The following is a 57,671-nucleotide window of genomic DNA, read 5'->3' on the forward strand; positions in this document are numbered from 1 at the left end:
TTTAAGACCTTGTAGTGATAATAAAGAAATTAAAAAACCTAAAAATAAAGCTCCGGTATCTCCAAGGTATAACGTTGCCGGATAAAAATTGAAAGGGAAAAATCCTAGCGTGCTCATTAGCAAAATAAAAATGCTAAGTGGGACAACAATGTGTACAGCTCCAGTTGATGCTCCAATATAACCAATAATTCCAATGGTAGTTAAAGCGATGATGGAAACCCCTGATGCTAAACCATCTAACCCATCAATTAAATTAATTGCATTGGTTAATCCTGCAATCCACAAAATGGTAATTGGGTAACTCAGCCAACCAAAATGTATGGTTCCAATATATGGCAAGGTGATAGAGTGCATAATAATGTCAAAGACAAAACAAACATATAATGCCGCTAAAAGAATCCCAATCATTTTTTGTTTAGGTGATATCTCGAAAATATCATCAATTAAGCCAGTGACCACAATAATTCCAGAAGGAATAATTAGATGTAGAGCATAGCTTGTTGGAATAATATCATTAAACAAAAATAAAATGGATAAAGAAAAAGAGATAAAAATAGCTAACCCACCTGCAGTTGGCATAGGTTCTGTATTGATTCGTCTTTTATTAGGTTGGTCAACAGCACCAATAATAAAGGCTAAATTTCGAATTAAAGGCGTTATAAGGAAAGCAAAGAGCATCGTTAAAAATAAACGAAATGATATCTCTAATATGAAGTTCATTCTCTTACCTACTTTCAGAATTCAAACTATATTATAACACGTTCTTTATTTAATAAACAATTTAATTCTAACTATGAAGATTTGTTTAAAAAAGTCTAAATATCCTGATTAGTTTTCCTAAAAAATAAAGATTATGCTATACTGTTTAAGATTGAAATTATTTTTTATTCAAATATGATTAGGAGAAGGATAGAGTGAAAAAAAAGAAAGAAAAAAAAACTCCAAAAAATAAAGAAATACGAGAAGAAAATTATATTTCATTAAATCAACGACGAAATAGAAAAAGAGACACAAAACTTAAACGTAATATGCTAAAAATCAGTAAAGTTTTAGGTATTATTTTATTACTTTGTTTACTAGGAGTTGTTGTTTACGGAGCAAAAATGTTTATAGATGGCAATAAGTTCCTAAATGATGCTTATAAGCCTAGAGACACCATGCAAGTTGCTAATGATAAAATTGACGTTCAAAAGGACCCTATTTCGATACTATTACTTGGTTTAGATGATGATGCTGAGGATACGAGGGGAACTGGTGGAGCTAGAACAGATTCAATGATTTTACTCACCATCAATCCTTCTAAAGAATTAGTCAGTATGGTGAGTATACCGAGAGATACTTACACGCACATTCAGACGAAAAATTTTGACGGGAATGATAAAATAAATGCTGCTTATGCACATGGTGGGATTGAAGGATCGATAGATGCAGTAGAAAATTTATTGAACATTCCAATTAATTATTATGCAACAGCTGATTTTAAAGCATTCGAAGATGTCGTGAATGCAGTCGGCGGGGTAGAAATAAATGTTCCGTTTACTTTAACAGAACAAAATGCACAAGGTAAAAAAGTCGTTGAGTTAAAAGAAGGAAAGCATAACTTAAATGGCGAAGAAGCCTTAGCTTTTGCTAGAACACGTTATGTGGATAATGACGTTGAGCGTGGGAAAAGGCAACAAGAAGTTTTAGAGGCTATTGCACAAAAAGCGATGGCAGTAGGATCGATTGCAAAATATAAAAGTATTTTAAATGCATTGGATGGACATATTACAACAGATATGCCACCTAATCGTATTTTGTCAGTGGCGCAATCTGGTTTAACAAAAGATTACAAATTCGATTCATATGTTTTTTCTTGGATGAGTTACATGTATGGTGATCAAAGTATGGTCGGTTTACATAAAGATAGCGTTGATTATATCTCGCATAAATTACGTCTATCACTTAATTTAGAATCGACAGATAATCGAGATGAAGAAGGCTATAAATTTACAACAGACAGCGTTGTTGACCCAAGAACTTATCCACAAGATGGGTATGCAATAGATGATGATTAGGAGTTTAGGGGGCGTTTCCCTTAGACTCTTTTTTAAATTAATGAAGAATGGGTTAAGTTTAGAATGAAATTTTGATAAAATACTAATAATAGTGTAAAATGGTGTAGTTTTAACGAACAGAAAAAGAATAGGATGGGTCAACGTGAATCAAAAAGAAAATCCAAAAGTAGAATTAACGATGATTACCAAAGAATATGATTTGTATAAAAAAAAATCAGATAAAATCAAAGCATTATTTAAATTTTCAGAGAAACGTGTGCCGCATTTCTGGGGACTAAGGGGAATAGATTTGAAAGTCTATCCAGGTGAAGCAGTGGGATTAATCGGAATTAATGGATCTGGAAAATCTACGTTATCAAATATATTAGCAGGAATCATCCCTCAAACAACTGGGCAAATGACAATCAAAGGCGAAACATCCATTATTGCCATTGGTGCTGGGTTGAAACCACAATTAACAGGTCTTGAAAATATTCGTTTAAAGTGTTTGATGCAAGGGTTAACGAATGAAGAAGTTGATGCCATTTTACCAGATATTACAGAATTTGCTGACATAGGGGATTTTGTGAATCAACCGGTAAAAAATTATTCTAGTGGGATGCGCTCAAGATTAGGTTTTGCGATTGCTGTTCATAATAACCCAGATGTATTAATTATTGATGAAGCCTTATCAGTTGGAGATGATACATTTTATCAAAAATGTGTGGATCGTATTTTACAATTTAAAGCAGAAGGAAAAACAATCTTCTTTGTGTCACACTCTTTAAACCAAGTAAAGAAACTGTGTGATAAAGTCGCTTGGATTCATTATGGTGAATTACGTGAATATGGGGATACAGCAGAAGTTGTTGCCAATTATAATAAATTTATAAAGTGGTTTAGAACATTATCAGAACAAGAAAAAAAAGAGTATCAAGACGATTATAAAGAAAAGCAAAAAAACTTTAGTGTGGATGATCTAAAAAAAATAGCATCTGAACGAGGGCATGGTAAATCCGCTTTAAGAGGTCCTGCTATTGGAACAATGTCACTGTTAACAAAAGTCGTTTTGTTATTTATGATTGTAGGAATTGTAGTATTTGGTACAATTAATATTAGAGGACGCTCTTTTAAATCATATTTTGCAGAAAAACAAACACCTCAAGTCGAGAAACAATTAGCACGAGATATCTCAGCGGAACAACTTTATGAAACGTTTATTGATTAGTTCGATTAAAGAAATATACAGTTGGTTGATACGCCTGTTGTCTAATAGTAATCGACAAAATGAGGTAGTGGAACAAGTGTGCTATTTAATGAGCTTCCCTAATAATGATCAAGGCTTAATTGAAGCAATCCAACGACATTACCCAATCGTTGTGTTGTATAGTAAAAGTTGTAAAGATGAAGCGAAACTATTAGAGAAAAAGGGTGTATCCATTTATTGTTTAGACACGATTAATGGGTTAATTAATGGTATGAAGCAATTATCCATAAGTAAGATCATTGTAGCAGATAATTATTTTGCTTGTTTAGGGGACATCACGTTTAAAGAAACGCAAACCGTGTACCAATTATGGCATGCTACTGGGGCAATCAAACAATTTGGGTTAGAAGATAAAGCAGCGATGAAACGCTCAAAAAAAGATAAAGAGCGATTTAAACGTGTTTATAATGCGTTTGATTATGTTTTTGTAGCATCCAAAAAAATGGGTGAGGTTTTTAAACGAAGTTACGGTTTTTCTGATGAACAAATTCTTTTGACTGGCTTTTCTCGGACAGATCATTTAGTGAATGGGACAAAGACAAATAACCAGAAAGATAAGCGCCATATTTTATATTTACCAACTTATCGTGACAGGATTCCATTGGAAAAGTGGTTGCTAGATATAGAAGGTGTGTCCAAGCAATTAAATGAACATGATCTCTTGCAAGTTAAATTACATCCACATGTTAAATTAACACAAGAGATGACAATGGAGAATGTTGAGTGGATTTCATCAAGTCAATCTGCAGATGACTATATTAAACAATCAGATGTCCTGATAACAGATTATTCTTCGGTGGCATTTGACTTTACTGTGGCTAATCCAGATAAACAATTAATTATGTATTGGCCTGATGAAGTGATTTATGAAGAAATAACAGGCATACAAAAAGGGATAAAGCAAGACTTTCCACAAAAAGTTGTTTATACACCAACAGAATTATTAGAGCAGTTAAATAGTAATCAACCAATAGATAACCAAAGATTTAATCAATTATGGAATACTTATAATGATGGTAAGGCAACCAGTCGGGTAGTAGGAGAGATCAAAAAGGTAATGGATGGAGAAAAATGACAAAAAAGGTAGAGTATATTTTAGATACACCAGTTGACCAGTTAAAAATGTCAGATATTGAACGTGATATGTCTTGGTATTTTGACCATCATCAAAAAATGGTGTTAGCCAGTATTAACCCTCAAATTATTTTAATGTCTGAAAAAAATAGATGCGTGAAATCATTTATTGAGCATGCGACCCATCGCTTTGCTGATGGTATTGGTGTAGTTAAGATGTCGAAATGGACAAAAGGAAGCATTAAAGAGCGGGTTGCTGGGATTGATGTGATGGCAAGTGTGTTAGAATTTTGTGCAGCAAATAAAAAATCAATCTTTTTATATGGTGCTAAACCATCTGTTGTGGTACAAGCTGCTAGAAATATTCAACTAGACTATCCTGGAGTTATCGTGGCTGGGTGGTTGGATGGTTATCAGAAAAAAAGTAGTGGTGAAGTAATTGATATGATAAATAAAACACATTCAGATGTGTTATTTGTTGCCCTTGGCTCACCTAAACAAGAAGAGTGGTTACAACGCTATATGCCACAATTAAATGCGACTGTTTTCCAGACTGTTGGAGGAAGTTTTGATGTTTATAGTGGAACGGTAAAGCGAGCGCCTGAAGTATTTATTAAAACAAATTTAGAGTGGTTGTATCGCTCAGTAAGTAACCCGAAGCGCTTAAATCGTATTTTTCAAGTACCTTTGTTTGTCACGAAAGGATTAGTGTGGCATTTAAAACAAAGTAAACAGTAAGGAGAGCAAAAACGTGAATGACGTAAAGACCGTAATTACAGAACAATTTAAAAATTTTGGGATTATTCGTCGTATTTCTAAATATGAAGAAAAAGCCACTTATCAAAGTCACTATCTTGGATTATTGTGGCAAGTATTAAATCCAGCCATTCAAATAGGGATTTATTATCTAGTTTTTGGGCTTGGAATGAAGCGAAAGGATATTGATGGCATACCATATATTATTTGGATGCTTGTAGGGATTATCGCTTGGTTCTTTATCAATAGCTCAATATTAGGGGAATCCAATAGCATCTATAAGCAAATAGGAATGGTCTCAAAGATGAAATTTCCAGTCAGTATTTTACCAACTGTTAATATGGCCAGTAATTTTAAAAGCTATCGTTGGATGATGTTAATTTTATTTACTTCGATGTTTGCTGCTGGGATTTATCCTAATATTTATTGGATTCAGTATTTTTATTATCTATTTTGTATGTTGGCGTTTTTATTTGCGTTTGGTATTTTGAATTCGACCATTTCAGTCTTGATAAGAGATTATCATATTATGCTTCAATCTATTCTGCGTTTGTTGTTCTATTTATCTGGCCCAATTTGGGAATTTCAGCGTATTTTTGCCGGAACAAAACATGCATGGGTGACGAGGTTGTTAGAATTAAATCCTATTTATTATATTATTGATGGATTTAGAGACTCGCTATTATATGGTCGTTGGTTCTGGGAAAAAGGTGTCCAAACAATCTTTTTCTGGTTGGTTGTTGGGGTATTACTTATTTTAGGATCACATATTCATATGAAATTTAGAGCACGATTTATGGACTTTATGTAAAAGGAGATTACCATGAAAAAAATAATAGAAACAGTGATTTCAATATGGTTTAAACTATTGGGCAAATTGCCGAAAAAAAATCTGGTCTACTTTGAAAGTTTTCATGGTAAGCAGTTTAGTGATAATCCTAAAGCCGTTTATGATTATTTAAAAAAAGAAGACGCAACACTTGAACTAGTGTGGGGAGTAACGCGTGGATATGAGGAAACCTTTATCAAACAAAAGGTTCCTTACATCTCACGTTTTTCTTTGCACTGGTTTTTTGTTATGCCACGAGCAAAATTTTGGGTAATCAATACAAGAACACCATTATGGTTAAGTAAAGATAACCAAACAATCTATATCCAAACATGGCATGGCACACCCTTGAAACGTATTGGAGTAGACATAGAGGAAGTTAATATCCCTGGTTACACAAAAGAGAGTTATGATCAAGAATTTTTACAAGAGAGCAAACGCTGGAACTATCTAACCTCTTCAAGTGATTATACAACAGCACACTTTAAACAGGCTTTTGGCTTTACAGGTGAGATGATTACAAAAGGATTTCCAAGAAATGATCAGTTGGTTAACAGAAAGTCTCACGAATCAAAAATAATGGAAATGAAACGTCAATTAGGTATTGATAACGATAAAAAAATCATTTTATATGCACCCACTTGGCGTGAAACTGATCATAAGACAGCCAATGGGTACGAGTTTAGCATCGAGTTTCCGTATGACAACTTTATAGAGACATGTGGTGAAGATATGATATTGCTTGTTAGAATGCATTATTTAGTTGCTCAAACGCTAGATACCTCGAAATGGCCAAAAGATAAATTGATAGATGTTTCTGTAGGGTATGATATGAGTGATTTATTGTTGGTGAGTGATGTATTGATTACAGATTATTCATCTTGTATGTTTGATTTTAGTCTAACAAATCGTCCCATGCTATTTTTCATGCCTGATTCAACACAATACGAACAAGATATCCGAGGATTTTATCAACCGATTCAGTCTTTGCTACCAGGTCCAATCATAAAGGAACCAGATAAATTAATCGAACAGTTAAAAAATTTAGGTACAATAGATTATAATAAGCAGTATGAAACCTTTAAGCAAATGTTCTGTAACAAAGAAACTGGAACATCAGCTCAATCTATTATGAAGATAATAAAAAAAGAAATGAGTGAATAACTATGGCTGTACTATCTAAAATGAAAAGGATTGCTCAACCGTTAGTCAAAAGAAAACTATCTCCTATCGGAAAACGAGTGGAAACATACACCCATTATTTTATTAATGAATCAGTCGACAAAAAGACGATTTTTTATGAAAGTCGTGATGGAAAATCTCTAACAGATTCTCCACTTGCTATATGTCTGTATATATTAAAAAAAGATGTGGAAAAACAATATACCCATATATGGAGTATTCAGTCATCTGAAGAGATGTCTTATTTTATGAATCGTTTTAAAGAATATGATAATGTGTTGTTTGTTGAAAGAAATTCTGATGAGTATTTAAAGTGGCTGACGAAAGCAGAGGTATTAATCAATAATGCCACCTTTCAGTCATTTGTGACGATTAAAGAAGAACAGACTTATATCAACACATGGCATGGAACACCATTAAAAACAATGGGGTTTGATATACCGGGAAACCCCAGTGGTGCTAGAAATGTGGTTCGCAATTTTTTTATGGCCGATGTTTTGCTTAGCCCAAATGCTCATACAACTAATATGTTTTTAGATAGTTTTAGATTAAGAAATAACTATCAAGGTGTGATTTTAGAAGGTGGGTATCCAAGGATGGATGCAACCTTTAGTCATGACCATGATCATTTAATTCGGTTATTGCACGAAAGAGGTGTGAACCTGGATTTAAGTAAAAAACTATTACTCTATACACCAACATGTAAAAGTGGGGAAGTGTCTTACACCGAACAAGAAATTCGTCAGATGATTAGTGAGACAACTATTTTGCGAGATCAATTTGGTGAAACCTATAACATTTTAATTAAAGTTCACCCATTTATTTATGATAAAGCCAAAAAGGAAAAAGCGTTAAGTGCTTATTTAATCCCTGATGGAATTGACACAAATGAATTACTATCACTAGTAGATGTGTTAGTAACAGATTATTCAAGTATCTTTTTTGATTTCTTAGTAACCGATAAGCCAATTATTTTTTATTGTTGGGATGACGACTTATACAGTCATGAACGCGGTAAATACTTTGATTATGATGAATTACCTGGTCCTGTTGCCTTTAACTTGGATGGGTTAATCAATATTATGAATCATTTAGAAAAAAGAATCGAAGACACTCGTTGGAACTATGAGCGATTTAAACGATTATATGTATCTTATGATGATGGAAATGCAACACAACGTTATGTTGATTATTTATTATTTAACCAACCACTATCAGAAAAAATCAAAGAAATTCGCCAGAATCCAGATAAGCAAAAATTGCTTATTTATCCTGGAGGCCTACGAAAAAATGGGATTACGACAAGTTTTTTAAACCTTTTATCAACCATTGATTATGAAAAATATGCTGTGACGTGTTTATTGGGTAATCCAACCATACAAGATCAAATAGAGTCTATTCAACGTATTCCAAAAGAGGTATCGTTACTATTTAATTTTGGTGAACCTAGTTATACGATGGGGGAAAGCTACCAAGATTTGTATTATCGCATGCGTGGTGTCAATCCAAAGAAAAAAGAAAAATTCCCATTACATATTTATCAACGGAATATCAAGAGATTACTAGGAAAAAATAAATTTGATGTAAGTATTGACTTTAGTGGCTATAGCTTGCATTGGACAAAAAATATCCTAGCAGTCGACTCAGCGATGAAAGTCTGTTACTTACATAGTGATATGTTGGCTGATATGAATCGCGAGGTAAATGGTAAAAAAATTCACTATATCAATGTTAAAGGGATTATTAGTGTGTATGATTTTTATGACAAGTTAGTATCCGTGTCTAGTGTCATTCGTGATGTTAATAAGCAAAACTTGTCTAGCTATGCTGATGAATCAAAATTTGTGTATGCAGAAAATCTATTAAATATTCCACATATTTTAGCAACTGAGCCAGAACAAGTGTCAACTCACTCAAAACCGACACAACGATTATTTAGAGAGGCATATTTAAACAATCCATCAGAACCATTGGTGATTTTTGATACCAGACCTGATAGTCAATATGCTAATAATACAACAAGGGTATTATCAAAAGCTGAATTAACAGTATTAGGTAGATTTGTGTATCAAGAAGAAAGTTATGTGAAAATTAGTCAAGGTGATCGTTACATAGGTTGGATTAAAGAAAGTCATGTGACGTTGTTAGCTGATAGTATCCAATCAGAACACATCCTTTATAAACTCTCTAAGTTACAAGGTGGGGAGCATCATAAGTTATATACGCATCCTTTAGGATTAAGTGACAGTAAGATAATTTGTTCATTGAATCATTTTGATCGTTTATATGTATTGGTAACAAAAAAAGTGATCACTCATACCGGGACCAGTTATGAATTATCCAACGGGAAAGAACCACTTGGATGGGTGAGTCCATCCGCCATTAGAGAGATGAGTTCAGTGGCGATGTTTCAACGTCAACTAACTAAAAAATGGTTAAATACCTTGTTTTCAACGGTTAATAGAAAGCGACTTGATGATTTGACTTCGTTATCAAGACAGTACCCGATTAACGAATTAGCTCAGTTAACCAACGTGACAAAAGCATATGAGCAGCCCGATAGTGCCGCTAAAACTACTCAATTAGACATTGGCACATCAGTGATTTTACAATCAAAAAATAGTCAAACTGGCTGGGTGAAAGTTAAATTAGAAAATGGTCTGTCTTATTTTATAAAAGAAGCCGAGTTATCTGTTAGAGTGTCTCACGATCCGTTTATTTTGTTAAAAGAGCCACAATGTTTTCCAGCAATCGTTCAGACATCAGAAGTGGTTATTTATGCCTCACTTGATGACGTATTGACACATAAAGGCTTGCTCTCACGTGTGCCAAAAGAAGTACGTGTGATTCAACGAGCACAAACCAATCAATTCAACACGTTTTACCAAATCCAACTTAAAAATAAACAAGTTTGGATAAGGAAAGATCATGTAACTTACGATCTATCAAAAGGCGTGATGAATAATGAAGGGACTTTTTTTGAATACCCTAATACCGTCAACGAGCCAACCTTTGTGACGGTCGGACGACTATCACAAGAAAAAAATCAAGCTCTCCTCATTGAGTCATTTAAATTATATTATGAAACATATAAAAAAGGGCATCTTTATCTAATTGGAGATGGTCCTGAACGAGAAAATTTAATGAATCAAATTAAACAATATCATTTAGAAAAAGTTATAACCATGATGGGACAATTAAATCAACCTTATCTTTTTATGACCCATTGTGATGTATTCGTTTTAACGTCTTCTTATGAAGGGCAATCCATTGTATTACTTGAGGCACTGACATTAAAAATGAACGTGGTGTCAACTGACATACCGGCTTGTAGACAAGTATTAGGGAATGGTAAATATGGTATGTTAGCAAAACAGAATGATGCTGAAGGTGTATTTAACGCGATGGAAGCCACTCTTATGAAGAAGAAACGGTTTAAATCATTTAATCCGAGTCACTATAATAAAAAAGCAATGTTGGCTTTTTATGATATTATTAACAAAGAATCTGAATAAAATAACATGTTTTGGTATAAATATGATAGTTAAGTCGAAATTGTTACAATTAAAATCCATTCCTTGTGATATAATGTGGTTATGAAAATAATTAGAAAAAATGAAAAGCAAATAAATTGGAGGAAACAATGGAAGAAACAGTTAGTTTAGATGAGATTTTTCAACTTTTAAAGAAAAAATTGGCATTGATTATTAGTATGTTAATCTTAGGAACAATTATATCGACAGTCGTGACATTATTTGTTATTACCCCTAAGTATAGTGCTACCACCCAATTAGTGGTGCAAACTAAAGGATCCGACTCAAATATAAATACGGATAAGATTAATTCCAATTTACTACTTATCAACACCTATAAGGATTTGGTGAAAAGTAAAGTTGTTACAGAAAAAACGAAGGATCAGCTAGTTAAAGATGGGATGACTGGTATTTCAGAAGATTTCTTATCACATGCTATTTCTGTTGAGCAAAATCAAAATTCACAGCTCTTTTCAATTAAAGCTGTGACGACTGATCCTATTAAATCTGCCACGATCGCAAATACTGTTTCAGAAATCTTTCAACAAGAAGCTGTTGTGATGACTGATACAGATAAAGTATCCATTGCATCAAAAGCCACCCCGAATAACCAGCCTATTTCACCAAATAAAAAAGTGAATATAGCAATTGGCGCTGTTCTAGGTTTAATCGTAGGGGTGATGTTAGCTTTATTATCAGAATTATTTAATCGTACGGTAAAAACAGAGGACTATTTATCAGATAAACTAGGATTACCAGTCTTGGGGATTATCCCGTTGATGAGTGATCGTGAGATGAATGAAATCCGTAAATTACAAAGTAATGCCTTTGTAAATGAAGAAATGTTTTTTGAAGTAAATGATTTGTATAAAGAATCATTAAATACAGAAGTTGATGGATTAGATGCTGATCTATATAGGGCACGCTTTGAATCAAACGATGAAATATCTGATTAATGAGTGAAAAGGAGAACATAATGAGTCAAAAGAAAAGAACAAATCGAAAAAAATCAGGAAAAATGGAATCACCTCAGCCTTCAACCTTGTTTACATTAATTGAGCCAAACTCCTCTATTTCTGAGCAATTTAGAACCATTCGAACTAATATCCAATACTCACAATTAGGAAAACAAACAAAAAGTGTGGCTATTACATCTGCTGGACCTAGTGAAGGAAAGTCAACAACAGCAGCCAATTTAGCTGTTATGTTTGCTAAACTTGGATTAAAGACATTATTAGTTGATGCAGATATGAGACGCCCAACATCTCATTTAACGTTTGAACTGGACAATGGTACGGGGCTTAGCAATTTATTAAGTTTAACACAATTATCTGTTAGTGAAGTGGTACAAGAGACAAATATTCCTTATCTTGACGTGATGACAAGTGGGATTAGAGTACCTAACCCATCTGAATTATTAGCTAGTCCTCGAATGAAAAAACTCATCAGTGTATTAGATGAGTTATATGATTTTGTTATTTTTGATATGCCACCTGCCTCAACTGTGACAGACGTTCAATTAGTGTCTCCACACTTAGATGGTGTCGTGGTTGTAGTAAGAAAAGAAGTAACCGATAAAAAAGCACTAAATCGATCCATTTATCTACTGGATAAAGTCGATACAACCATTTTAGGGTGTGTTTATCTGGACAAAGTAGAAGTCAACTATGCAAACTACTATTATAGTTAAAAAGGAAGGAAAAGGATTATGGTTGTTGATTTACATTGTCACATATTACCAGGCATAGATGATGGGGCACAATCGATGGAAGATTCTTTATTCATGGCACGAGCTGCTGTGTCTGAAGGTATCTCTCATATCCTTTGTACACCACACTACAATAATGGTCATTATCTTAATAAAAAGGCTGATATCATCGAGCAGGTTGCCGCGTGTCAGAAAATACTTGATGAGCAAGGGATACCATTAACATTATTTGAAGGTCAGGAAGTGCGTATTTCACCTGATTTATCCCGTCGAATAGTGAAAGATGATATCTTATTTGCTGACTTAAATGATCAGTATTTGTTGATAGAGTTCCCGTTTTCAACTGTCCCAGATTATAGTGAATCAGTTTTATCTGATTTATGCCAGCAAGGTTATCGACCAATTATTGTGCACCCAGAGAGAAATAATATCTTTTTAGAACAACCTAAAAGATTACAACCCTTTATTGATATGGGGTGCTTGTCACAAGTGACAAATGGTAGTTATATTGGTCAGTTTGGGAAAAAAATTCAACGCGTGACAAAACAAATGATTAAACAAAATTATGCTCATATGTTGTCATCAGATGCGCATAATGTATCAACACGTGGTTTTTATACAAAAGCGGCTTATGATTTACTAGAGAAAGAATTTGGTAAAGAAAAAAGAAACGCATTTGTACAAATAACAAAAGATATTGTTAATGGAGAACAGGTAGAGGTAGCACCCATTGTATCAGCAAAAAAACATTGGGGATTTTCTTAAAAAGGTTAAGGTGGTCGTTGTTGTGAGTCGAAAAGTCAAAATGTCTATACTGATTGGTGTGGACGCAAGTATCATTATTTTAGCTAATATAGTTGTTAGTTTTTATACCAATTTTTTATATCAAACAAATGATCCTGTCCCACTAAGGGTTATAGGATTACAACTTGTCTTGTACTTATTATTAGGGTCGGTGTTTAAGGTGTTTAATCGACTAACCAGATACACAAGCATTAACGCTATTCTATCCATCTTTTTCGCTGTTAGTGCTTCAAGTATGTCGGAGTACATCATTTTAAGTTTTGTTCCATCGTCTTCTATCGAGCATTTACAAATATTATTAGCTTATTTTATTGTTCTACTAGCTATCACCAGTTCAAGGGTCGCTTGGCGATTAATCGTGGATTATTTAAACATGTATCATTATAAAGGTGTAAAAAAATGTGACAATGCCTTTATTATTGGTGCGGGAGATGGTGGAGAGCTATTATACAATACTGTACGCTATAAATCCTCTCAGTTAGGATTAAACTTCAAAGGATTCATTGATGATGACGTCAATAAAAAAAATACTTACTTATCTGGATTAAAAGTGGTGGGTTCCATTGATGAGTTACCTATGCTTATAAAAGAATATGAAGTAAAAGTTTTAACCGTCGCGATTCCTTCTATGACTGCGCCACAATATGAGCATTTACTAGATGTGACACGAGATTTAGAGGTGACCATCAACGCCATTCCTTCTATTGAAGAGTTGGCCATGGGAGAAGTCTCTGTGACTAAATTACGTGACATTGATGTGGTTGATTTATTAGGAAGAGATGAAGTCACATTAGACATGGATTCTATCAAGAATCAATTAGCCAATAAAACTGTCTTAGTAACAGGTGCTGGCGGATCGATTGGTTCAGAAATTTGTCGACAAGTCATGGCTTTTTCGCCAAAAAAAATCGTGTTATTAGGTCATGGTGAAAACTCTATTTATTTGATTGAAAAAGAATTAAGACAACATTATGCCGATAAAAACACAGAAATCGTTCCAGTGATTGCTGATGTGAGAGATGCTAAACGGATTTTTGAAGTCATGAGCACGCATAAACCTTTTATTGTGTATCATGCTGCTGCACATAAGCATGTGCCTTTAATGGAGTATAATCCAGTAGAAGCGTTAAAAAATAATATTTATGGAACAAAATACGTAGCAGAAGCTGCTTTAGCCAATGATGTCACCAGTTTTGTTATGGTCTCAACAGATAAAGCAGTGAAACCACCTAATGTTATGGGGGCCACCAAACGTATCGCGGAGATGATCGTGACGGGATTAAATGGCAAAGGGACAACCAAATTTTCAGCCGTGCGATTTGGTAATGTGCTTGGAAGCAGAGGAAGCGTTGTGCCACTCTTTAAAGAACAAGTCGCAAAAGGCGGACCAGTAACTGTCACCGATTTTCGTATGACACGCTACTTCATGACCATACCAGAAGCTAGTCGCTTGGTTATCCAATCAGGAACACTGGCAAAAGGTGGCGAAATCTTTATCTTAGACATGGGCGAGCCAGTGAAGATAGTTGATTTAGCTAAAAAAGTCATCAAACTAAGTGGCTATACAGAAAACGAGATACAAATTATCGAAAGTGGGATTAGACCTGGAGAAAAACTCTACGAAGAGTTACTAGTCGATAAAGAACGCTCGAAAGAACAAGTCCACGAAAAAATATTTGTAGGAAATGTCAATGGCTTTACCTATGATGAAGTCATGAAAAAATTGAAAGAGTTACCAGAAGATTATACAGAGCTAGCAAAAGAGTTGGTACTATTTGCTAATCAATCAAGTGAGGAGTAATAAAATGAAAGAGTTTGAGAGAATTTATCTATCATCACCCCATATGAGTGATGAAGGCTATGAGCAAGAATATGTGAAAGAAGCTTTTGATACAAACTGGGTTGCCCCACTTGGGAAAAATGTTGATGGTTTTGAACAAGAATTAGCTGACTATGTAGGAATCGATCATGCAGCTGCCTTAAGTTCAGGAACATCTGCTATCCACCTAGCGTTAAAAGCTGTTGGCGTAACAGAGGGTGACATCGTTTTTTGCCAAAGTTTAACTTTTTCAGCAACTGCTAATCCGATTATTTATGTAGGAGCTACGCCTGTTTTTATAGATAGTGACAGAAGAACTTGGAACATGGATCCACAAGCACTAAAGAAAGCCTTTGAAAAATATACGCCTAAAGCAGTTTTAGTTGTTCATCTTTATGGTCAATCAGCTGATTTAGATGAAATAAAAGCATTATGTGATGAACACAATGTAGCGTTGATTGAAGATGCTGCAGAGAGTCTAGGTACTCTTTATAAGGGAAAACATACAGGAACTATAGGCGATTATGGTATCTTCTCTTTTAATGGGAATAAAATTATCACTACATCAGGTGGTGGTATGCTTGTTTCAAACAATGAAGAAAAAATAAAGAAAACACGTTTTTGGGCTACACAAAGTAGAGACCAAGCAAGACACTATCAACATTCAGAGATTGGTTATAACTATCGTATGAGTAATATAGTCGCAGGTATTGGTCGAGGGCAATTAAAAGTACTAGATGACAGAGTTGAAAAGAAAAGACAAATATTCTCATTATATAAAGAGCATTTAGGAGAGTTAGATGGTGTTATCTTTCCAAATGAAAATGAGTTTGAGTATTCAAATCATTGGTTATCACCAATGTTAGTTACAAAACATGTGACACCAATTGAGATTATGGAAGCTTTGGAAAAAGAAAATATTGAGAGCAGACCAATATGGAAACCAATGCACCTACAACCAGTTTTTTCTTCGTATGATTATATTGGTGGCAATGTATCAGAAGAATTATTCAATCAAGGAATATGTCTACCGAGTGATACAAAAATGAGTGTAGAACAACAAATGAGAGTAATCAACATTATAAAAGAAGTATTTGGAGAGAAAGATTTATGATAAAGGAAACATTCTATGTTAAGTATATGAAACGATTTTTAGATATAATCCTTTCAGGGTTAGCATTGATTGTTTTATCACCGATTTACTTGGTAGTCGCTATTTTGGTTAGAACAAAACTTGGTTCACCAGTTATTTTTATACAAAAAAGACCAGGTAAAGATAATAAGGTTTTTAATATGTATAAGTTTCGAACAATGACAGATAGAAGAGATGGACAGGGAAATTTATTGCCAGATGATGAAAGGCTGACATCATTTGGAAAAATACTTCGTTCCACTAGTTTAGATGAGTTACCAGAGTTATGGAATATATTTAAAGGCGATATGTCAATAGTTGGACCAAGACCACTATTAATAGAGTACCTTGATATATATACAGATGACCAAATTAAAAGACATCTAGTAAGACCTGGATTAACTGGGTTAGCTCAAGTAAATGGAAGAAATGCTATCTCATGGAGTGAAAAATTTCAATTTGATATTGATTATATTGAGTCTATTTCTTTTTCACTAGATATTAAAATCATTTTTCTAACAATAAAAAAAGTACTTATCAAAGAGGGTATTAGTTCAGATACTTCAGTTACGATAGAAAAATTCAATGGAGAAAATTAATGGAAGAATTAATAATAATAGGTTCAGGTGGGCATGGTAAAGTATGTGCTGAGATAGCTGAGTCGATGAATAAATGGAAAACTATTAGTTTTTTGGACGATAGTTTCCCGAGTGCTAGAAAATGTTTAGATTTTGATATTATAGGTAAAACTTGTGATATGGAGAATTATACTTCACATGATTTCTTTGTAGCGATTGGTGATAACAGCGTTAGAGAAAAGTTTTTTGAAGAATTAACCTTATTAAAATGTAATATTGTTTCATTAATTCATCCTACATCATATATTAGTAAATATTGTAGTATCGGAAACGGAACATCAATTCATCAAAATGTTGTGATTAATACAGATTCTACAATTGGAAAAGGTTGTATTATCAATACAGGAACTATAGTAGAACATGAAAATATTATATCTGATTTTGTCCACTTATCTCCCCATGTTAGCTTAGGAGGTAGGGTGAGTGTTGGTAAAAAAACTTGGATAGGTATAGGTAGTACTGTAATAAATGATATAAAACTTATACATAACGTAATGATAGGAGCAAGTTCTTTGGTTAGAAGAGATATTTTAAAATCTGGTATATACGTTGGTAATCCAATAAGAAGAGTATAGGAGTGCATTACTAATGAAAATATTAATAGTTACAACAGTTTCAGTTACTATGAATTTTTTTGAGCATTTAATAGATGATTTAATAGATGAAGGAATAGAAGTCCATTTAGCTACGAACTTTAATTATGGTAATATAAAAAAAATAAATAAAGATGCCGTCATGCATCAGATAGATTTTTCGAGGTCTATATATAGTAGAGATAATATAAATGCGTATAAACAATTTAAGGTACTTATAGAAAAAAATAATTTTGATATTATACATACTCATACACCGATAGCCTCTGCGATAGTGAGATTGCAAAAAAATAATATAGGAAAAACTATTTATACAGCTCATGGATTTCATTTTTATAAAGGAGCTCCAAGAAAGAATTGGTTGATATTTTATCCAATTGAAAAAATACTATCTTATAGAACAGAAAATTTGGTTACTATTAATAACGAAGATTATAATATTGCAAACAAAAAAATGCATATGAAAAAGTTACATTTAATTAATGGTCCGGGTGTTAATGTACCAGAAATACTGAAAATAAACAAATTAAGTAGAAGTGAGCTTGGGTTATCTGAAGATGACTTTATTCTTATCTTTGGAGCAGAATTAAATGAAAATAAAAATCAGAAGCTACTTATAGATTCTATGGAATTATTGGTAAAAAAACATAAAAATATTAAGTTACTCTTAGTAGGAACAGATAATTTTGAAGGAAAATACCAAAATTATACAACAGAAAAAGGTCTTTCAGATAATATTATTTTTTTAGGTATGAGAAATGATTTGATACCTATTATAAAAGTATGTGATGTAGCGGTAAGTTCAAGCTATAGAGAAGGACTAGGATTATTTTTAATAGAAGCTGGATGCTGTGGACTACCTATTATAGCAACTAAAAATAGAGGAAGCTCTGAAATTGTTGTTCAAGGTGAAAATGGTTTTCTTACAGATTTTACAGCTTATAATTTTGCAAGTGAAATAGAAAAAATATATAGTGACAGAAAATTATATGATCAATTATCTTCTTATTCTATATTAAATTATGAAAAATTTTCAGTATCCACAGTTAATAGTAAAATTAAAGAAATATATAAAAGTATTGAGTGACAGGAGTGTATAAATTTTGGTTGATGGAACCGTAGTAAGTATAGTTATACCAATGTATAATTGTGAAAAAACCATTGAGAATACAATACAAAGTATTTTATATCAGTCAGAAAGTAACTGCGAAATTATACTTGTTAATGATGGATCTACTGATTCGACATTTGAAAAAGCACTAGAATTAAAAAATAAAAATGAAAATACTATAAAATTAGTGTCGAAAAAAAATGGAGGGGTATCTTCAGCCAGAAATTTGGGGATTTCTTTAAGTAAAGGTAAGTATATTTGCTTTTTAGACTCCGATGATATTTATAAAAAAAATTTTTTAAAAGAGATGCTGTTGAAAGCAGAAAAAGATGATTCTGATTGTGTTATTTGTTGTATAGAGTATACTGATATAAATTTTAATATGGAATATGGAGAAGATGAGATATTTGTTGGGGATAATATAATTGCTAAAAATGTTCCTAAATTGATAGAAAAAAAAATATTCAACAGTATGGTAAATAAATTATATAAAAAATCAATTATAGACGAAAATAATATATTAGTTGATGAAGAATTACAGATAGGAGAAGATTTTGATTTTAATTTAAAGTATGTAGAGAAATGTCAGAAAGTATCAGTAATAAATAAATTCTTATATGTATATCAGGTTGAGCATAGTAAACTTACAAATAATTATAGAGAAAATGAGTATCAGGTTAGAAAAAAAAATATTGTTAGTTTAGAGAAGTATTATAAAAAATATGATGTAAAAAAAGATTTAAATTTTCAATATATAAAAATTTTTTATTCAGAATTATATAATGATTTGAGTATTGGAGCAAGTAGAAAAATAATAAAGTATAAAGCCCAACAGTTATTAAGAGATGATAAATTAAAGAATATTAAAGTAAATTCAAGTTCTAAAGTAGAGTTTATTTTATCTAAACCAGTAGAATTAAAGAATCTAAATTTAATATATTTGGTTTCTAAAATATCATTTAAATTCAAAAATAATACGATGCTAAGAAAAAAACAAATAAGCATATAGAGGATGGTGGAAATTGAATTCGATTAGTTATATAATTCCCCATTATAATTCAGTAGAAAGTTTAAAGCGGTTATTGGATTCAATAACATTGATTGATCAAGATGAAATAATAGTTATTGATGATTGTAGTTCAAACACAAGTTTAATTGAGCTTCAAAAATTACAGAAAAATAAAAGATTTAGGCTGTTGTCTACGGGAAAAAATGGAGGGGCTGGAAAAGCAAGAAACATAGGGATGGACAAGGCATCTAATAAATGGCTAATTTTTGCAGATTCAGATGATTATTTTGTACCTGATTATAGAGACTTATTAAAAAAATATACAAATAAAGAAGAAATCGATATAGTGTACTTTACTCCAACAAGTATAAGTGAGTCTAAAAATAGTAGTGTTCGAACAACTCGCCATGAGTATTATGAATACTTAGTATCTGAATACCTGAAAGGAAGTAAAGATGGACTAAATTCATTAAAATATAAATTTGTTGTACCGTGGTCTAAACTAATTAATAGAGATTATGTTAGTACTCATGGCTTCAAATTTGACGAGGTTTATGTTTCTAATGATGTAATGTTCTCAGCTAAAACAGCTAGTGAAACACATAGAATATTAGCTACAAAAGATGTAATATATTGTTGTGTGGAATCAGATAATTCATTAACTTCTGATATTAGTGTTAAACAGACATTAGATAGACTCGATATTTTTATAGAATATTATAAATATATAGAACTACAGATGGAAAAAAACGAGTTTTATAATTTAAATATAGTAGGTTTGAGTTATTTAGTGTTGGCTATCAGAAACTCTTTTTCTATTAGTGATTTGATGATAATCTATAAAAAGTTGAAAAGAAATAATATAAGAATTTTGACTGTGAAATATTTAAAGGAAACAATTTCTAGATTTTAGATATTGATAAAATGAGGATTTTAATATGATAATATATACTTCACTTATAATTATTAATTTAATAAGTATTTTAATTTTTAAGTCTCTTGAAGCTAGAAAGGGTAAAGACTTCTCTTCGTATTACCTACTAGTTTTTTTTGTGACTACGTTTGTGATTAGTGGACTTAGAGCTCAAAGCGTTGGAACCGATACATATAACTATCAATCTATATTTCAAACAATAGGACTAATGGGAACCGAATATTATGATTTTTCAAAATTTCCTGGATACACACTCTATAACCTATTTATCTATAGAGTAAATAATAATCCACAAATAATAACGATATTTAATTCGCTCGTTATATCTTTAGGTATGTCAATATGTTTTAAAAGATTGTCAACAAATCCATATATGTCTAGCTTATTATATATAACTTTATATCATTATTTTGTGACAATGAATGCAACAAGACAATATATATCTGTAATATTTTTATTTATTTCAATATATTATTTTATTAATAAGAAAAAGAGATTTTTACTATACTTTACATTGGCTCTAAGTTTTCATCAAGTTTCAATCATAGGGGTATTATATTTTATTCTCTACAAAATAAAATGGAATACGAAAAGATATATTTGGTTAGGTATATCAACTATACTTTCAGGAGTTTTCTTTTCAAGATTTACTATTATTTTTTCAAAAATATTTCCAGACTACAATATGTATTTTAATCAAAATAGTGCGGTAAATTTAGCATCAACAGGTAATGGAAATAAGGTGATACTTTCTTTATTCTTAATGATATTTATTCTTATGGGAGTATACGTAGTGAAAAAAAATGTTGATAAAAATGATTCGTATTATAGATTTCTACTAGCGTGTGTACTAATTTCTTTAATTCTAGATATAATGTTTAATAAAAATATTATGATGATTAGGGTAGTTCTATATTTTAATATAATGTACTTGTTTTTTATACCTCTAACGATTTCCTATTTTTCTTGTTTTATAAAGGAAAAATATATGTTTAATATTATTACATCAGTCGGAACGCTGTTAATAACTTTAATTCCTTTTTATTATCAACTATCCAATAATATGGTTAATGTTTTACCTTATTTATTTTTTTGGAACTTTTAAGGAGTATATATGAAAAAAAAACTAATACATAATATTATTTATCAAGGATTATATCAATTAACACTAATAATATTACCTATTATTACAATACCTATAGTTTCACACGCATTAGGAGCTGAAGGATTGGGTATATATAATTATGTGAGTTCTATAGTATCATATTTTATTCTATTTGCTGGGTTAGGTCTGGCTAATTATGGAATTAGAGAAATAGCAATTGTAAAAGATAATAAATATAAACTTTCAATGAAATTTTGGGAATTAGAGATATTTAACATTGAAATAATATCAATAATACTTTTATTATATTTTATCTTCTTATTATTTGTGGGGAACAAGTTATTCTTTTTAATATCTTCATTTAGTTTACTTGCTACACTATTTGATATATCTTGGTTTTATTATGGTATTGAGGATTTTAAGTCTATATCTATAATAAATTTTATTATAAAAATTTTATCTTTTATATGTATTCTTTTGTTTGTAAAAGATATTAATGATTTGTGGCTGTATTTTGGAATTCAGAGTATGAGTGTTTTTTTATCTAACCTTTCTCTATGGATATTTATGAGAAATAAAATCTTATGGATCAAACCAGATTTAAAAAGAATTAATAGGCATTTTAAACCAGCAAGTAGGTATTTTATAGGGAAAATTTCTTTAACTCTATATACTAATATGAACAAAACACTTTTAGGATTAATGGTATCTAGTGTAGCTGTGGGTCTGTACTCTAATTCATTACAGTTAATTACAATATTTGTAACATTAATTGGTACATTAGATACAGTTCTTATGCCACATATGACAAAATTATTCTCTGACAACAATCACAGTAAAATGATTGATACTATGGAGAAATCTCTGGACTTACAGTTTTTTCTTAGTATCCCATTAATGTTTGGGATAGTTCTAGTTAATAATAAAATGATTCCTTGGTTTTTTGGGAGTGACTTTGAATTATTGAATGTAACAGTACCAATTCTTGCTCCGTTAGTTGTAATAATGCCATTAGGTATATCTATAGTAAGACAGTATTTGATTCCAAAAAATAAGATAAAAGAATTCAATATTTCAGTTATTGTAGCAGCAATAATATCAATACTTTTAAACGTTATATTACTTCCTATTATTGGAATGTATGGAGCTATCATAGCAACATTTGTATCCGAATGTTTAGTAACGATTATAAGGTTATATGATTTAAAAAAGAATACTACTTTTAGATTCAGCTTTAAAAAGATATTAATCTATATTACATCCTCTATAGTAATGTATATTGTAGTTTATGTAATTACTAAAGATATGAATGCTAATATTATAACCACAATAATTCAAGGTGTTTTTGGTATGATAATTTATTTTATAGTAACTATGTTGTTTAAAGAAAATGTGTTTATGAAATTTATGAGAACTGAAAGAAAGTAAATTTTAGATTTTAAAAAAAATATATATATTAGTAGTGATTACACAATGGATAAGGAAAATCTAATGATATAAAATATATGTTTAAATTCTAGTAGAGGTGAAAAAATGAAAGTCTCAGTTGTAGGTTTGGGTTATGTTGGTTTAGCTAACGCATTATTATTATCACAAAATAATGATGTAATGGCATATGATATAGTAGATGAAAAGATAGAATTATTGAGCAAAGGGGTCTCACCATTAGTTGATAATGAAATTGAGGAATTCTTAACGGATAAATCTTTATCGATAGAATTCACAACAGATTTTGATAAGACAATCAATCATGGTGAATATTGTATCATTGCAACACCAACAGATTATGATGAAAAGAAAAACTATTTTAATACATCAACGGTTGAAAGTGTGATAGAAAAAGGATTAACAATCAATTCAGATACTATCTTTATTATAAAATCGACCGTTCCTGTAGGATATACAAAAGAGCTGAAAGAAAAGTACAACACGGAAAACATTATTTTCTCACCAGAGTTTTTACGTGAAGGAAAAGCCTTATATGATAACTTACATCCATCAAGAATTATAGTAGGTGAGAGAAGTGACAGAGCGGAAGTATTTGCTAAAGCATTATTGGATAATTCTTATGAAAAGGATGTACCTGTTTTATTAACTGATTCTACAGAAGCTGAAGCAATTAAATTATTTTCAAATACATACCTTGCTTTAAGAGTGTCATATTTTAATGAGCTAGATACCTACGCAGAAGTGAGAGGGCTAGACACTAAACAGATTATCGAAGGTGTTGGTTTAGATCCTCGTATAGGAAGTCATTACAACAATCCTTCATTTGGTTATGGTGGTTATTGTTTACCAAAAGACACCAAACAATTATTGGCTAATTATGACCAAGTACCCAATAATATTATTGGGGCAATTGTTGATGCAAATAGAACTCGAAAAGATTTTATCGCTGACCAGATTATTGCTAAGCAACCCAAAATTGTAGGTATCTACCGTTTAACGATGAAAGCTAACTCGGATAATTTTAGATACTCGTCTATTCAAGGGATTATGAAACGATTAAAAGCTAAGGGAATAGAAGTGATTGTTTACGAGCCAACACTAAAAGAAGACACATTTTTTAATTCAAAAGTCTACACAGATTTAGATGAATTTAAAAAAGTATCAGAAGTTATCGTAACCAATCGTATCGAAAAAGAATTAGCAGACTCATTGGATAAGATTTATACAAGAGATATATTTAATCAAGATTAAAAGTTAATTTAAGCTATAAAATTTCTAGGGTAATAACTTATAGTAAAAAGGAACCAAGAGTAAAGATTGGATGAGTATGATGAAAAAAATTATTAATGAAACAATAAAAAAATATAATATAAAATTATTTACAAAGATTAGATTTAAAAGAGTAATGGGTTACAAACCTAATTTAATAAATCCGAAAACTTTATCAGAGAAAATAACTTGGTTAATGTTATTTTACTATCCAACGTATAAACCTGCCTACACTTTAGGAGATAAGTATGGACTTAGGAAAGTCTTGGAAAAATCTAGTTTGAGGGAGTACCTACCACCAATTATTGGTGCATATACTAGTGTTGATGAAATAAATTTTGACTCATTACCTACAGCTTTTGTAATAAAAAAAAGTAACGCAAGTAATATGAATGCTATAGTTAATAATAAGTATAATACTGATTATGAAATTCTGAAAGATAAAATTAATAATTGGATGAAACAAGATTATGGCGATATTTCAGGAGAAAGACATTATTCAAAAATGACATCTACTATTTTAATAGAAGAATTTTTAAATATTGAAAAAGAGTATCAAATATTTTGTTTTAATGGAGTACCAAAATTTGTTAGTACAGTTGAATTTAGAATGATTGATAATAAACAAACTGATTTTAAAGAAAAAAAAGAGGTTACCAAAAAAGAAATAATAGATATTGAGGAATTAAAGAAAAATAGTACCATTACTGATATACTAGATAAAGTTTACGAACATATTAAAGAAATTCCATTAGTAAGGGTAGATATAATAGTAACTGATAGTGGAATTTATATTGGTGAATTGACCTTTACACCAGCAGGTGGATTGCTACCTAATTATGATAAAGAACTTCAAGAAAAATTAGGTAGTTATATAACACTTCCAAAAATATAAACAAACTCCCTCCACAAGAAATCGATTTGATTCCTCGTGGAGGGGTATTTTTTTATCCTAATCTATCTTTCTAACATAATCCTTGTGAAGTGTAACAAATACTTTGCGATGATTATAGAGTATACAAGCATGCGTTGTTGTTTTGGTGTGGCAAATTTGCTCAATATCAAAGACAGTACTTTTGGAAAAGTGCATACCAGATGCTTTTTTAAAGGATTCATCGGCTTGAATGACGAGTGTTCTTAATGCTTCAAATCGTGTTCCTGTTGTATGATAAGCGTCCTTTTGTTGGGTGATGGTCTTTTTGGGTGTAGCATATTGTTGCCAAGCAAGTTTATCTCCGTAAAAATAGCTTGTATCAACAGGTGTACTGGTATATTGCCACATGGCATAGCTTGGCCATTGTTTAACAACAGGTGTGTGTTGAGAGTATTTGGCAACCCATAAGCCATAATCACCAGCTACGACATCCAACCAATCATCAGAGTTTGCATCACTTTCATTCATATAGATGAGAGGTTTCACGCCTGTTTGTTTATAGACGTAATCTAAAAATTCTTTGGCTTTTTGTGCGCCTTGTTTACCATATTCTTCATAATCAAGAACAAGGATCGCTTCACCTAGATAGCCTTTGATATGTGTTAAGAAAAAGTCTGCTTGTTTGATGACATCATTTTGATCTAGAAAATGATACACACCATAAGGTTTATTTAGTTTTTTGGCTTGTTGGACAAAAGTGTCACATGTATCATCAATAAAATAAGTGCCTTCTGTTGCTTTTAAGATAAAGGCATCTGCTTTTAGTGTATCAAGTGACATCCCTCGTTGGTGATTTGATAAATCAATGACTTTTAACATCTAAAAACTCCTTTCTGGTATAAGAAAAGACGACGTTTGTGGTAAACGTCGTCTAACAGGTTAGAACAACTCTGTAATAATTGTTTCACTATAGTGTGCTGATTTTGGTGTCACGTATAATTTTTTACCGTTTGATTCAAACAAATCAAGTGTGGCGATGATAGTCATGGCTTCTTTTACTTCATCTTTTGTTAAATCTTGTTTAGCTACTTTTGGTACCAAGGTAGTTTTTTTATTGTCTTCATTTAAAAAGTTTAAGTTTAATTTTTTCATGGGTGTTTCCTCCTAGTCAGTTTGAGTGAATGATTAAATGTCATAGTGGTGTGTATCAACGATTGCTAGTTTTTCTAATGGTTCATCAGTTGGTGCAAGGTTATTGAAGACATCACTTAAATCTAAAATGCTCTCATCAGAAGCGTCTTCGATTAAATTGGCAAGGGTTTGTTTGCGTGGCTTATTGTCTCCTACTGCTTTAAATGATAAGATGGCTTTTTTACTGTCAAATAGTTTTTCCATGATAGTCACGTCCTTTTTGTTTTTTTGTAAGTCGCGCGCCTTACACTTATATAAACGTTTCCCAATTCAAAAGTGTCACACCTTTTTTTCAATTTTTTGATATTTTTTTCTTACACCATCTCGCCAACGATAAACCGTTTGTCTGGCGACGTGGTGTTTTTTAGCGATTTGACTAATGGTTAATTGCTCAAAAAAGCGATCGTTTAAAAAACGGGTTTCGTCTTTAGACAAAAGAGCCAGTAACTCATGATATAAATCAGATGTGACTAGACAGCAAGTTATCTCCTCTTCTTGAGGGATTGACTCAAGAAAGGACGCTTCGATGACATCTTTATCAAAGCGTCGCTGTTCTTTTCTGATAGCATCTAATGTTGCCCAATAAATTTTTTGGTACACAAATGGGCGAAATGGTGGGTGATTTTCCACATCCGTTTGATAGTGTCTATGTGCTATAAGTAATTCAATTCTTGCTCGTTGTAAGTAATCATCAAATTCTGGATGTGTCGGTGTGATGTGATATTTCTTTAATGCGCCTAAGATCAATGAATGATAGGTAGTAAATAGTTGTTCTTCCATTGTTATTATCCTCTCAAAAGTTAATCATTTGGCTAGCCACTGTGAGTATAGGGAAAATGCGTACATAACGGAAAAACCAATTTTTGAATTTTTTGCGTAAAATCATTTAAAAATGTATGAAAACGGTTTAAAAATAAATAGGATATGTTAAAATAATAAACGATAAAAGAACAAAATATAGGAGAGAAGCGAATGAAAACTGAAGGCAGAAAACGATTAATATATGAAGCATTAGCGCATGGAGATTCAATCACACTAAACGATTTATATAACAAATTTTTACCTTGTAGTGTCAAAATGGGGCAAACTCATTTATCAGAAGATATTTATTTTATTCATGATATTTCTGATTTGGGATTGGCATATAAGACCCTTCTTTTTTCATCGACGTCACTTCCTATTTTGACAACCTCAAGTACTCAAATGTTGATGAGTGAGTATAACGAAAGAAATCAACGTATTTTCCAAAAAGTCATACATACAGTAGCGTTATACGATGACTTTAGTCAAAAACGATACAAACAACCTATGATTGATAAATGTTGTCTGTTTGTGCCGTTAAACGGATCAGTTAGGAAGGATACTAGCTTTTTTAACATTATGTACATTGAAACGTGTCATCAAATTAATAAAGGTGTAACGATGATTAATTTTTCTAATTATTTAAGCATCGAGATAGATTATGAGTGTAAATCATTGCTCTCACGTATTCATGAGGCGATGAGACATTATATGTTATATTTTTATCCTGAGATGTCCCAAATGTTAGATGAAGTGGTTGAAGAAAGAGGTCGATTTATCGAGTATCATTTTGATAATGTGACGCGTCTGTTGACCCCCATTGATAGTAAACGATTGGATAGATGTCGTCATACGGTTGATTATTTTTTGACTGTCCAACAACGCCATCAAACGTTGACGATTCACGAGTTTATAGAAGAATATGATAGTTACTGGGATAAAATATAATAAAAATATGATATAGTAAAAAGATGCAAGGGGGCTAAAAGTAATGGAAGTCATTCAAAGCATCAAAAAAGAAAAAACAGGGTATCTTTTAACAACCAAAAGTGGATTGACGATGACGATTTCAGAAGATTCACTCGTCAGACATCGTCTCCTTAAAGGCAGTGAGGTATCAGAAGAGTTATTAAATCAAGTAAAAGAAGAAGCAAGTTTTGATATAGGGTATCAAAAAGCACTAAATTACCTAAGCTATCAATTACGGAGTGAACAAGAAATAACAGATTATTTAAAAAAACAAGAGATTAGTTTCCCACAAATAGTCAATATTATGGATAAATTAAAGGAATTATCCTTATTAAATGATCAGGTATTTGCTGAAAGTTATGTTCGCACAGCCATTAGAACCACTGATAAGGGCCCTCAAGGTGTCAAAGAGTTTTTAATGAAAAAAGGGGTAGATGGTGGAACGATTGATGACGCATTGAGCTTATTTGATCACACTCATCAGTTGGTTTTAGGAAAAAGATTAACAGAAAAAATGTTGCGAAAATATCAACAAAAAAGTCAAAAAGAGCGTGTGAATAAAATTCGTCAACAATTATTTATAAAAGGATTTCACGCTGATGTGATTTCTCAATTAATCGACGAGCTAGATTTTGATGAGGAAGAAGATGAATATGGCTTATTAGTGAAACAAGGAGATAAATTATGGCGTCGTCATGAGCGATTGGATACACGAAAAAGGCATCAGAAGATAACACAAAGTTTATATCAAAAGGGCTTTTCATTTGATGATATTAATCGTTATATAGAAGAAAAAGAGATGGAGTTAGAGTAAAAAAATGAGTAAAGAGATAACTTGGACACAAGAAAAAACAGCCAGTTTTCAAGAGGATTTATTAACGTGGTATCGTCTTGAAAAAAGAGACTTACCATGGAGAGAATCAACAGATCCTTATAGAGTATGGGTGTCTGAGATTATGTTGCAACAAACACAAGTTGTCACTGTGATTCCTTATTTTAATCGGTTTATGGAGTGGTTTCCAACAATTGAAGCGTTAGCCAATGCTAATGAGGATAAATTGTTAAAAGCGTGGGAAGGACTGGGGTATTATTCACGTGTCAGAAACATGCAACATGCTGCAAGGGAAATAGTAGCAACGTTTGATGGAAAGATGCCAAATAAAATAGAGGATATTTTATCTTTAAAGGGAATTGGACCTTATACAGGTGGAGCGATTGGGAGTATTGCATTTTCATTACCAGAGCCAGCAATTGATGGAAATGTGATGCGAGTCTATAGTCGCTTATTTTGTTTGGCTGATGATATTGCGTTACCTAAAACACGAAAAGTATTTGATCGTTATGTAAGAGACACCATGTCTCAAAGTGAGCCGGGCGATTTTAATCAAGCCCTAATGGATTTAGGTGCTACGATTTGTACACCAACTAAGCCATCGTGTGATACTTGTCCTATACAAGCATACTGTGAAGCAAAACAAACGAATACGATATCTAAATACCCAGTGAAAAAGAAAAAAGAAAAAGCGACACCTCTTTATTATGTAGCCGATATTTTACAAAATGATACGGGGGCTTTTTTATTGGAAAAACGACCATCGGATGGGTTGTTAGCTGATATGTGGACTTTTCCAATGAGGGAAGTAACGAAAAAGGATTACGATCGTTTCTCAAAAATTTATGACTCACAGGATGTATTGACAGGTGTAGTAGCTGAGCAATTAAGTTTATATGATGAAGCAGACAATGTAAAAGGTAAAAAACTTTTAGGAATTGTAACACATATCTTTAGTCATCGAAAATGGCATATATTAGTGGTTCAAGATGAGATAAAGGGGCTAAATAATACTCATCTAACTAATCAAGAGTGGAGTTATTTAGACGAATTTCCGCAGTACGTTTTTCCAAAACCGCAACAAAAGATGGTGGAACTACTAAAGAAAAGTATGAATAACTAGTGATATAATAGAGGAAGGTATGCTATAATAATTCTGATATTGGTGTTAAATAATAAATTTAACGCCCATGTGAAAAATTGGCAATCATTGTCAAAGAAAGCAGGATTAAATAGTGATGCGTGTTCCTAAAGAGGGAGAGTTTATCACGATCCAGAGTTACAAGCATGACGGAAGTTTACATCGAACTTGGCGCGACACAATGGTCCTAAAAACAAGTGAGTGTTCGATAATTGGCATGAATGACCACACACTTGTGACAGAATCAGATGGACGCCGATGGGTGACGCGTGAACCTGCTATTGTATATTTCCATACAAAATATTGGTTCAACATAATTGCTATGATACGAGAGAAAGGAGTTTCCTACTATTGTAATCTTGCCTCACCTTATGTCTTGGATGAGGAAGCTTTAAAATATATTGATTATGACTTGGATATAAAAGTGTTTCCTGATGGAGAAAAACGCTTATTAGATGTTGATGAATATGAAGATCATCGAAGACTAATGAATTACCCAAACGAAATTGATATTGTTCTTAAAGAAAATGTGAAGATTTTGGTAGACTGGATTAATGAAGGAAAAGGTCCTTTCTCTGATGAATACGTCGATATTTGGTATAAACGGTATCAACAATTATCAAGAAAATGAAGCAACTGTCTGTTTCGTAAATTCAGGGTTTGATAAGCAATGAAGAGGTTAACAAAAAACGATGAGAGAGCGTCATCGTTTTTTGTTATTTTTTTGTTTTTGAAACGAAAAAAATAACCATTTTGTTTGAATTTATTATGTTATACTTTTTACAAGATGAATAAAGGAGGGTATTTAAGTGAAGAAAAAACTATCTATCCTATTCTTAATAAGTGCCGTTCTTTGTGTTGGTCTGATGATAGTGAAGTTGTCTCATTCAGACAATTTTGCCTCTGAAAAAATTATTCGAGAAGTCATTGAGCCAGAAAAGAAAGTAATGACAATACCAAAGGAAGCATCTATTAATTATAGTAAAAAAAGACAAGTTATGTCGATTAAAGAAATGTAAGGGGTTATAAAAATAAACAAGACAAAGAGAGACTCTTTGTCTTGTTTATTTTTATATTGTTTTTTTCATATATTGGTGTTCAATATTTGCTTCCCGATATGTATCACCAAAGGATTCGTATCCTAGTGAACGATAGAAATCAAAAGCATGCAGCTGTGCACCTAAAATAAGAGTAGAGACATTGTATTGCTTTGCGACATCTTCTACATAAGTCATAAGTTTTTTGCCTACTCCTTTTCCTCTTGCTTCTTTATCGACAGCCATACGTTGTACTGCCATAGTGGTTTTATCAATGGGTAGCAATCGAACGGTGCCTAAAGGTTTTCTATTTTCATCATATAAGACACAATGAATGGCTAACTCCTCATCAGCTATTTCAATAGATTTAGGAATGTTTTGCTCTTTTACAAAAACATTTAATCGAATGTCTTTTGCATCATGATAAATAGTAGAGTGAAGATCATTTGTATGAAGCAGTTGTGACATATTTTTGTCTCCTTTATGTGGTTTGTATCATTTTATCAAATTAGCAGTTTTTTTTTAACAAATAGATTATAATAAACATACGTGAATTTAAATAAAGTGAGGGGACTATATGTTACAAAAATTAAAATCGTCTAAACTAATGTTTTGGTCACTTGAATTACTTATTATAGCAACGTTAATTTTAGTAGGAACACAAATTAACTTTTTATTCAAACCGATAGGGACCTTATTTACTACCATGTTTTCACCAATTATTATATCAGGTTTTTTATTTTATTGTGTGAACCCAATTTTATTATTTATGTTAAAAAAAGGGGTTAAAAGAACATGGGCTGTAGCCATTATTATGCTATTTTTAGTGGGCATAGTGCTATTACTTATTATGTCTGTGATTCCTAATTTGATAAAACAGATAACCATGTTGACTAAATCAGCACCAGATTTTTATGTGGCAATTGAAAAAACAATTAATGAAGTTGCTCATCATCCCGTGATGAAGAATGTGGATATTCAACAGTATTTAGAACAATGGAATATCTCGTTTGGGAATATTGTCAAAACAACTTTATCTAGTCTAGGAAATGGATTAGGTTCATTTATTTCTTCTATGGCAGGGATTGTTATGATTATTTTCACTGTTCCGTTTATCTTGTTTTACATGTTAAAAGATGGGGATAAATTTTTACCAAATGTGATTCGCTTTTTCCCGGAAACACATAGGAAAGAGATGACAGGATTACTTATAAAAATGAGTCAAACCATCTCAAAATATATCAGTGGTCAGATGATAGAGTGTTTATTTGTTGGCGTGGCAACCAGTGTAGGGTACATGTTAGTTGGTGTCAATTACGCCTTTTTATTTGGTGTCATAGCTGGACTATCTAACATGATTCCTTATATTGGACCTTATATTGGGTTAGCACCTGCACTGTTTGTTACGGTATTTACTGATCCTGTTAAAGCCATTCTAGCCTGTATTGTGGTGTTGATTGTTCAACAAATTGATGGAAATATTATTTATCCAAATGTTATAGGAAAAAGTTTGGACATTCATCCTCTTACTATTATTATTATTTTGCTAGTGGCAGGAAACATCGCAGGTCTTTTAGGAATGATTTTAGGTGTTCCTTTTTATGCAGTGTGTAAAACAATAGTCGTTTATGTCTATGATATGATTCAATTAAATAAACGTATAAAAAAAGAAAATACTCCCGTTAAATAATATGGGGGTATTTATCTTTTATATTGAATTTAACTGTTATTTATGATACGATTTTCGGAGGAATATTAAAAAGAACGAATAAATGTTAGGAGAGAAAAGCTTATGAACGCTGACCCTGAGAGTCAGTCTATTTTTATCAATATTATTATTTTGATTGTGTTAACATTACTAAACGCCTTTTTTGCTGCTGCGGAGGTTTCCGTTATTTCGGTAAATAGAAACAGATTGGAAAATAAGGCTGAAGAAGGAGACAAAGCATCCATTAAATTGCTGGGTCTAATCAATGATTCAGGAAATTTTTTATCGACTATTCAAGTAGGGATTACGTTAGTTACTATCTTGTCAGGGGCTTCTTTGGCAAATTCTTTTGCTAGAGAGTTAGCACCTGTTTTTGGTGATGTTGCTTGGGCAAAACAAGCATCACAAGTGATTGTACTAGTGTTATTAACGTATATTTCTATTGTATTTGGGGAATTATATCCAAAACGAATTGCTTTAAATAAACCTGAAGCGGTTGCTAGATTTGTAATGGGACCTATTTCATTGTTAGGTAAAGTGATGAGACCGTTTGTATGGTTATTATCAAGTTCAACAAATCTCTTAAGTCGTATTACGCCAATGAAGTTTGATGATGAAAAAGAACGTATGACTCGTGAAGAAATGGCCTATATGCTAACTAATGAAGGGGTCTTAGACTCTGATGAGTTGGAAATGGTGCAAGGTATTTTTGGATTGGACACTACAATGGCTAGAGAAGTAATGGTACCACGTACTGATGCTTTCATGATTGATATTCACGACTCAGCAGAAGATAATATTGATAAAGTATTAGGAAACAATTTCTCAAGAATTCCAGTTTATGATGACGATAAAGATAAAGTCATCGGGATTCTACATTTAAAAAACTTACTAAAAGAAGCCAGAGAAAAAGGATTTGAAAATTTAAATCTGTTGAATGTGATACATGAACCATTATATGTACCCGAAACGATTTTTATTGATGATTTATTAAGAGAATTAAAGAAAACACAAAATCATATGGCTATCTTATTAGACGAATATGGTGGTGTATCTGGTTTAGTAACGTTTGAAGATTTATTAGAGGAGATTGTTGGTGAGATTGACGACGAATCAGATGAATTAACGATTGATCATTTATTAAAACAAGTAAGTGATAATCAGTATCTCATTGAAGCACGTATGTTAATTAATGATTTTAATGAAAAATTTGGAACAACTATTTCGATGACAGATGTTGATACAATGGCTGGATTTATGATTACTGAATTGGGAGTGATTCCTGAAAAGGATGAACGCTTAACCATTCATGTCGATCATATTGATTTGACAACGTATAAAGCAGAAGGAACACGATTGTTAGAAATACTTGTGACAATCAATGACGTTGAAGAAGAGGAAGATGACAAATATTATAAATCACGTGATGATGATTAATAGACAGTGAGGGATTACCATGAGAAAAGTGATTACATATGGAACATTTGATTTGTTGCACTACGGACATATTAACTTACTACGTCGTGCAAAAGCACAAGGTGATTATCTGATTGTTGCTTTATCTACTGATGAATTCAATTGGAATGAAAAACAAAAAAAGTGTTATTTTTCATATGAAAAAAGAAAAATGTTGTTAGAAGCAATACGTTATGTGGATTTAGTTATACCAGAACAAGCGTGGGACCAAAAAATAACCGATATTGACGAATTTAAAGTGGATGTATTTGTGATGGGAGACGATTGGAAAGGTCAATTTGATTTTGTGAAAGAAACAGGAGCAGATGTTGTCTATCTTGAGAGAACTCCTGAAATTTCAACAACACAAATCAAAAAAGATATTGGTAATAAATAATATTTAAATAAAAAATTTGGAGTGATTTTGTGCTTTTCTTATTAGGAGTAGCTATTTTTCTTAGTTTATTAATGCTGATTTATATTTTATTTAGCCCAATACCTATGGCGATCAGTCGAAATAAAAAAAATAAACAAATTAAAAAAGTTAAAAAGTATGTAGATAAATTTACTGTGAAAAATAAATATAAGTATTTTTCTAAAAAGATGAGACGTGTCGTGAAAAAAAGTTCATTGGCAGATTTAATTTCTATAGTTTTTAGTTGTAAATCAATTGAACAAGATATTGATAATAGTTTACAAAGTTGTGGGATAGATAGAAAACAGTTTATACAAGATATAAAGTTAGAACCAAAAATAATGAATTATTTTTATAGTGCAGATGACTCTGTTATTTATGAAGTTCTTTACTTAGCTGATTTACTTCAATTAGATGATTGTAAAGATATTCTTGTTGATAATTTTGAAGAATACACTGGACAGGCACAATTTTTTATTCTTTATTCAATGATGAAGTCGAAAAATATGGATTTCTATAATTTAATTAAACAGGAAAAAAATCATAAGTTTAATGCTGACTTATTTAATAAATTAGAAACAGAACTTTATTTAAATTGAGAGGATAAAAAATAATGAGTAATTTAGTAATATTTATAGGAATTGCGGCCCTTGTAATCAATTATATATTTTTTACGATATATGGTTTTCAGATTATATTATCAAGAAGAGAAATGAAAAAAGTAAAGTCTGATAGGATTATCCTATCAGACAATTTATTAGATTCAAATTCAAGTATTAGTCGACATAATACTTTACCGTTAACAGTTGTTATACCTGCTTATAATGAAAAAGAAACGATTATACAATCTGTTAATAGTTTTATTCAACAAAACTATAAGGATTTAACACTGTATATTGTTAATGATGGATCAAAAGATTATACCATGGATGTTTGTATCAATGAATTGAATATGAAAAAAATTGATTTTTTAGAAAAAATCGGTAGTATTGCAACTGAAAAGGTTCTTGGTTTTTATCAAAGTGAGGAACACCCTAATATCTATTTAATTAATAAAGTCAATGGTGGAAAATCTGATGCATTAAATGTAGGAATCAACTATGCTAGAACACCTTATATATCGTTTGTCGATGCTGATTCTTTCTTAGAAAAAAATGCGTTATTGACGCTTATGACGCCTTTTTATTTTTCAGATGATATTGTTTCTATCGGTGGTCTTATTAGACCAATGACAAGAAAAGAAAACTTTGCACAAAGATCAATTAAAGTTAGAACGTGGAATTTATTAACTGGTTTCCAATATTTAGAATATTTAAGAAGTGTATTAGTATTTAGATCTAGTTTAAGTAATATTGATAGTACCGTTATTATATCAGGGGCTTTTGGTGTCTATAAATTAGATATGCTTAGAGAAATAAATGGATATGATACACACTCAATAGGGGAAGATTTTGATTTAACTTTAGGTATTAGAAAATATATTGATGATCATAATTTATCTAGTAAACAGATATTTATTTATGACTCTGTTTGTTGGACGCAACCACCTTCAACAGTTGGCGATTTAGTTAAACAACGCTCTAGATGGCAAATAGGTTTCTTACAAACGATATTTAAATATAGAAAAATGATATTTAATAAACATTATAAAAACGTTGGAATTATTGGACTACCTTTATTTATTTTTACAGAAATTATTAGTTTCTTTATGGAAACAATTGGACTAGGGTTAGGTATATATTTTGTTGCGGTAAGTGTTGTAACATGGAAAGAGGCAGTATTTGTTTTTCTTTTATCTTATTTTATTAACTTGTTCTTTACTTTTACAGTTATAGCCCAAAATACAAAAATACAAAGAATTTACTATTTAGATAGAATTTATTTATTATTTTTAGCCATAATAGAAGCATTTTCTTACCATTGGATTTCTCTATACGCTAAGTTATTAGGGACGTTAAAATTCTTATTTACAAGCAAAGGGAAAAAACATGAATGGGGAGAAATAAAAAGAAATAGCCCAGATAACTTAGTGTAAAGGTTTTTTATTGGAGGATGTCATGGAAGTTTTAATAAAAAATAATGGATTTCATATAAGTAATTGTCCCAATAATTATGTTAATGTAGAATTTAAACAAAATAGAATGAAGTATATGGAACAGGGAGGAATCATCGTCATTCCATTTACAGATATTTATGAATTAACTAGTGGAAAAGCAAGTATTTTAAAAATTATAGATGATGAAGGAAATGAATTAATCGATCTTTCTGAGTTAGTATTACAAGAAAATGAAACTTTGTATGATAGTTTTAAAGATACGGTCATTTCTTTATATCCCTCCAAACAAAAATATATGAGAATTTTAGTTGGAGAGTTACCAATAAGTCATCGTTTTATTAGATCTAATCCTCAAATTTATTCCGTTAATCAAATAGATGAAGGGATTGTTGAAGTAGCGGTTGAACTTAGAACGTTGGTATCACCTGTCATTAGTGGGGACTTATTTTTTACGTTTAGAGGAACAATCAATCGATGGTGTATCGCTTCTAATAGAGCAGAATTTATCTTAAAGGAAGATTTAGAGTATGTTTCTAGATTGTATTTTCATATTACACCTGAGATTTCGATTCATTTTAAAGAGTTTGAAGGATATTCTAATTATTTTAATAATATTATTGATTTATCTGTTATGTTTCAAACGCAAATTAATTATTTATTTGCTAGAAGGCATCGGGTCGGAAATGAAAATAGTCAGGAATTTTACTTTTTACAAGAATATAAAGAAAATTTAACTGGAATGAAATTCTATCAAACATTAAATAAGATGTCGTCTATCATTGTTGAAAGTATTCCATATGAGTCTCGCGAGGGGTTTAATTTGGAAGCGAAGACTCACAAGTCGGAGAAATTAACAGCTCTTTTTTGTGAATATCCTGAAAAAGCACAGGATACTGCATTTAATCAATTTAAATTTATGGTGGATAATCATTCAGACCAATTTGATTGTTTTTATATTATTGATAAGCATTCTCCAGATTTAGTTAATCTTACTGACTATCCTGATAATGTTGTTTATTATAAGAGCATGAAACATTTTGAAAAGTTTATGGAAGCTGACATGATTTTTCATTCTCACAGTTCTATGTATGCTGAGCCAACTAAAATGTTAACATTTCAAAATAAATTGGATAATACATTTAAAGTCTTCTTACAACATGGTATTTTAGGCGTACGTGATTTATCTTTTATGTATGCGAAAAAAGAAAAAGAATTTACTAATTTATTTATATGTAGTTCTGATAGAGAAAAGAAAATTATAAAAAATGATTATTTTTACTCTGAAGATGAGATAGCTTTAACTGGTTTATCTCGATTTGATGAATTATTTGCAAAGTATGAGGTATGGAAGTCTATTCCAAAAGATTATAAGCAATTATTGATTTTTCCATCATGGAGAAAAGGTCAAAATAGATTAAGTGATGAAAAATTTATGGAAACAGAGTTTTATCAAGAGTTTCAAAGTTTATTGAATGATGAAGAATTCATTGAACTATTAAAAAGATATAACATAAAAGCTAAATTTTTATTACATCCTAATTTTAATCAATATAGACATTTATTTACCTCAGAATATATTGATACTAGCTATGATAATTATATTTTGCAAAATGAGTTAGTAGAGAATGATTATTTATTGACTGATTATTCAAGTGCAGCTTTGGATTTTGCTTTGTTAAGAAAATCAATTGTCTATTATCAATTTGATACTAAATTAGTTGAAGCAAAAAAAGATGCAAAACTAGGTAGATTTTTACCTGGTGATATAGTAAGAAATAGAAAAAGAATGATTAAAAAATTAGACAAGGCTTTTCAAAGAGAACACATGTTGAAAAAACACGAGAGAAAATTGAAGAAATTATATAAATATCAAGATACAAATGCTAGAAAACGTATATTAGATGCCTCTTTAAAATTGTATCATCAATTAAACAAGTAGTGATATAATATTATGACATCATTGTAATAATTAATTTTCTTTTTTATATTAAAATACAAACATCCAATTCTACTATGAGATTGATTGGATGTTTTTTTTAATATAAGATGTTTGACTTTAAATGTCACTTATGTAATAGTGTTCTTTATCAGAAAGGAGTATATGTATTATGAAATACACTAAATATTTTGTATTGTTAGGTATGATAGCTACTTTCTTTTTTATGAGTATTAAAGTAGAGGCAGTTAGCTCAAAAGAGCTTATGAAAAAATATAATATTGAAGTTGAAGAAAAAAATATCATTGATGTCTCCGATTTTGGAGCAGTTGGAAACGGAAAAGATGACGATACTAAAAATATTCAAAAAGCTTTAGATGAAGCTGGTGATAGTAAAGGCAAAGTGGTTTATTTTCCTAAGGGGACTTATATGATTAATACTAATGGCTCTGAATCGACAAAGGAGAATGTCCAACGTTTTGTTAATACATCAGTCGGGTTGAAGGTTAAATCTAATACAACGATTCTTATGGATGATGATGCTGTTTTAAAAGCTATCCCAAATGAATTTTATAGCTATACTGTGCTAAATCTTAAAGAGTCTAGTAATGTCTCCATTTATGGTGGGCAGATACTAGGTGACAGAGAAGATCATATATATAAATATGCTAAACTTAGACGTGGGAATCCTGAATATAATGGTGAAACTGGTTGGGGGATTTTAATGGTATCCTCTAGCAATATTATAATAGATAATGTTACTATCTCTGGCATGTGGGGAGATGGAATTGATTTATTTGCAGATAAAGAATCAAAGACATCAAATAGTCATATAACAATTAAAAATTCTCATATTTCAAATAACAGACGACAAGGTATATCAATTGAAAATGCTGAGAATTTATTAATTGAAAATAATGTCATTGAAAAAACAAAAGGAACTGATCCTTCCGCAGGGATTAATATAGAACCAGCAGATTTTAAAAATCATTCTCTTAGAGCTGTGAAAGACGTCATTATAAGAAAAAATAAATTTTTGAATAATGATGATGCGGGTGTACTTCTTTATGGTATGGGAGAAAAGGTGTTTTATGATAAAGATGACGATGGTAACCAACAAAAAGCTCAAATTGATAATATTTTAATTTCAGAAAATGACTTTGATGGAAACAATACTAACCACCAAAATGTCCAAGATGGCGCTTGGGTAGGGGCATATAATGGTCAAATAATGATTGTAGGTGCGTCTAATGTTGATGTTCATAATAATAAATTAACTAATCCAAAGCCATTAGGTAGTATGGATAATACAAATGCTCAATTTAAAGCTAATTCGAATCCTTATGCTGGAATATTAGTTGGTTATAGTGATAGTGTCAATATTTGGGATAATCAAATGAAAAATCAGAATATTTCCGTTATTAATCAATGGTCACCAGAAGGGACATTTGCTTACCCTAATTCGACTAATATTGTTATCGGAAATAATGATTTAAAAGAAGTTGTTTTGGCTGAAGAAGGAAAAAATAAACCTGATGTCACACAAGACAAAAATTTTAAAAAATCAGTCGAGGGTGAAGTGGATAGTACCGTTTCAAAAATTGATAAGGAATTAAAACAAGGCAATCTATTTGAAAGAATTATAGCGAAAATAAAAAGTTGGTTTTGATTTATTTATAGAATAGTTTTAAAAGGATACATATGCTAATCTATACGGGTCTAAAACTTAATCAGTCATTGATATGAACAAAGATCTAGGTTATTATCTAGGTCTTTTTTATTATTATTGCGAGATATTATATGATATAAAGACAGTATGTTGGTACAAAATTATTAGATTAATCGACCTTTTCTTTTTGTTTCTATCTATCTTATTAACCCACAAATAAAAAAATAATTGAATGTAAGCCTATTCTTTATAAAGTCCACATTGACAGTGTTTTAAGGGAGCTATAAAATAAGTTCAGACGTTTAGTAAGCAAGGGTGTAACGTCAAGAATTGGAGGAAAATAAGTTGGGAATGACTGTGTTCAATGAAACAATCGTATTGATTTTTTTTATGTTTGTCGGTGTCTGGTTAAATAAGCGGGATAAATATTCACCGGGAGCCAATATTTATATTGGTTATTTACTGACAACAGTTGCTTTACCTGCGGCCATTATTAATAGTTTTCAAGTGGATAAAAGTGACCGGTTATTAGTTATGATGAAACAAACGGCTATTTATACATTTATTATGATTGTGGCGACATTACTTATTACGTATTTAATTGCAACTTTGTTTAAGAAAAAAGAGATGTTACGAAGTTTGTGGGTAGTAAGTTTAACTTTCTCTAATATCTTATTTATTGGTATTCCTATTGTTGGTAAACTTTATGGAGAAGTTGGATTGATTGTATTAGTTGTTTGTAATACTGTAACAAGTTTGTTTTTATTCACGGTAGGGATTATGTTTTTATCAAATAGTCGAGAAATCAGAATTCGAAGTATTTTGACCACACCAGCTATTTTAGCAGCTGTAGTAGGTTTTGTGTTGTTTATGTTTGGTGTAAAATTACCAAAACCAATTCATACTTTTAATGTTGATTTGTCGATTATGACGGCATCTTTATCAATGATTATCAATGGTAGTTTGTTCTCGCAAGTAAAACTAAAAGAGTTGTTCTTTGATAAAGATAATTTACAATTTCTATTTGTTAGAGCGATTATTATACCCATTATTTTTATTCCAGTATTGAAATTCTTTATCACAGATCCAATTATTTTAGGTGTTTTAGTGCTGCTTGCTTCAATGCCAGTGGGTTCACTGGATGCTATTTTGGCAGAAGAGTATGCTGGTGAAGGAACAAAAGTATCACAATATATTGCATTGACAACTGTCACAAGTATGGTAACATTACCAATTATTATGTCATTAATATAAACAAAAAAAGTATCTGAGAGGATGCTTTTTTTGTTTATATGGTATAATTTTTAAAACTGAACGTGGAGGAAAAAGAAGTGATTTATACACGATTAGCCAAAAGAGAAGATGTTCCACAAGTTATGACAATTATAGAAGAGGCAAAAGAGGTATTGAGGAAAACTGGAAGTCCTCAATGGCAAGAAGGTAAGCCTGATGAGTCGCTAATTTATTCAGACATAGAAGAAAATTATGGTTATGTGTTAGTTTATCATAACGATATTGTAGGATACTTGGCGATGATTAATCAAGAAGATAAAGACTATAGCGTATTAGCTAACTGGATACAAACTAATGATTATGTTGTGATACATCGGGTAGCCATTTCTTCAGACTATCAAGGACGTGGACTAGCCTCTTATTTCTTTTCAAATAGTATTAGTATTGCACTAAGTCAAGGGTACAAATCTGTTAGAATTGACACTCACCGAATGAACACAACGATGCAAAATTTATTGAAAAAATTTAAATTTGCTTATAGAGGACTAGTGTTTGTTGATTCAGATATAGATAGAGAACGATTAGCTTATGAATTAATGATGACGTCATAAAATAAAAGATTGTTAATTAGAATAAAAATTTGCTAAAATCGATTGATGATGTCAATCAATCGATTTTTTACGGGAATGGGAGGTGCTTAAATGAACGTGACAATAGTTGGGGGATCTTTTTCTGGCGTTTATTGTGCCATAAAAGTGAAAGAATTATACCCTTCATTTGATGTATTATTAATTGAAAAAAAGGAAAAGATAGGATATATCCCAAGTGGTTTATCTATGCTATTAAACGGTGAAATTGATACTTTAGATGAAGCCTATTTCATGACAAAAGAGGAACTTGAAGAAAGTGGTATCATAGTGTTAACTTCTACGGAAGTGATATCATATGATTTATCGAACAAAATGATACAAACTTCTAATGGCATTAAACTGTTTGATAAATTGGTGTTGGCAACTGGTTCTTCACAAAAATCATCTAAGATGTTTGATGAATTTAGTGATATCAAAACATATAAAGATAGAGAATCAGCAGAAATAACTTTAAAATCTCTTACTGAAGTACAAGAAGTTGTTGTTATTGGAGCTGGGCAAGCAGGTATGGAATTAGCAAGCGGATTAATTCATCATGGAAAAACAGTTCATGTGATTGAAACGATGGATTATCCTTTGTATAAATATTTTGATAAAGATTTTTTGGAATCGTTTTATACGACAACAGGAAAAATTGAAGGCTTGACGTTTTACTTTAATGAAACTGTCAAGCAAATTGACGACTCAACACTTCTTTTTTCTAGTGGCAATGCGATAGACATTAAAGAGAAACTAGTGTTAAGCGCTAATAGTGTGAGACCAGAGTTATCTATTTTTGATAATCAATTAAAATCTAATAGCGATAATACTATTTTCGTAGATGATTATCTAGAAACATCTGTTCAAGATGTGTTTGCTGTAGGAGATTTGATTCAAGTGCCAAGTTTTATTTTTCAAACTAATGTGTACGCACCTCTGATTGTTAATGCTGTTCAGACAAGCTTAACTTGTGCTAAAAATATGATAGAAAAAAAAGAAATACTCAGACCAATGTTGAAGACGATTGGTGTAAAGTTATTTGATTATTATTTAGCGAGTACAGGATTAATGGAGTCAGAGGCTTTTTTATATGATGAGAGAGTAAAAAGTGTCATGATGACGTTACCTATATCAACTATTTATAAAAAAGATGTTACAGTGAAACTAGTATATAATGCCTTAACGTATCATTTGTTAGGCGTTCAACTTATTTCAAAAGAGCCTGTACTAGATAAGATTAATACCTTCGCCTTAATGATTAAAGAAAAAATAGATATTAGGACATTAAATCAACTACCGCATTTTTATCATGCAGTCTTTGCAAATACATCTCTGAGTTTCGGCGATGCGTTTGGAAAAGGAGATGACTTGAGTGAAATTTGAGGATCTACTTGAAAAAAAAGAGGCGAAGCAGTTAATGTTGTTAAAGCATTTGCTATTAAAGGATAGCATGTCACAAATCAGTACATTAGCAAAAGAACTTGATATTACAAAATCATCTCTTGAAACATACATCGCTGATTTAGTTTGGATTAATGATGAATACAAAGGACTAGCAACCTTAACTTATGATGGATACTTGGTGTCTTTAGAGTTAGCTCCAAGTTTTTCATTAGAAATGATTGAACTTAACTTATATAAACAGTCAATCAAGTATCAAATTATGAATTATTTATATCATCATTTTGATTACTCAACAGCGGCTCTGACCACACGTATTGGTATTAGTGAATCTACTCTTTTTAGAAAAATAAAAGAATTAAATATCTTATTAAAAGAATTTAGATTAACTATTTGGCAAGGAAAGTTGATTGGAGAAGAAAGTCAGATACGATATTTTTACTATTGTTTTTATTGGTATTTAGATAATTACGCACAAAAAGATATTCCCTTCAAGCAACAATCATTAATTCAGGCAATTCAGAGGGGATTGGGTGTCTCTTTTTCAGAAGAAAACATGAAACGAATCAATTTGTGGCTACTTATCTCCAAAAAAAGAATTAGTTTTATATCACCTATTTACACAGAATTAAAAGAAAAAATGATTCCTTATGAACAAGATTATTTGTTTTTAGAACTAAAATCGATTGTATTACGTCTGTTGGGGCATTATGCTGTTGAGGTAGATGAAGAAGAAGCTATGATTCATTTTAGTTTTCTTATGAGTTTTCAAGTGCTTTCTCAGCAAGACTACCACCAGTATGCCATTATTAGATCAAAATTGACACCTGTGGGATTAGTGGATACGTATATTTTAGAATCTTTGATATTATATTATACGCCACTTAAATTATCTCACCAATTAGAAAGTCAAATTAATTACTATTTATCTCGTATTCATTCAAGATTATATTTTTTTTATGGAATGATTGAATCCTTATCTAGAGAGTATATTTTAGAAACGGAGAAAGAATGGTCAGGACATGTGATTTATCCTTTAGTTGAGAGCTTATTCGACTCAGTTGAAGGTGACTATGTTGGGTTTTCAAGCGAGAATAATGCTCAGTTGATTGCACATTCTAAATTACAATATTTACACGTCATCGCTTTAATCGATAGTCATATTAATAAAAATGTTAAAATAGGTGTGAAATTACTATTAGAGGATGTTTACCAGGAAGTGTCCACTACACGATTAATAAAAAAACTTAATTGTTTAAATGGAGTTAGTTGTAGTAAATATAAAGATAATCAATCTTTTGATTTAATTATTACTAACAAGCCATTGACGCATATAAATACTGAAGTTTATTTACTTTCAGAATTAGGGACAAGCTATGATATGGCTCATATTATACAACTTATTAGGAACATATCAACTCGTAAAATGAAAAAAGATATGACTGTTAAAAAAATTCAATTATAATTGGTATAACTCATGTTCGCTATAGAGATAACTTGAAACAGTCAATAATTTTTAAAATTAAATAATTATTGACTGTTTGTATGATCAAAAAAAAGGTAGAATGAATTCATCAAAAAGAAAACGCTATCTTAAGTGTTTGGGAGGAATTATCAATGACAGAAAAATCTTATATTATGGCGATAGACCAAGGTACAACAAGTTCTAGAGCAATTATTTTTGATAAAGCAGGAAATAACGTAGGCAGTTCTCAAAAAGAATTTACCCAAATTTTTCCTGAATCTGGTTGGGTAGAACACAATGCAAATGAGATTTGGAATTCAGTACAGTCAGTTATTGCCGGCGCGTTAATCGAGTCAGGCGTTCGTCCAACGCAAATTAAAGGTATAGGTATTACAAATCAACGTGAGACAACAGTCATTTGGGATAGAAAAACAGGTAAACCAATCTATAATGCCGTTGTATGGCAATCAAGACAATCTGCACCATTAGCTGAAAAATTAAATGAAGACGGTTACGCAGATATGATTCATAAAAAAACTGGTTTAGTCGTTGATGCTTACTTCTCGGCTACAAAAGTTCGTTGGATTTTAGATCATGTAGAAGGAGCACAAGAAAGAGCTGAAAAAGGTGAGTTAGCCTTTGGAACAATTGATACATGGTTATTATGGAAGTTAACAAACGGAGCGTCTCACGTAACAGATTACTCAAATGCTGCTAGAACAATGATGTATAACATTCATGACTTAGAGTGGGATGACGAAATATTAGAATTATTAAACATTCCAAAATCACTATTACCAGAAGTAAAAAGTAACTCAGAAATTTATGGTTATACTCAAAGTTTCCACTTCTATGGTAGTGAAGTGCCAATCGCTGGTATGGCAGGGGACCAACAAGCTGCATTGTTTGGTCAATTAGCATTTGAAGAAGGATCAATTAAAAATACTTATGGAACTGGTGCATTTATCGTCATGAATACTGGTGAAAAGCCTCAATTATCCAATAATAAATTACTAACAACAATTGGTTATGGTATTAATGGAAAAGTTTATTATGCGTTAGAAGGTAGTATTTTTGTTGCTGGATCAGCTGTTCAGTGGTTAAGAGATGGGTTACGTATGATTGACTCATCTGCTGAATCAGAACAATTAGCAAATGATTCAACAAGTGATAACAGTGTATATGTCGTACCGGCCTTTACAGGATTAGGCGCACCATACTGGGATCCAGATGCTAGAGGAGCAGTGTTTGGCTTAACACGAGGTACAACTAAAGAAGATTTTGTTAAAGCAACACTACAAGCCATTGCGTATCAATCAAAAGATGTTATTGATACGATGCAAAAAGATGCTGGTGTGAACATTCCATTAATTAAAGTAGACGGTGGAGCAGCAAATAATAATTCTTTATTACAATTCCAAGCAGATATATTAGATATTAATGTTCAACGTGCTTCAAATCTTGAAACAACCGCATTAGGTGCTGCTTACTTAGCTGGTTTAGCAGTTGGCTTCTGGAAAGACTTAGATGAATTAAGAGAATTTACCCAAGAAGGTGACATCTTTACTCCTCAAATGGGTGAAGAAGAACGTACTGAGTTGTATGACGGATGGAAAGAAGCAGTCAAAGCAACACAACTATTCAAGAGAATTAAATAATACAATATAAGGACTGATGACAATGAGTTTTTCTTTAAAAACAAGACAAGAAAGTATTAATTATTTAAAAAATCATTCGGTTGATGTATTAATTATTGGTGGTGGTATTACAGGAGCGGGTCTGGCTTTACAGACCGCTGCTTCTGGTATGACTACAGCATTAGTTGAGATGCAAGATTTTGCTGAAGGAACATCTTCACGTTCGACTAAACTAGTACATGGAGGTATTAGATACCTTAAAACATTTGATGTTGAAGTGGTATCAGATACAGTGAGTGAACGGGCGAATGTCCAAAAAATAGCTCCTCATATCCCAAAACCTAATCCAATGTTATTACCAATCTATGATGAACCAAACAATACCTTTTCTCTATTTTCTTTAAAAGTAGCAATGGATTTATATGATAATTTAGCACACGTTACCGGAACAAAATATGAAAATCGTGTACTAACAAAAGAAGAAGTATTGGAAGTTAGCCCTCATCTAAATCAAGACAAACTTCTTGGTGGTGGTATTTATCTTGACTTTAAAAATAATGATGCCAGATTAGTGATAGAAAATATTAAAAAAGCACATGAAGATGGGGCTCATTTATTAAGCAAAACGAAAGTGATAGGATTGATTTATGATGATCATCATAAAATATCAGGCGTTCATGTAGAAGATGTGTTAACTGGAGAAACGTATGACATTCATGCTGATGTCGTAGTGAATACAACTGGACCTTGGAGTGATACGATTCGTGGGTTATCAAAAGATCAGACTGTAACAAACCAAATGAGACCAACTAAAGGGGTTCATTTAGTGGTTGATTATGATAAGTTACCTGTGACACAACCAGTCTATTTTGATACAGGGTTATCTGATGGTCGAATGGTCTTTGTCATACCAAGAGAGAATAAGACATATTTCGGCACAACGGATACCGATTATACAGGAGATTTGGTGCACCCAACAGTGACACAAGAAGATGTTGATTATCTGTTAAAAGTTGTTAATAATCGTTTCCCTAAACGAGATATTACTTTAGAAGATATAGAAGCAAGTTGGGCAGGATTGAGACCGCTTTTATCTGGAAATGCGGGTTCAGATTATAATGGTGGATCAAAAGCATCGTTGTCAGATGAAAGTTTAGAGTTAGTCATTCAATCTGTAAAAGATTTTGAAGCAGGGATAGGGTCAAAAGAATCCATTGAACAGACCATTAAAAAAGCTAAGACAAGTAGTGGTGAAAAAGAGGTATCTGCTTCTTCTGTGTCACGTGGAAGTAGCTTAGATGTGACAAAAGATGGATTAGTGACATTAGCAGGTGGAAAGATTACCGATTATCGCTTGATGGCAGAAGGAGCACTAAATTTGATTGCTTCAATTTTAAAAGAAAACTTTGGTAGAGAGTATCATTTGGTTGACTCTAAGCGTTATCCTGTATCAGGTGGAGAATTTGACCCAACAAAAGTCGAAGAAATGACTGAAGTATTTACAAAATTAGCTATAGAACAAGGCTTAAGTAACGAAGAAGCTAGTGATTTAGCTAATCTTTATGGAGCAAATATAAATAAAGTCTTGTCATATGATAAAGTTGATTTTATGGGATTAACCAAAGCAGAATCGATGAGTTTAATGTATGCGCTTGAAGAAGAGATGACATTAACGCCAGTTGATTATGTGTTACGACGTACAAATTATTTGTTATTTAAACGTGATCGCTTAGAGAAGATAAAAGAGGCTATTATAAATGCTATGTCTCAATATTTTGAGTGGACACAAGAAGAAGTGAGCAATTATACAAAAGAATTAGATAATGCAATGTCAGAATCATTTTTATCAGACTTGAAAATAGAAGGGTGAGTTAAATATAATGGACGCAACGAGTTTACAAATTTTTAGTGAGTTTTTAGGAACATTGATTTTGGTATTACTTGGTGATGGTGTAGTAGCTGCTGTTAGTTTAAATAAGAGTAAAGCTCAAGGAGCTGGATGGGTAGCTGTAACACTAGGATGGGGAGCAGCTGTAACAATCGCAGTTTATATTTCTGGATTTATGGGACCGGCTCATTTAAATCCCGCTGTGACATTAGGATTAGCAATAGCAGGTGATTTTTCTTGGAATTTAGTGGCACCATTCTTTATCGCACAAGTTTTAGGTGGTATAGTAGGAGCAATTTTAGTTTGGATTACTTATTTACCACATTTTGAAGCAACAAAAGATGAAGCAGCTATTCTTGGAACATTTGCAACAGGACCAGCGATTCGTAATTATACATCAAATGTTGTGACTGAAGCAATTGGAACATTTGTTTTAGTGTTTGGTTTGTTAGCATTTGGACAAAATACATTTGCAGACGGATTCAATCCAGTTGTTGTTGGAATATTAATTTTATCACTTGGCCTGTCTCTAGGAGGTCCGACAGGATATGCAATTAATCCAGCTCGTGATTTGGGTCCACGTATTGCGCATCAAATGTTGCCAATCAAAAATAAAGGTGGGTCTGATTGGTCATATTCTTGGGTACCAGTTGTAGGGCCATTAGTGGGTGGCGCGTTAGCTGCTGGTTTATGGATGATGATTCCTTTATAGAATAAAAAGTATTAAAGTTGTTAGATTGAGCTTGTCTCATCTGACAACTTTTTTTAATTAAAAAAACACTTCTTTTTTTTTTGTTATTAACTTGTGTTATTTTTCTAAATAATTCATAATATACATATAAAAGTGTTATTTATTAAATGTGACAGATCTCAGATGAAAATAGATCGTTAAGGGGATAGGAAAATGAAAAAAATTACACCGTATTTATTATTATCGACTTTAGTATGTCAAAGTCTATCTGTAGGGACCATTGTCCAAGCAAGGGATCTTCATAAGGTAGATAGTGAATTAATAAATCAAGAAGTAGCAGAAACAACTGATAGTACAACTGAAATGGTACCAAGTAATGACACTGATACTGTGGTAGAGGATGTACCGAAAAACACACCAGAAGAAAAACCAGAAGAAAAACCAGAAGAAAAACCAGAAGAAAAACCAGAAGAAAAACCAGAACAAAAACCAGAAGAAAAACCAGAACAAAAACCAGAACAAAAACCAGAACAAAAACCAGAACAAAAACCAGAACAAAAGCCAGAACAAAAACCAGAGCAAAAGCCAGAACAAAAGCCAGAACAAAAGCCAGAACAAAAACCAGAACAAAAACCAGAACAAAAACCAGTGGTTAGTTATCCTGCTCAGTCAGAAGCTACTTATTTTGGTGATGCCAGTCAAATAACTAGTAATAAAGAAAATTCACCAATTCATTTTGCAGTCACAAAAACAACACAAGAGTTCATTAATGAGATAGGTGAATCTGCTAGAAAAATTGGTCAAGAATATGACTTATATGCTTCAGTCATGATTGCACAAGCTATTTTAGAATCTGGAAGTGGTCAAAGCTCTTTATCAGCTTATCCAAATTATAATTTATTTGGTATAAAAGGTGAATATAAGGGTGAATCAGCTTCTTTTTATACATTAGAAGATAATGGTTCTGGTCAATTATATGGTATTCAAGCAAAATTTAGAAAATACCCTTCAACAAAAGAATCTCTTGAAGATTATGCAAAATTAATGAAGTCAGGACTAGCATCTAATGAAAACTTTTATAAAGGAGTCAGTAAAAAGGAAGCTAAGTCATATAAAGAAGCAACTGCTTTTTTAACAGGAAAATATGCGACAGATACACGTTATGATGAAAAATTAAATTCTTTAATTGAAACATATGATTTAACTTATTTTGATCAAGCAGTGAAAAAAGGTAAGCGTGTAACAAAACATAATAAACAAGTAGATACTTATGAAATTATGAATCCAGAATCAAAGAAAAAAGCCATCTTTATATTACCGTTGGATGAAAAATACATTATTTCAAGCCCATTTGGACAAAGGGGAAGTGAACATCATGATGGAATCGATTTAGCTATTGCTGCTAATACACCTGTACTTGCTTCTAGTGATGGTGTGGTTGTTGGAACAGGATTTGATCCGTCTGCAGGAAATTATGTGATTATCAAACATTTAAATGATTTATACACAAATTATTTCCATTTAAATTCAATTAGTGTGTCTCTTGGAGAAAAAGTAACAAGTGGCAATATTGTTGGATTAGTTGGTAGCACTGGAAATTCAACAGGAAGTCATTTACATTTTGGGATAAGTACAGATATGTGGAAACATTATTTAAACCCAACATCATATTTTGACTTTTAATTAAATGTGAATAGATAGCCGTTTATTATAGGTTATCATTTTCAATTTTGACTAAATAGTAGTAGACTAACCATGTAATAATAAATGTGCTATTTTAGGAGGAGATTTATATGACAAACTATGATAAGAAAGAAGAAAAAGTATTAGATGATATTGCTAAAGTAATGGAAAAATTAGACAAATACTTAGATGAAGAAGTTAGTTTAGAAGATACTCCTGATAAAAAATACGAAATTAAAAAATGGTATGTGCAACGTAGAGCATTACATGATATTAAACGTCTATTACATGATGTGGATAAATATGATAAGTATGAAGCAAAAGAATTAGAACAGTTTGAAAAAGATTTTGAAGGATTAGGATTAGATGTAGAAACAGTTGCGTTTATCACTAATTACTTCTAAAAAGAAAATGAGAATCCCCCGAGAAGCTATTCTCGGAGGATTTTTTTAGTTTAATTTAGTAAGATATTTCATCGCAATGTTACAAGCTAAATCTTTATCCACTGTTGATAATAACCCTATTGCTGAAAGTATATATGCTTTATCTAAGTATATATACTTTGTTCAGGTGTTAAGAGGGTCTTATTAGTTGGTGAAAGAGCAGCGGATAAAACATCCTCAGGGTGATCATTGTGAACAAGAACTCCACCTGTACCAATAATTGTCGTGAAGAGTCGTAAATCCTTGCCATATTGATGATAAATCGTACGAGAAGGTGTTTGCTCTTTTATATAGTAGCCAGCGTGACGATTAATCGCTGTTTTAATGGCGATTTTTGCAATAGTGTTATCCATGATTTTTTCTTCTATAGTATCAGCAATGTATTCAGGGTGTTGACTTCTAAAATGACATTTTTCTTTAATCGTTTCCTCGTCAAAAGAAGTATAAGTAGCAAATGATTGATAAGAGGTACTTTCTAATAAACTATTAGCAGAGTAACGCATTCCTAAATCTCCTTCGACAGTTCTCTTACTAAATGGTTCTTCTAATCCATCAAATTGGACGTTTTTTTGTTGTTTTTTGCCGCTATCAATGGAGTGGATATCCGTCGTGGCTCCACCTACATCAACAATAAGAATATTTCCAAAACCTTTATTTTTTTTCGTTCCTTTCGATAAAAGCTCTGCAGCGTATAAAACAGAGGATGGGGTAGGAATAATATCGTTAGATAATGAAGCTTGTATGTCACCCATTCCTTTTGCTTTTACGATATTATGAATGAATATTTGACGTAATATTTTTCTAGTTGGTTCAGTATTTAGTTGATTGATTTGCGGCATTACATTTTCTGTTAAATGGAAATTAACACAAAATTGTTTAAAAAGCGCTTTTATTTCTGGATAATTTTCTTCATTTCCGGCTACTACGACGGGTGCTTTTAAAGAAAGTTCGGTTAATAATGTAGTATCTTTTAAAATATTTTTTTCATTTCCTCCATTGTTCCCCCACTTAAAAGGATAACGTCTGGTTGAAGTTGCTCTATTTCTTCTATATCATGAGGCTTTAATCCATAACTGTAGACTTTTAACACTCTAGTACCAGCACCTAAAGCCGCTCGTTTAGCAGCTTCTGCGGTTAAAGTATAAACCGATAGCGACTATTTTAAACCCTCTCTTAGCTGAGGAACAAGCTAATACTTTATCTATATGAGGTTTGTTTACACCAGAAAACAAATCGTTATAGGCTTGGTTGTATCCATCTAATACATTTGTTTCAACTGTCGTATAGGCTTTGCTAGTTGTAATAATGTCTTGTTTCACATCATCAATCGCAGTCAATTTAGTGTAGGTACTTCCAAAATCTGCTAGTAAGTATATCGTCATTTTTATCACCTCTAAAAAAATTTTTTGTTATTTAATTATTTTTTTAACATAATTTTTTTATCTAATAATCGTCAAAACTCTTTTTTAAAAACGATGAAATTTTAATGAGTAAAACTAGAATAAAAAATCATTTTATTTTTGATAAGGTATTTAAATTGTCAATATGATAAAAAACTTCTGTTGAAAAACTAGGTTTACAATACAATAAGTATTGACATGACAATGATTTTATAACTCTTTATCTTATTCAACGGCAAATTTGTCAAAAAAAGGTCAAAAGATTAAGACTAGAAAAAACGATTTTTTTAACTTGGTTTTTTTTAGTAAATAAAATAAAAAAATTGTATAAAGAATGATCATTACTAATTATTTCACACGTTGTCTTTTTATATAAAAGTATTGTTGACTTGTTATTTAAAGGGTGCTATTCTTTGGATGTCGATTGAAAGCGCTACCTAATAAGTTGTGCTTTATTTTAACAAAAGTAAGGGAGTGAAAAAAAGAAGTAAATTCTTACTTTTTATTATAAAAGTAGGTTATAGTATCTGTACATAGTTTTTACGTGTATCAAACCATAAATTGAAAGGATGTTGTTTATAATGGCAAAAATTATTGAATGTGTCCCAAATTTTAGTGAAGGTAAAAATGAAGAAGTAATTAACGGATTAGTTTCAGTGGCAAAAAGTGTCGGTGGAGTGACGTTGTTAGATCATTCTTCAGATAAAAGTCATAACCGTAGTGTGTTTACACTTGTTGGGGATGAAGATGGTATTCAAGAAGTTGCTTTTCAATTAGTTAAATATGCAAGTGAAAATATTGACATGACAAAACATACAGGAGAACATCCTAGAATGGGTGCAACCGACGTTGTTCCATTTATCCCGATTAAAGATGTAACGTTAGAAGAATGTATCGACATTTCGAAAAAAGTAGCAAAACGCATCAACGATGAATTAGATATCCCAATTTTCTTATATGAAGAATCAGCATCTGCCCCAACTCGTAAAAACTTGGCAAAAGTGCGTAAAGGACAATTTGAAGGCATGCCAGAAAAATTAAACGAAGAAGAATGGGCGCCTGATTTTGGTGAAAGAGTTATCCATCCTACAGCAGGAATTACAGCAGTTGGAGCAAGAATGCCATTAGTAGCCTTCAACGTCAACTTAGATACTGATAACATTGATATTGCTAACAAGATTGCTCGTATCATTCGTGCTTCTGGTGGTGGATTTAAATATTGTAAAGGTATTGGGGTTATGTTAGAAGATAGAAACATCGCTCAAGTTTCTATGAACATGGTTAACTTTGAAGGAACGCCACTTTACCGTACATTTGAAACAATTCGTTTTGAAGCAAAACGTTATGGCGTAAATATTATTGGTAGTGAAATCATTGGTCTAACACCAGCAAAAGCATTGATTGATTGTGCCGAATACTACCTACAAGTAGAAGACTTTGATTATGGTAAACAAGTATTAGAAAATCATTTATTAAATTAAGGAGCTGCTAAATATGAAATTAGTCGAATTAACAGTGAGTGAATTTGTTGAAACATTGGGATCAGATGCTCCCGCTCCTGGAGGAGGATCAGCAGCGGCATTATCTGCAACAATGGGAATTTCTTTAACAAAAATGGTTTGTGAATTAACAATTGGTAAAAAGAAATATGCTGAATATGAAGATGACATTAAATTAGTGTTCGATCAAACAAAACAACTCCAAAAGAATTTACTTGAAGCAATAGATAAAGATACAGAAGCATTTAACGCAGTTTCAGCAGTGTTTAGTATGCCAAAAGAAACAGATGATGAAAAAGCAGCTAGACGTGCGGCTATGCAATCAGCTTTAGAAGGAGCAGCTAAATCACCACTAGACATGATGAAGTTAATGTTAGAAGCACTTGAAGTGACAAAACGTGCTATTGGAAAATCAAATACTAATGCAGCAAGTGACTTAGGTGTTGCAGCACTTAGCTTAAAAGCTGGGATTCAAGGCGCATGGCTGAATGTTTTAATTAATTTATCAGGTATCAAGAATGAAGAATTTGTCGCGTCTTATCGACAAGACGGTGAAGCATTATTAGCTAAGGGTTGTTTATTAGCAGATGAAATTTATGAGGAAACATTAAAAGTCGTTTAAAAAAGATGTTAATTAATTAAATGGAAGGGTTGAAGAAAAAGTTATGGCACATTTATCAGATATCGAAATCGCAAATTCAGTTGAAATGAAACCAATTAAAGAGGTAGCGGCTCCATTAGGATTAAAAGAAGAGGATTTAACACTTTATGGTAATTATAAAGCGAAATTAGATGCTCGTGAATTAACTAGGCTAGAAAATGAAAAAGACGGTAAATTAATTTTAGTAACAGCTATTACACCAACTCCAGCTGGAGAAGGAAAAACAACCACATCTGTTGGGTTAGCTGATGCCTTTACTAAATTAGGTAAAAAGGCAATGATCGCTTTACGTGAACCATCATTAGGACCAGTATTTGGTGTGAAAGGTGGAGCAGCAGGTGGTGGACATGCTCAAGTTGTCCCTATGGAAGATATTAACTTACATTTTACTGGTGACTTCCATGCGATTGGCGCAGCAAATAATTTATTAGCTGCTTTGATTGATAACCATATTCATCATGGTAATGCCTTAGGCATTGATAGTCGTAACATTACATGGAAACGTGTTGTTGACATGAATGACCGTCAATTGCGTCATATTGTGAATGGATTACAAGGACGCGTCAATGGTGTTCCTAGAGAAGATGGTTATGATATTACTGTAGCATCAGAAATTATGGCTGTGTTATGTTTATCAAATGATATTGATGACTTAAAAGAAAAATTGAAAAACATGGTAGTAGCATATAATTTTGAAGGAAAACCAGTTACTGCTGGCGATTTGAAAGCAGAAGGTGCAATGGCAGCTTTACTTAAAGATGCGATTCATCCAAACTTAGTTCAAACATTAGAACACACACCAGCCATTATTCATGGTGGACCATTTGCCAATATTGCACATGGATGTAACAGTATTATTGCAACAAAAATGGCGATGAAATACGCAGATTACGCGATCACAGAAGCTGGCTTTGGAGCAGACTTAGGTGCTGAAAAATTCATCGATATTAAATGTCGTTTAGGAAATATCAAACCTGATGCCGTTGTATTAGTCGCAACAATTCGAGCTCTTAAAATGCACGGTGGCATTCCTAAGAAAGAATTAGAACCAGAAAACGTAGAAGCCGTTGTTAAAGGATTAACTAACTTAGACAAACATATTGAAAACATTCAAGACGTTTATGGGTTACCTGTTGTTGTAGCAATCAACAAATTTCCATTAGATACAGATGCTGAAATCGAAGCAGTTGAAAAAGCATGTAAAGAGCGTGGCGTAGAAGTTGTTTTATCTGACGTTTGGGCTAATGGTGGCGAAGGTGGTATTGAGTTAGCTGAAAAAGTCATGGAGTTAGCAGAACAAGATAATAGTTTCAGCTACGTATATGACTTAGAAGATTCAATAGAAGAAAAATTAACTAAGATTGTACAAAAAGTTTATGGTGGTAAAGGAATTGAATTAACAGCACCGGCTAAAAAACAATTGAAACAATTAGAAGAACTGGGTTACGATAAGTTGCCTATCTGTATGGCGAAAACGCAATACTCATTCTCTGATGATGCGACACTTGTTGGTGCACCAAAAGACTTTACGATTACGATTAAAAATCTCAAAGTATCTGCTGGAGCAGGTTTTATTGTAGCGTTAACTGGTGCAGTTATGACAATGCCAGGACTACCAAAATCACCTGCATCTGAAAGAATTGATATCGATGAAGAAGGTAACATTACTGGATTGTTCTAAAAGGTAGAGGAAAAAATATGTCGTATCATTTATTTAAACAGAATGATCATCAAACATCTCGTTGGAGTGGGGGAGAAACGACCCAAGTGTTTCTCTACCCACCAACGGGTAAGTATGAGCCTGGAAAATTTGACTACCGCATTTCTACGGCTTCAGTAGAAATCGAAGAAAGTACATTTTCAGCGTTACCTGGCTATAAGCGTTTGTTGATGTCATTGAATCATCCATTAGAACTGACACATGAATCAGAATCGTTTACTGTTAATAAAAAAATGAAACCGTTTGAAGTTGATGCGTTTGATGGAGCAGATAAAACAAAAAGTGTCGGGAAATGTCAAGACTTTAACGTTATCTTTAAACCAACCTACACTAGTGAAATGTCTGCTGTTTCAACTATTTATGATAGATCATTATTACCTTGTGTTCGATACTTTTACTATATGTTGGTTGATGGAGTCATGACGTATATAGACCAAGAAGAAAAACATGTTGCCAAGTTGGAAGCCGGAGATTGTGTCATGGTAGAAGAGAGTCGTACGATTTCGATGATTAGTATAGAATCTCATCAACCACAACAATCACCAGCAACTGTCGAAGTTGTTGTTTGGAAAAATGAAAAGTCGCTCTAATAAAAATAATTTGGATAGGAAGCATTTTTATATATTAAAAATGAACAAATTATGTTAACGATCAGACGATCGGAAAGGGGCCCCTTATGATTACCGAAACAAAAACACCGGTTGATGAGATTAAATTAACCGAAATAAACTCAGAAAGTTCAAAATTTAGTTTAGGCGGTGCAACACTTTACGGTATTAATGCAGTAGTTGGTTCAGGTATTTTCTTATTACCACAAACAATTTATCGAGATTTAGGACCAGCTTCTCTATTAGCCATGGTATTTGATGCGGTGTTGGTGTTACTTTTGGCAGTATGCTTTGCTGAAGTGGCGTGTTATTTTGACAAAAATGGTGGTGCGTTCCAATATTCTAAATCAGCTTTTGGTGATTTAGTTGGATTTATCGTTG

Annotated in this window: 53 protein-coding genes and 1 pseudogene (2 of these 54 running past the window's edge); 47 read left to right on the top strand and 7 right to left on the bottom strand. The window is 31.9% G+C overall.

Features of this window, described 5'->3' with window-relative positions:
- A protein-coding gene (locus MN187_RS02350) for a glycosyltransferase family 4 protein (RefSeq protein ID WP_117972581.1) crosses the window boundary here: on the bottom strand, positions 1–720 show its 5' portion. Its footprint begins 411 nt before the window's first position; 720 of the gene's 1,131 nt are visible here — the first part of the coding sequence; the start codon lies at positions 718–720; its stop codon lies off the left edge, out of view.
- 194 nt (positions 721–914) lie between these two features.
- Here MN187_RS02350 and MN187_RS02355 point away from each other — a divergent pair, with 194 nt between their 5' ends.
- The 21 genes from MN187_RS02355 to MN187_RS02450 all read left to right on the top strand — a co-directional run bounded on the left by MN187_RS02355 (position 915) and on the right by MN187_RS02450 (position 25,143).
- On the top strand, positions 915–2,057 hold the full coding sequence (locus MN187_RS02355; protein ID WP_242094116.1) for an LCP family protein: 1,143 nt from the start codon (positions 915–917) through the stop codon (positions 2,055–2,057).
- A 178-nt stretch (positions 2,058–2,235) separates the two neighbouring features.
- Positions 2,236–3,264, top strand: coding sequence for an ABC transporter ATP-binding protein (locus MN187_RS02360; protein WP_242094584.1), 1,029 nt, complete (start codon positions 2,236–2,238; stop codon positions 3,262–3,264).
- The gene (locus MN187_RS02365) at positions 3,245–4,378 is read left to right on the top strand and encodes a CDP-glycerol glycerophosphotransferase family protein (protein WP_117972584.1); all 1,134 of its coding nucleotides are present in this window, start codon (positions 3,245–3,247) and stop codon (positions 4,376–4,378) included. Before MN187_RS02360 ends, MN187_RS02365 begins: the two co-directional genes overlap by 20 nt.
- Positions 4,375–5,115, top strand: a complete 741-nt coding sequence (locus MN187_RS02370; RefSeq protein ID WP_242094118.1) for a WecB/TagA/CpsF family glycosyltransferase — start codon at positions 4,375–4,377, stop codon at positions 5,113–5,115. Before MN187_RS02365 ends, MN187_RS02370 begins: the two co-directional genes overlap by 4 nt.
- A 13-nt stretch (positions 5,116–5,128) precedes the next feature.
- Entirely contained in the window at positions 5,129–5,944 is an 816-nt protein-coding gene (locus MN187_RS02375; protein WP_242094120.1) for an ABC transporter permease, read from the top strand.
- A 12-nt stretch (positions 5,945–5,956) separates the two neighbouring features.
- Positions 5,957–7,126, top strand: a complete 1,170-nt coding sequence (locus MN187_RS02380) for a CDP-glycerol glycerophosphotransferase family protein (RefSeq protein WP_242094122.1) — start codon at positions 5,957–5,959, stop codon at positions 7,124–7,126.
- Positions 7,127–7,128: 2 nt separating this feature from the next.
- Positions 7,129–10,659, top strand: a complete 3,531-nt coding sequence (locus MN187_RS02385; RefSeq protein WP_242094124.1) for a CDP-glycerol glycerophosphotransferase family protein — start codon at positions 7,129–7,131, stop codon at positions 10,657–10,659.
- A 128-nt stretch (positions 10,660–10,787) separates the two neighbouring features.
- Complete coding sequence (locus MN187_RS02390) at positions 10,788–11,633, top strand: YveK family protein (protein ID WP_242094126.1); 846 nt, start codon at positions 10,788–10,790, stop codon at positions 11,631–11,633.
- 20 nt (positions 11,634–11,653) lie between these two features.
- Entirely contained in the window at positions 11,654–12,367 is a 714-nt protein-coding gene (locus MN187_RS02395) for a CpsD/CapB family tyrosine-protein kinase (protein ID WP_242094128.1), read from the top strand.
- 18 nt (positions 12,368–12,385) lie between these two features.
- The gene (locus MN187_RS02400; RefSeq protein WP_241699299.1) at positions 12,386–13,150 is read left to right on the top strand and encodes a tyrosine-protein phosphatase; all 765 of its coding nucleotides are present in this window, start codon (positions 12,386–12,388) and stop codon (positions 13,148–13,150) included.
- Positions 13,151–13,190: 40 nt separating this feature from the next.
- Complete coding sequence (locus tag MN187_RS02405) at positions 13,191–14,990, top strand: polysaccharide biosynthesis protein (RefSeq protein WP_242094586.1); 1,800 nt, start codon at positions 13,191–13,193, stop codon at positions 14,988–14,990.
- 4 nt (positions 14,991–14,994) lie between these two features.
- The gene (locus tag MN187_RS02410; RefSeq protein WP_242094130.1) at positions 14,995–16,122 is read left to right on the top strand and encodes a DegT/DnrJ/EryC1/StrS family aminotransferase; all 1,128 of its coding nucleotides are present in this window, start codon (positions 14,995–14,997) and stop codon (positions 16,120–16,122) included.
- Positions 16,119–16,739, top strand: coding sequence for a sugar transferase (locus tag MN187_RS02415; protein ID WP_305853359.1), 621 nt, complete (start codon positions 16,119–16,121; stop codon positions 16,737–16,739). Before MN187_RS02410 ends, MN187_RS02415 begins: the two co-directional genes overlap by 4 nt.
- Complete coding sequence (locus MN187_RS02420; protein WP_242094132.1) at positions 16,739–17,353, top strand: acetyltransferase; 615 nt, start codon at positions 16,739–16,741, stop codon at positions 17,351–17,353. Before MN187_RS02415 ends, MN187_RS02420 begins: the two co-directional genes overlap by 1 nt.
- Before the next feature lie 13 nt (positions 17,354–17,366).
- Positions 17,367–18,458: a glycosyltransferase gene (locus MN187_RS02425; protein ID WP_242094134.1), complete on the top strand. Its 1,092-nt coding sequence runs from the start codon at positions 17,367–17,369 to the stop codon at positions 18,456–18,458.
- Positions 18,459–18,474: 16 nt separating this feature from the next.
- The gene (locus MN187_RS02430) at positions 18,475–19,491 is read left to right on the top strand and encodes a glycosyltransferase family 2 protein (RefSeq protein ID WP_242094136.1); all 1,017 of its coding nucleotides are present in this window, start codon (positions 18,475–18,477) and stop codon (positions 19,489–19,491) included.
- Between the two features lie 13 nt (positions 19,492–19,504).
- Positions 19,505–20,404, top strand: a complete 900-nt coding sequence (locus MN187_RS02435; protein WP_242094138.1) for a glycosyltransferase family 2 protein — start codon at positions 19,505–19,507, stop codon at positions 20,402–20,404.
- A 25-nt stretch (positions 20,405–20,429) separates the two neighbouring features.
- Positions 20,430–21,530 (top strand): EpsG family protein, encoded by a 1,101-nt coding sequence (locus MN187_RS10605; RefSeq protein ID WP_371821042.1) that lies wholly within the window; start codon positions 20,430–20,432, stop codon positions 21,528–21,530.
- A gap of 9 nt (positions 21,531–21,539) precedes the next feature.
- A complete protein-coding gene (locus MN187_RS02440) occupies positions 21,540–22,958 on the top strand; it encodes an oligosaccharide flippase family protein (RefSeq protein ID WP_242094140.1) in 1,419 nt (472 codons plus the stop codon).
- Positions 22,959–23,063: 105 nt separating this feature from the next.
- Positions 23,064–24,230, top strand: coding sequence for a nucleotide sugar dehydrogenase (locus MN187_RS02445; protein WP_242094143.1), 1,167 nt, complete (start codon positions 23,064–23,066; stop codon positions 24,228–24,230).
- Between the two features lie 79 nt (positions 24,231–24,309).
- Entirely contained in the window at positions 24,310–25,143 is an 834-nt protein-coding gene (locus tag MN187_RS02450) for an ATP-grasp fold amidoligase family protein (RefSeq protein WP_242094145.1), read from the top strand.
- A gap of 57 nt (positions 25,144–25,200) precedes the next feature.
- Here MN187_RS02450 and MN187_RS02455 read toward each other — a convergent pair whose 3' ends face one another.
- The 4 genes from MN187_RS02455 to MN187_RS02470 all read right to left on the bottom strand — a co-directional run bounded on the left by MN187_RS02455 (position 25,201) and on the right by MN187_RS02470 (position 27,093).
- Positions 25,201–26,001: a GH25 family lysozyme gene (locus MN187_RS02455; protein WP_242094147.1), complete on the bottom strand. Its 801-nt coding sequence runs from the start codon at positions 25,999–26,001 to the stop codon at positions 25,201–25,203.
- A gap of 60 nt (positions 26,002–26,061) precedes the next feature.
- Positions 26,062–26,274 carry a DUF2922 domain-containing protein gene (locus tag MN187_RS02460; protein ID WP_241699308.1) on the bottom strand — a complete coding sequence of 71 codons (213 nt, stop codon included), beginning with the start codon at positions 26,272–26,274 and terminating at the stop codon, positions 26,062–26,064.
- 33 nt (positions 26,275–26,307) lie between these two features.
- Positions 26,308–26,517 carry a hypothetical protein gene (locus tag MN187_RS02465; protein ID WP_117972591.1) on the bottom strand — a complete coding sequence of 70 codons (210 nt, stop codon included), beginning with the start codon at positions 26,515–26,517 and terminating at the stop codon, positions 26,308–26,310.
- Positions 26,518–26,592: 75 nt separating this feature from the next.
- Complete coding sequence (locus tag MN187_RS02470) at positions 26,593–27,093, bottom strand: sigma-70 family RNA polymerase sigma factor (RefSeq protein ID WP_242094149.1); 501 nt, start codon at positions 27,091–27,093, stop codon at positions 26,593–26,595.
- Positions 27,094–27,285: 192 nt separating this feature from the next.
- Between MN187_RS02470 and MN187_RS02475 the strand changes: the two genes are divergently transcribed.
- The 5 genes from MN187_RS02475 to MN187_RS02495 all read left to right on the top strand — a co-directional run bounded on the left by MN187_RS02475 (position 27,286) and on the right by MN187_RS02495 (position 31,075).
- Positions 27,286–28,062 (top strand): competence protein ComK, encoded by a 777-nt coding sequence (locus tag MN187_RS02475; RefSeq protein WP_242094151.1) that lies wholly within the window; start codon positions 27,286–27,288, stop codon positions 28,060–28,062.
- A 43-nt stretch (positions 28,063–28,105) separates the two neighbouring features.
- Positions 28,106–28,897: a recombination regulator RecX gene (gene recX, locus MN187_RS02480; protein WP_242094152.1), complete on the top strand. Its 792-nt coding sequence runs from the start codon at positions 28,106–28,108 to the stop codon at positions 28,895–28,897.
- Between the two features lie 4 nt (positions 28,898–28,901).
- The gene (gene mutY, locus MN187_RS02485; protein WP_242094154.1) at positions 28,902–30,038 is read left to right on the top strand and encodes an A/G-specific adenine glycosylase; all 1,137 of its coding nucleotides are present in this window, start codon (positions 28,902–28,904) and stop codon (positions 30,036–30,038) included.
- Positions 30,039–30,153: 115 nt separating this feature from the next.
- A complete protein-coding gene (ntdP, locus tag MN187_RS02490) occupies positions 30,154–30,687 on the top strand; it encodes a nucleoside tri-diphosphate phosphatase (protein WP_117972596.1) in 534 nt (177 codons plus the stop codon).
- Positions 30,688–30,865: 178 nt separating this feature from the next.
- Positions 30,866–31,075, top strand: coding sequence for a hypothetical protein (locus MN187_RS02495; RefSeq protein WP_241699313.1), 210 nt, complete (start codon positions 30,866–30,868; stop codon positions 31,073–31,075).
- Positions 31,076–31,126: 51 nt separating this feature from the next.
- Here MN187_RS02495 and MN187_RS02500 read toward each other — a convergent pair whose 3' ends face one another.
- Positions 31,127–31,561, bottom strand: coding sequence for a GNAT family N-acetyltransferase (locus MN187_RS02500; RefSeq protein ID WP_242094156.1), 435 nt, complete (start codon positions 31,559–31,561; stop codon positions 31,127–31,129).
- A gap of 109 nt (positions 31,562–31,670) precedes the next feature.
- On the opposite strand from MN187_RS02500, the gene MN187_RS02505 reads away from it, so the two are divergent.
- The 16 genes from MN187_RS02505 to MN187_RS02580 all read left to right on the top strand — a co-directional run bounded on the left by MN187_RS02505 (position 31,671) and on the right by MN187_RS02580 (position 51,363).
- Positions 31,671–32,783, top strand: a complete 1,113-nt coding sequence (locus MN187_RS02505; RefSeq protein WP_241699315.1) for an AI-2E family transporter — start codon at positions 31,671–31,673, stop codon at positions 32,781–32,783.
- A gap of 102 nt (positions 32,784–32,885) precedes the next feature.
- On the top strand, positions 32,886–34,238 hold the full coding sequence (locus MN187_RS02510) for a hemolysin family protein (RefSeq protein ID WP_242094159.1): 1,353 nt from the start codon (positions 32,886–32,888) through the stop codon (positions 34,236–34,238).
- 19 nt (positions 34,239–34,257) lie between these two features.
- Positions 34,258–34,653, top strand: coding sequence for a glycerol-3-phosphate cytidylyltransferase (tagD, locus tag MN187_RS02515; RefSeq protein WP_242094161.1), 396 nt, complete (start codon positions 34,258–34,260; stop codon positions 34,651–34,653).
- A gap of 29 nt (positions 34,654–34,682) precedes the next feature.
- The gene (locus tag MN187_RS02520) at positions 34,683–35,270 is read left to right on the top strand and encodes a hypothetical protein (protein ID WP_242094163.1); all 588 of its coding nucleotides are present in this window, start codon (positions 34,683–34,685) and stop codon (positions 35,268–35,270) included.
- A gap of 113 nt (positions 35,271–35,383) precedes the next feature.
- Complete coding sequence (locus tag MN187_RS02525) at positions 35,384–36,706, top strand: glycosyltransferase family 2 protein (RefSeq protein WP_242094166.1); 1,323 nt, start codon at positions 35,384–35,386, stop codon at positions 36,704–36,706.
- A gap of 22 nt (positions 36,707–36,728) precedes the next feature.
- Positions 36,729–38,666 carry a CDP-glycerol glycerophosphotransferase family protein gene (locus MN187_RS02530; protein WP_242094168.1) on the top strand — a complete coding sequence of 646 codons (1,938 nt, stop codon included), beginning with the start codon at positions 36,729–36,731 and terminating at the stop codon, positions 38,664–38,666.
- A gap of 169 nt (positions 38,667–38,835) precedes the next feature.
- The gene (locus MN187_RS02535; protein ID WP_242094170.1) at positions 38,836–40,332 is read left to right on the top strand and encodes a right-handed parallel beta-helix repeat-containing protein; all 1,497 of its coding nucleotides are present in this window, start codon (positions 38,836–38,838) and stop codon (positions 40,330–40,332) included.
- A 351-nt stretch (positions 40,333–40,683) separates the two neighbouring features.
- A complete protein-coding gene (locus tag MN187_RS02540) occupies positions 40,684–41,586 on the top strand; it encodes an AEC family transporter (RefSeq protein ID WP_233519167.1) in 903 nt (300 codons plus the stop codon).
- A 77-nt stretch (positions 41,587–41,663) separates the two neighbouring features.
- The gene (locus MN187_RS02545) at positions 41,664–42,176 is read left to right on the top strand and encodes a GNAT family N-acetyltransferase (RefSeq protein WP_242094172.1); all 513 of its coding nucleotides are present in this window, start codon (positions 41,664–41,666) and stop codon (positions 42,174–42,176) included.
- A gap of 90 nt (positions 42,177–42,266) precedes the next feature.
- Complete coding sequence (locus MN187_RS02550) at positions 42,267–43,577, top strand: FAD-dependent oxidoreductase (protein ID WP_242094174.1); 1,311 nt, start codon at positions 42,267–42,269, stop codon at positions 43,575–43,577.
- Positions 43,567–45,060, top strand: coding sequence for a helix-turn-helix domain-containing protein (locus MN187_RS02555; protein ID WP_241699320.1), 1,494 nt, complete (start codon positions 43,567–43,569; stop codon positions 45,058–45,060). Before MN187_RS02550 ends, MN187_RS02555 begins: the two co-directional genes overlap by 11 nt.
- A gap of 152 nt (positions 45,061–45,212) precedes the next feature.
- Positions 45,213–46,718 carry a glycerol kinase GlpK gene (glpK, locus tag MN187_RS02560; protein ID WP_241699321.1) on the top strand — a complete coding sequence of 502 codons (1,506 nt, stop codon included), beginning with the start codon at positions 45,213–45,215 and terminating at the stop codon, positions 46,716–46,718.
- Positions 46,719–46,740: 22 nt separating this feature from the next.
- Entirely contained in the window at positions 46,741–48,567 is a 1,827-nt protein-coding gene (gene glpO / locus MN187_RS02565) for a type 1 glycerol-3-phosphate oxidase (RefSeq protein WP_242094176.1), read from the top strand.
- 10 nt (positions 48,568–48,577) lie between these two features.
- Positions 48,578–49,297, top strand: a complete 720-nt coding sequence (locus MN187_RS02570; protein ID WP_117972614.1) for an MIP/aquaporin family protein — start codon at positions 48,578–48,580, stop codon at positions 49,295–49,297.
- Between the two features lie 192 nt (positions 49,298–49,489).
- On the top strand, positions 49,490–50,959 hold the full coding sequence (locus tag MN187_RS02575; RefSeq protein WP_242094178.1) for a glucosaminidase domain-containing protein: 1,470 nt from the start codon (positions 49,490–49,492) through the stop codon (positions 50,957–50,959).
- A gap of 110 nt (positions 50,960–51,069) precedes the next feature.
- Entirely contained in the window at positions 51,070–51,363 is a 294-nt protein-coding gene (locus tag MN187_RS02580; RefSeq protein ID WP_242094180.1) for a hypothetical protein, read from the top strand.
- 143 nt (positions 51,364–51,506) lie between these two features.
- Here the strand turns inward: MN187_RS02580 and glmL are convergent.
- Positions 51,507–52,784: pseudogene (gene glmL, locus MN187_RS02585) on the bottom strand (methylaspartate mutase accessory protein GlmL).
- 599 nt (positions 52,785–53,383) lie between these two features.
- On the opposite strand from glmL, the gene ftcD reads away from it, so the two are divergent.
- The 5 genes from ftcD to MN187_RS02620 all read left to right on the top strand — a co-directional run.
- Positions 53,384–54,283, top strand: coding sequence for a glutamate formimidoyltransferase (gene ftcD / locus MN187_RS02600; RefSeq protein ID WP_242094185.1), 900 nt, complete (start codon positions 53,384–53,386; stop codon positions 54,281–54,283).
- A 13-nt stretch (positions 54,284–54,296) separates the two neighbouring features.
- Entirely contained in the window at positions 54,297–54,923 is a 627-nt protein-coding gene (locus MN187_RS02605; protein ID WP_242094187.1) for a cyclodeaminase/cyclohydrolase family protein, read from the top strand.
- A 43-nt stretch (positions 54,924–54,966) separates the two neighbouring features.
- Positions 54,967–56,643 carry a formate--tetrahydrofolate ligase gene (locus MN187_RS02610; RefSeq protein WP_241699325.1) on the top strand — a complete coding sequence of 559 codons (1,677 nt, stop codon included), beginning with the start codon at positions 54,967–54,969 and terminating at the stop codon, positions 56,641–56,643.
- A gap of 17 nt (positions 56,644–56,660) precedes the next feature.
- Positions 56,661–57,272, top strand: coding sequence for a HutD/Ves family protein (locus tag MN187_RS02615; protein ID WP_242094189.1), 612 nt, complete (start codon positions 56,661–56,663; stop codon positions 57,270–57,272).
- A gap of 86 nt (positions 57,273–57,358) precedes the next feature.
- Positions 57,359–57,671, top strand: partial view of an APC family permease gene (locus MN187_RS02620; RefSeq protein WP_241699327.1) — the start only. The gene runs 1,043 nt beyond the window's last position; only the first 313 of its 1,356 coding nucleotides appear in the window; the start codon lies at positions 57,359–57,361; its stop codon lies beyond the right edge, outside the window.

The organism is Vagococcus sp. CY52-2, from assembly GCF_022655055.1.
In the GTDB taxonomy this organism is placed as follows: Bacteria; Bacillota; Bacilli; order Lactobacillales; family Vagococcaceae; genus Vagococcus.

What these genes read in the sequence shown, in the direction of transcription:
- MN187_RS02535 (WP_242094170.1), top strand. Translation starts at nt 38,836, where the DNA reads ATGAAATACACTAAATATTTTGTATTGTTAGGTATGATAGCTACTTTC.
- MN187_RS02575 (WP_242094178.1), top strand. Translation starts at nt 49,490, where the DNA reads ATGAAAAAAATTACACCGTATTTATTATTATCGACTTTAGTATGTCAA.
- MN187_RS02540 (WP_233519167.1), top strand. Translation starts at nt 40,684, where the DNA reads ATGACTGTGTTCAATGAAACAATCGTATTGATTTTTTTTATGTTTGTC.
- MN187_RS02410 (WP_242094130.1), top strand. Translation starts at nt 14,995, where the DNA reads ATGAAAGAGTTTGAGAGAATTTATCTATCATCACCCCATATGAGTGAT.
- ntdP (WP_117972596.1), top strand. Translation starts at nt 30,154, where the DNA reads ATGCGTGTTCCTAAAGAGGGAGAGTTTATCACGATCCAGAGTTACAAG.
- glpO (WP_242094176.1), top strand. Translation starts at nt 46,741, where the DNA reads ATGAGTTTTTCTTTAAAAACAAGACAAGAAAGTATTAATTATTTAAAA.
- MN187_RS02455 (WP_242094147.1), bottom strand. Translation starts at nt 26,001, where the DNA reads ATGTTAAAAGTCATTGATTTATCAAATCACCAACGAGGGATGTCACTT.
- MN187_RS02460 (WP_241699308.1), bottom strand. Translation starts at nt 26,274, where the DNA reads ATGAAAAAATTAAACTTAAACTTTTTAAATGAAGACAATAAAAAAACT.
- MN187_RS10605 (WP_371821042.1), top strand. Translation starts at nt 20,430, where the DNA reads ATGATAATATATACTTCACTTATAATTATTAATTTAATAAGTATTTTA.
- MN187_RS02580 (WP_242094180.1), top strand. Translation starts at nt 51,070, where the DNA reads ATGACAAACTATGATAAGAAAGAAGAAAAAGTATTAGATGATATTGCT.
- MN187_RS02550 (WP_242094174.1), top strand. Translation starts at nt 42,267, where the DNA reads ATGAACGTGACAATAGTTGGGGGATCTTTTTCTGGCGTTTATTGTGCC.
- MN187_RS02390 (WP_242094126.1), top strand. Translation starts at nt 10,788, where the DNA reads ATGGAAGAAACAGTTAGTTTAGATGAGATTTTTCAACTTTTAAAGAAA.
- mutY (WP_242094154.1), top strand. Translation starts at nt 28,902, where the DNA reads ATGAGTAAAGAGATAACTTGGACACAAGAAAAAACAGCCAGTTTTCAA.
- MN187_RS02605 (WP_242094187.1), top strand. Translation starts at nt 54,297, where the DNA reads ATGAAATTAGTCGAATTAACAGTGAGTGAATTTGTTGAAACATTGGGA.
- MN187_RS02610 (WP_241699325.1), top strand. Translation starts at nt 54,967, where the DNA reads ATGGCACATTTATCAGATATCGAAATCGCAAATTCAGTTGAAATGAAA.
- MN187_RS02445 (WP_242094143.1), top strand. Translation starts at nt 23,064, where the DNA reads ATGAAAGTCTCAGTTGTAGGTTTGGGTTATGTTGGTTTAGCTAACGCA.
- MN187_RS02415 (WP_305853359.1), top strand. Translation starts at nt 16,119, where the DNA reads ATGATAAAGGAAACATTCTATGTTAAGTATATGAAACGATTTTTAGAT.
- MN187_RS02450 (WP_242094145.1), top strand. Translation starts at nt 24,310, where the DNA reads ATGAAAAAAATTATTAATGAAACAATAAAAAAATATAATATAAAATTA.
- MN187_RS02360 (WP_242094584.1), top strand. Translation starts at nt 2,236, where the DNA reads ATGATTACCAAAGAATATGATTTGTATAAAAAAAAATCAGATAAAATC.
- MN187_RS02615 (WP_242094189.1), top strand. Translation starts at nt 56,661, where the DNA reads ATGTCGTATCATTTATTTAAACAGAATGATCATCAAACATCTCGTTGG.
- MN187_RS02400 (WP_241699299.1), top strand. Translation starts at nt 12,386, where the DNA reads ATGGTTGTTGATTTACATTGTCACATATTACCAGGCATAGATGATGGG.
- MN187_RS02405 (WP_242094586.1), top strand. Translation starts at nt 13,191, where the DNA reads ATGTCTATACTGATTGGTGTGGACGCAAGTATCATTATTTTAGCTAAT.
- MN187_RS02425 (WP_242094134.1), top strand. Translation starts at nt 17,367, where the DNA reads ATGAAAATATTAATAGTTACAACAGTTTCAGTTACTATGAATTTTTTT.
- ftcD (WP_242094185.1), top strand. Translation starts at nt 53,384, where the DNA reads ATGGCAAAAATTATTGAATGTGTCCCAAATTTTAGTGAAGGTAAAAAT.
- glpK (WP_241699321.1), top strand. Translation starts at nt 45,213, where the DNA reads ATGACAGAAAAATCTTATATTATGGCGATAGACCAAGGTACAACAAGT.
- MN187_RS02365 (WP_117972584.1), top strand. Translation starts at nt 3,245, where the DNA reads ATGAAACGTTTATTGATTAGTTCGATTAAAGAAATATACAGTTGGTTG.
- MN187_RS02530 (WP_242094168.1), top strand. Translation starts at nt 36,729, where the DNA reads ATGGAAGTTTTAATAAAAAATAATGGATTTCATATAAGTAATTGTCCC.
- MN187_RS02370 (WP_242094118.1), top strand. Translation starts at nt 4,375, where the DNA reads ATGACAAAAAAGGTAGAGTATATTTTAGATACACCAGTTGACCAGTTA.
- MN187_RS02385 (WP_242094124.1), top strand. Translation starts at nt 7,129, where the DNA reads ATGGCTGTACTATCTAAAATGAAAAGGATTGCTCAACCGTTAGTCAAA.
- MN187_RS02380 (WP_242094122.1), top strand. Translation starts at nt 5,957, where the DNA reads ATGAAAAAAATAATAGAAACAGTGATTTCAATATGGTTTAAACTATTG.
- MN187_RS02570 (WP_117972614.1), top strand. Translation starts at nt 48,578, where the DNA reads ATGGACGCAACGAGTTTACAAATTTTTAGTGAGTTTTTAGGAACATTG.
- MN187_RS02475 (WP_242094151.1), top strand. Translation starts at nt 27,286, where the DNA reads ATGAAAACTGAAGGCAGAAAACGATTAATATATGAAGCATTAGCGCAT.
- MN187_RS02525 (WP_242094166.1), top strand. Translation starts at nt 35,384, where the DNA reads ATGAAAAAAGTAAAGTCTGATAGGATTATCCTATCAGACAATTTATTA.
- MN187_RS02420 (WP_242094132.1), top strand. Translation starts at nt 16,739, where the DNA reads ATGGAAGAATTAATAATAATAGGTTCAGGTGGGCATGGTAAAGTATGT.
- MN187_RS02465 (WP_117972591.1), bottom strand. Translation starts at nt 26,517, where the DNA reads ATGGAAAAACTATTTGACAGTAAAAAAGCCATCTTATCATTTAAAGCA.
- tagD (WP_242094161.1), top strand. Translation starts at nt 34,258, where the DNA reads ATGAGAAAAGTGATTACATATGGAACATTTGATTTGTTGCACTACGGA.
- MN187_RS02510 (WP_242094159.1), top strand. Translation starts at nt 32,886, where the DNA reads ATGAACGCTGACCCTGAGAGTCAGTCTATTTTTATCAATATTATTATT.
- MN187_RS02470 (WP_242094149.1), bottom strand. Translation starts at nt 27,093, where the DNA reads ATGGAAGAACAACTATTTACTACCTATCATTCATTGATCTTAGGCGCA.
- MN187_RS02395 (WP_242094128.1), top strand. Translation starts at nt 11,654, where the DNA reads ATGAGTCAAAAGAAAAGAACAAATCGAAAAAAATCAGGAAAAATGGAA.
- recX (WP_242094152.1), top strand. Translation starts at nt 28,106, where the DNA reads ATGGAAGTCATTCAAAGCATCAAAAAAGAAAAAACAGGGTATCTTTTA.
- MN187_RS02440 (WP_242094140.1), top strand. Translation starts at nt 21,540, where the DNA reads ATGAAAAAAAAACTAATACATAATATTATTTATCAAGGATTATATCAA.
- MN187_RS02505 (WP_241699315.1), top strand. Translation starts at nt 31,671, where the DNA reads ATGTTACAAAAATTAAAATCGTCTAAACTAATGTTTTGGTCACTTGAA.
- MN187_RS02500 (WP_242094156.1), bottom strand. Translation starts at nt 31,561, where the DNA reads ATGTCACAACTGCTTCATACAAATGATCTTCACTCTACTATTTATCAT.